The organism is Desulfotomaculum sp., assembly GCF_982386235.1.
This window is the reverse complement of sequence record NZ_CEVWQM010000017.1, coordinates 1-57,671: the sequence shown is the minus strand read 5'-3', so window position 1 is coordinate 57,671 and position 57,671 is coordinate 1. Positions and strand designations below refer to the sequence as shown.

The 57,671-nt window shown below is 44.7% G+C and carries 57 protein-coding genes and 2 rRNA genes (1 of these 59 running past the window's edge); 6 read left to right on the top strand and 53 right to left on the bottom strand.

Annotated elements, in window-relative coordinates:
- The 20 genes from AC1U9Z_RS11325 to lepA form a co-directional block, all read right to left on the bottom strand.
- On the bottom strand, window positions 1-2,040 hold the 5' portion of the coding sequence (locus AC1U9Z_RS11325; protein WP_479957456.1) for an HD family phosphohydrolase. 117 nt of this gene lie to the left of the window's left edge; the window shows 2,040 of its 2,157 coding nt (coding positions 1-2,040); its start codon is at window positions 2,038-2,040; its stop codon lies beyond the left edge, outside the window.
- Window positions 2,041-2,079: 39 nt separating this feature from the next.
- A complete protein-coding gene (locus AC1U9Z_RS11320) occupies window positions 2,080-3,039 on the bottom strand; it encodes a PhoH family protein (protein WP_479957455.1) in 960 nt (319 codons plus the stop codon).
- Window positions 3,018-4,304, bottom strand: a complete 1,287-nt coding sequence (gene yqfD / locus AC1U9Z_RS11315; RefSeq protein ID WP_479957454.1) for a sporulation protein YqfD — start codon at window positions 4,302-4,304, stop codon at window positions 3,018-3,020. Before yqfD ends, AC1U9Z_RS11320 begins: the two co-directional genes overlap by 22 nt.
- Entirely contained in the window at window positions 4,304-4,603 is a 300-nt protein-coding gene (yqfC, locus tag AC1U9Z_RS11310) for a sporulation protein YqfC (protein ID WP_333529456.1), read from the bottom strand. Before yqfC ends, yqfD begins: the two co-directional genes overlap by 1 nt.
- 57 nt (window positions 4,604-4,660) lie before the next feature.
- Window positions 4,661-5,101, bottom strand: coding sequence for a hypothetical protein (locus tag AC1U9Z_RS11305; protein WP_479957453.1), 441 nt, complete (start codon window positions 5,099-5,101; stop codon window positions 4,661-4,663).
- A 16-nt stretch (window positions 5,102-5,117) separates the two neighbouring features.
- Complete coding sequence (floA, locus tag AC1U9Z_RS11300; RefSeq protein WP_333529454.1) at window positions 5,118-6,119, bottom strand: flotillin-like protein FloA; 1,002 nt, start codon at window positions 6,117-6,119, stop codon at window positions 5,118-5,120.
- Between the two features lie 311 nt (window positions 6,120-6,430).
- Window positions 6,431-6,934: an NfeD family protein gene (locus AC1U9Z_RS11295; RefSeq protein WP_333529453.1), complete on the bottom strand. Its 504-nt coding sequence runs from the start codon at window positions 6,932-6,934 to the stop codon at window positions 6,431-6,433.
- Window positions 6,935-7,176: 242 nt separating this feature from the next.
- On the bottom strand, window positions 7,177-7,356 hold the full coding sequence (gene rpsU, locus AC1U9Z_RS11290; protein WP_333529452.1) for a 30S ribosomal protein S21: 180 nt from the start codon (window positions 7,354-7,356) through the stop codon (window positions 7,177-7,179).
- A 127-nt stretch (window positions 7,357-7,483) separates the two neighbouring features.
- Entirely contained in the window at window positions 7,484-7,825 is a 342-nt protein-coding gene (locus AC1U9Z_RS11285) for a histidine triad nucleotide-binding protein (RefSeq protein ID WP_333529451.1), read from the bottom strand.
- 97 nt (window positions 7,826-7,922) lie between these two features.
- Window positions 7,923-9,233 (bottom strand): tRNA (N(6)-L-threonylcarbamoyladenosine(37)-C(2))-methylthiotransferase MtaB, encoded by a 1,311-nt coding sequence (mtaB, locus tag AC1U9Z_RS11280; protein WP_479957452.1) that lies wholly within the window; start codon window positions 9,231-9,233, stop codon window positions 7,923-7,925.
- Between the two features lie 13 nt (window positions 9,234-9,246).
- A complete protein-coding gene (locus AC1U9Z_RS11275) occupies window positions 9,247-9,990 on the bottom strand; it encodes a 16S rRNA (uracil(1498)-N(3))-methyltransferase (RefSeq protein WP_479957451.1) in 744 nt (247 codons plus the stop codon).
- A gap of 2 nt (window positions 9,991-9,992) precedes the next feature.
- On the bottom strand, window positions 9,993-10,919 hold the full coding sequence (gene prmA, locus AC1U9Z_RS11270) for a 50S ribosomal protein L11 methyltransferase (RefSeq protein WP_479957450.1): 927 nt from the start codon (window positions 10,917-10,919) through the stop codon (window positions 9,993-9,995).
- A 260-nt stretch (window positions 10,920-11,179) separates the two neighbouring features.
- Window positions 11,180-12,295: a molecular chaperone DnaJ gene (dnaJ, locus tag AC1U9Z_RS11265; protein WP_333529447.1), complete on the bottom strand. Its 1,116-nt coding sequence runs from the start codon at window positions 12,293-12,295 to the stop codon at window positions 11,180-11,182.
- Window positions 12,296-12,371: 76 nt separating this feature from the next.
- Window positions 12,372-14,222, bottom strand: coding sequence for a molecular chaperone DnaK (dnaK, locus tag AC1U9Z_RS11260; RefSeq protein ID WP_479957449.1), 1,851 nt, complete (start codon window positions 14,220-14,222; stop codon window positions 12,372-12,374).
- A 55-nt stretch (window positions 14,223-14,277) separates the two neighbouring features.
- Window positions 14,278-14,853 carry a nucleotide exchange factor GrpE gene (gene grpE, locus AC1U9Z_RS11255; RefSeq protein WP_479957448.1) on the bottom strand — a complete coding sequence of 192 codons (576 nt, stop codon included), beginning with the start codon at window positions 14,851-14,853 and terminating at the stop codon, window positions 14,278-14,280.
- A gap of 16 nt (window positions 14,854-14,869) precedes the next feature.
- Window positions 14,870-16,438 (bottom strand): TCP-1/cpn60 chaperonin family protein, encoded by a 1,569-nt coding sequence (locus tag AC1U9Z_RS11250; RefSeq protein ID WP_479957447.1) that lies wholly within the window; start codon window positions 16,436-16,438, stop codon window positions 14,870-14,872.
- A 24-nt stretch (window positions 16,439-16,462) separates the two neighbouring features.
- Window positions 16,463-17,506 carry a heat-inducible transcriptional repressor HrcA gene (gene hrcA, locus AC1U9Z_RS11245; protein WP_333529443.1) on the bottom strand — a complete coding sequence of 348 codons (1,044 nt, stop codon included), beginning with the start codon at window positions 17,504-17,506 and terminating at the stop codon, window positions 16,463-16,465.
- A gap of 235 nt (window positions 17,507-17,741) precedes the next feature.
- On the bottom strand, window positions 17,742-18,878 hold the full coding sequence (gene hemW, locus AC1U9Z_RS11240) for a radical SAM family heme chaperone HemW (protein WP_479957446.1): 1,137 nt from the start codon (window positions 18,876-18,878) through the stop codon (window positions 17,742-17,744).
- Complete coding sequence (locus AC1U9Z_RS11235) at window positions 18,869-19,096, bottom strand: hypothetical protein (RefSeq protein WP_333529441.1); 228 nt, start codon at window positions 19,094-19,096, stop codon at window positions 18,869-18,871. The genes hemW and AC1U9Z_RS11235 overlap by 10 nt, the downstream gene beginning before the upstream one ends.
- 16 nt (window positions 19,097-19,112) lie before the next feature.
- Entirely contained in the window at window positions 19,113-20,918 is a 1,806-nt protein-coding gene (gene lepA / locus AC1U9Z_RS11230; RefSeq protein WP_479957445.1) for a translation elongation factor 4, read from the bottom strand.
- A 504-nt stretch (window positions 20,919-21,422) separates the two neighbouring features.
- Here lepA and AC1U9Z_RS11225 point away from each other — a divergent pair.
- Together AC1U9Z_RS11225 and AC1U9Z_RS11220 are read left to right on the top strand one after the other, a co-directional pair.
- A complete protein-coding gene (locus AC1U9Z_RS11225) occupies window positions 21,423-21,995 on the top strand; it encodes a hypothetical protein (RefSeq protein ID WP_479957444.1) in 573 nt (190 codons plus the stop codon).
- A 107-nt stretch (window positions 21,996-22,102) separates the two neighbouring features.
- Window positions 22,103-22,747, top strand: a complete 645-nt coding sequence (locus AC1U9Z_RS11220) for a hypothetical protein (RefSeq protein WP_479957443.1) — start codon at window positions 22,103-22,105, stop codon at window positions 22,745-22,747.
- 88 nt (window positions 22,748-22,835) lie between these two features.
- On the opposite strand, the gene AC1U9Z_RS11215 is transcribed toward AC1U9Z_RS11220, so the two are convergent.
- The 3 genes from AC1U9Z_RS11215 to AC1U9Z_RS11205 form a co-directional block, all read right to left on the bottom strand.
- The gene (locus AC1U9Z_RS11215; RefSeq protein ID WP_333529439.1) at window positions 22,836-23,219 is read right to left on the bottom strand and encodes a hypothetical protein; all 384 of its coding nucleotides are present in this window, start codon (window positions 23,217-23,219) and stop codon (window positions 22,836-22,838) included.
- Window positions 23,220-23,292: 73 nt separating this feature from the next.
- Window positions 23,293-24,300, bottom strand: a complete 1,008-nt coding sequence (gene spoIIP, locus AC1U9Z_RS11210) for a stage II sporulation protein P (protein ID WP_479957442.1) — start codon at window positions 24,298-24,300, stop codon at window positions 23,293-23,295.
- 222 nt (window positions 24,301-24,522) lie between these two features.
- Window positions 24,523-24,846, bottom strand: coding sequence for a phage holin family protein (locus AC1U9Z_RS11205; RefSeq protein WP_333529474.1), 324 nt, complete (start codon window positions 24,844-24,846; stop codon window positions 24,523-24,525).
- Between the two features lie 135 nt (window positions 24,847-24,981).
- Between AC1U9Z_RS11205 and rpsT the strand changes: the two genes are divergently transcribed.
- The gene (rpsT, locus tag AC1U9Z_RS11200; protein WP_333529436.1) at window positions 24,982-25,248 is read left to right on the top strand and encodes a 30S ribosomal protein S20; all 267 of its coding nucleotides are present in this window, start codon (window positions 24,982-24,984) and stop codon (window positions 25,246-25,248) included.
- 178 nt (window positions 25,249-25,426) lie between these two features.
- Here the strand turns inward: rpsT and holA are convergent, their stop codons facing one another.
- Window positions 25,427-26,497: a DNA polymerase III subunit delta gene (gene holA, locus AC1U9Z_RS11195; protein WP_479957441.1), complete on the bottom strand. Its 1,071-nt coding sequence runs from the start codon at window positions 26,495-26,497 to the stop codon at window positions 25,427-25,429.
- 118 nt (window positions 26,498-26,615) lie between these two features.
- Between holA and AC1U9Z_RS11190 the strand changes: the two genes are divergently transcribed.
- Entirely contained in the window at window positions 26,616-27,392 is a 777-nt protein-coding gene (locus tag AC1U9Z_RS11190; protein ID WP_479957440.1) for a DUF1444 family protein, read from the top strand.
- A 13-nt stretch (window positions 27,393-27,405) separates the two neighbouring features.
- On the opposite strand, the gene AC1U9Z_RS11185 is transcribed toward AC1U9Z_RS11190, so the two are convergent.
- The 11 genes from AC1U9Z_RS11185 to AC1U9Z_RS11135 form a co-directional block, all read right to left on the bottom strand.
- Window positions 27,406-29,784, bottom strand: a complete 2,379-nt coding sequence (locus AC1U9Z_RS11185) for a DNA internalization-related competence protein ComEC/Rec2 (protein ID WP_479957439.1) — start codon at window positions 29,782-29,784, stop codon at window positions 27,406-27,408.
- A 4-nt stretch (window positions 29,785-29,788) separates the two neighbouring features.
- The gene (locus AC1U9Z_RS11180; RefSeq protein ID WP_333529432.1) at window positions 29,789-30,451 is read right to left on the bottom strand and encodes a lytic transglycosylase domain-containing protein; all 663 of its coding nucleotides are present in this window, start codon (window positions 30,449-30,451) and stop codon (window positions 29,789-29,791) included.
- A 192-nt stretch (window positions 30,452-30,643) separates the two neighbouring features.
- Complete coding sequence (locus AC1U9Z_RS11175) at window positions 30,644-31,294, bottom strand: ComEA family DNA-binding protein (protein ID WP_333529431.1); 651 nt, start codon at window positions 31,292-31,294, stop codon at window positions 30,644-30,646.
- 192 nt (window positions 31,295-31,486) lie between these two features.
- Window positions 31,487-32,191, bottom strand: coding sequence for a DUF421 domain-containing protein (locus tag AC1U9Z_RS11170; RefSeq protein WP_333529430.1), 705 nt, complete (start codon window positions 32,189-32,191; stop codon window positions 31,487-31,489).
- A gap of 64 nt (window positions 32,192-32,255) precedes the next feature.
- The gene (locus AC1U9Z_RS11165; RefSeq protein WP_333529429.1) at window positions 32,256-32,810 is read right to left on the bottom strand and encodes a DUF2179 domain-containing protein; all 555 of its coding nucleotides are present in this window, start codon (window positions 32,808-32,810) and stop codon (window positions 32,256-32,258) included.
- 189 nt (window positions 32,811-32,999) lie between these two features.
- Complete coding sequence (leuS, locus tag AC1U9Z_RS11160) at window positions 33,000-35,483, bottom strand: leucine--tRNA ligase (RefSeq protein ID WP_479957438.1); 2,484 nt, start codon at window positions 35,481-35,483, stop codon at window positions 33,000-33,002.
- A gap of 271 nt (window positions 35,484-35,754) precedes the next feature.
- The gene (rsfS, locus tag AC1U9Z_RS11155; protein WP_333529427.1) at window positions 35,755-36,111 is read right to left on the bottom strand and encodes a ribosome silencing factor; all 357 of its coding nucleotides are present in this window, start codon (window positions 36,109-36,111) and stop codon (window positions 35,755-35,757) included.
- 46 nt (window positions 36,112-36,157) lie between these two features.
- Window positions 36,158-36,739, bottom strand: coding sequence for a bis(5'-nucleosyl)-tetraphosphatase (symmetrical) YqeK (gene yqeK, locus AC1U9Z_RS11150; RefSeq protein WP_479957437.1), 582 nt, complete (start codon window positions 36,737-36,739; stop codon window positions 36,158-36,160).
- Window positions 36,740-36,988: 249 nt separating this feature from the next.
- The gene (locus AC1U9Z_RS11145; protein ID WP_333529425.1) at window positions 36,989-37,246 is read right to left on the bottom strand and encodes an RNA recognition motif domain-containing protein; all 258 of its coding nucleotides are present in this window, start codon (window positions 37,244-37,246) and stop codon (window positions 36,989-36,991) included.
- Between the two features lie 127 nt (window positions 37,247-37,373).
- Window positions 37,374-37,982: a nicotinate-nucleotide adenylyltransferase gene (nadD, locus tag AC1U9Z_RS11140; protein WP_479957436.1), complete on the bottom strand. Its 609-nt coding sequence runs from the start codon at window positions 37,980-37,982 to the stop codon at window positions 37,374-37,376.
- Between the two features lie 141 nt (window positions 37,983-38,123).
- Window positions 38,124-38,630, bottom strand: coding sequence for an HIT family protein (locus AC1U9Z_RS11135; RefSeq protein ID WP_479957435.1), 507 nt, complete (start codon window positions 38,628-38,630; stop codon window positions 38,124-38,126).
- A 170-nt stretch (window positions 38,631-38,800) separates the two neighbouring features.
- Here AC1U9Z_RS11135 and AC1U9Z_RS11130 point away from each other — a divergent pair, with 170 nt between their 5' ends.
- Both AC1U9Z_RS11130 and AC1U9Z_RS11125 read left to right on the top strand, forming a co-directional pair.
- Window positions 38,801-39,787 carry a sodium:calcium antiporter gene (locus tag AC1U9Z_RS11130; RefSeq protein ID WP_479957434.1) on the top strand — a complete coding sequence of 329 codons (987 nt, stop codon included), beginning with the start codon at window positions 38,801-38,803 and terminating at the stop codon, window positions 39,785-39,787.
- 336 nt (window positions 39,788-40,123) lie between these two features.
- Window positions 40,124-41,092, top strand: coding sequence for a bile acid:sodium symporter family protein (locus tag AC1U9Z_RS11125; RefSeq protein ID WP_333529421.1), 969 nt, complete (start codon window positions 40,124-40,126; stop codon window positions 41,090-41,092).
- A 5-nt stretch (window positions 41,093-41,097) separates the two neighbouring features.
- Here the strand turns inward: AC1U9Z_RS11125 and AC1U9Z_RS11120 are convergent, their stop codons facing one another.
- From AC1U9Z_RS11120 to AC1U9Z_RS11035, 18 genes are all read right to left on the bottom strand, one after another.
- Window positions 41,098-42,528: a TrkH family potassium uptake protein gene (locus tag AC1U9Z_RS11120; RefSeq protein ID WP_479957433.1), complete on the bottom strand. Its 1,431-nt coding sequence runs from the start codon at window positions 42,526-42,528 to the stop codon at window positions 41,098-41,100.
- A gap of 190 nt (window positions 42,529-42,718) precedes the next feature.
- Window positions 42,719-44,380: a dihydroxy-acid dehydratase gene (gene ilvD / locus AC1U9Z_RS11115; protein ID WP_479957432.1), complete on the bottom strand. Its 1,662-nt coding sequence runs from the start codon at window positions 44,378-44,380 to the stop codon at window positions 42,719-42,721.
- A gap of 24 nt (window positions 44,381-44,404) precedes the next feature.
- A complete protein-coding gene (locus AC1U9Z_RS11110; protein WP_333529418.1) occupies window positions 44,405-45,400 on the bottom strand; it encodes a C-terminal binding protein in 996 nt (331 codons plus the stop codon).
- 21 nt (window positions 45,401-45,421) lie between these two features.
- The gene (locus AC1U9Z_RS11105) at window positions 45,422-46,057 is read right to left on the bottom strand and encodes a bifunctional 4-hydroxy-2-oxoglutarate aldolase/2-dehydro-3-deoxy-phosphogluconate aldolase (RefSeq protein WP_333529417.1); all 636 of its coding nucleotides are present in this window, start codon (window positions 46,055-46,057) and stop codon (window positions 45,422-45,424) included.
- Window positions 46,057-47,007 (bottom strand): sugar kinase, encoded by a 951-nt coding sequence (locus AC1U9Z_RS11100; protein WP_333529416.1) that lies wholly within the window; start codon window positions 47,005-47,007, stop codon window positions 46,057-46,059. The genes AC1U9Z_RS11105 and AC1U9Z_RS11100 overlap by 1 nt, the downstream gene beginning before the upstream one ends.
- Window positions 47,008-47,113: 106 nt before the next feature.
- Window positions 47,114-47,746, bottom strand: a complete 633-nt coding sequence (locus AC1U9Z_RS11095; RefSeq protein ID WP_333529415.1) for a bifunctional 4-hydroxy-2-oxoglutarate aldolase/2-dehydro-3-deoxy-phosphogluconate aldolase — start codon at window positions 47,744-47,746, stop codon at window positions 47,114-47,116.
- Window positions 47,747-47,830: 84 nt separating this feature from the next.
- Window positions 47,831-48,613 carry an IclR family transcriptional regulator gene (locus tag AC1U9Z_RS11090; RefSeq protein WP_333529414.1) on the bottom strand — a complete coding sequence of 261 codons (783 nt, stop codon included), beginning with the start codon at window positions 48,611-48,613 and terminating at the stop codon, window positions 47,831-47,833.
- Between the two features lie 136 nt (window positions 48,614-48,749).
- Window positions 48,750-50,042 carry a nickel pincer cofactor-dependent isomerase, group 22 gene (locus AC1U9Z_RS11085; RefSeq protein WP_333529413.1) on the bottom strand — a complete coding sequence of 431 codons (1,293 nt, stop codon included), beginning with the start codon at window positions 50,040-50,042 and terminating at the stop codon, window positions 48,750-48,752.
- A gap of 14 nt (window positions 50,043-50,056) precedes the next feature.
- Window positions 50,057-51,337: a TRAP transporter large permease gene (locus AC1U9Z_RS11080; protein WP_333529412.1), complete on the bottom strand. Its 1,281-nt coding sequence runs from the start codon at window positions 51,335-51,337 to the stop codon at window positions 50,057-50,059.
- A complete protein-coding gene (locus AC1U9Z_RS11075) occupies window positions 51,328-51,819 on the bottom strand; it encodes a TRAP transporter small permease (RefSeq protein WP_333529411.1) in 492 nt (163 codons plus the stop codon). Before AC1U9Z_RS11075 ends, AC1U9Z_RS11080 begins: the two co-directional genes overlap by 10 nt.
- 61 nt (window positions 51,820-51,880) lie before the next feature.
- Entirely contained in the window at window positions 51,881-52,921 is a 1,041-nt protein-coding gene (locus tag AC1U9Z_RS11070; protein ID WP_333529410.1) for a TRAP transporter substrate-binding protein, read from the bottom strand.
- A gap of 275 nt (window positions 52,922-53,196) precedes the next feature.
- Entirely contained in the window at window positions 53,197-54,216 is a 1,020-nt protein-coding gene (locus tag AC1U9Z_RS11065) for a zinc-dependent alcohol dehydrogenase (protein WP_333529409.1), read from the bottom strand.
- A gap of 21 nt (window positions 54,217-54,237) precedes the next feature.
- On the bottom strand, window positions 54,238-55,008 hold the full coding sequence (locus AC1U9Z_RS11060) for an SDR family NAD(P)-dependent oxidoreductase (RefSeq protein WP_333529408.1): 771 nt from the start codon (window positions 55,006-55,008) through the stop codon (window positions 54,238-54,240).
- A gap of 82 nt (window positions 55,009-55,090) precedes the next feature.
- A complete protein-coding gene (locus AC1U9Z_RS11055) occupies window positions 55,091-55,825 on the bottom strand; it encodes a YczE/YyaS/YitT family protein (RefSeq protein WP_333529407.1) in 735 nt (244 codons plus the stop codon).
- A gap of 152 nt (window positions 55,826-55,977) precedes the next feature.
- Complete coding sequence (locus AC1U9Z_RS11050) at window positions 55,978-56,340, bottom strand: hypothetical protein (protein WP_333529406.1); 363 nt, start codon at window positions 56,338-56,340, stop codon at window positions 55,978-55,980.
- Between the two features lie 136 nt (window positions 56,341-56,476).
- On the bottom strand, window positions 56,477-57,241 hold the full coding sequence (locus AC1U9Z_RS11045; protein ID WP_333529405.1) for an acyl-[acyl-carrier-protein] thioesterase: 765 nt from the start codon (window positions 57,239-57,241) through the stop codon (window positions 56,477-56,479).
- Window positions 57,242-57,383: 142 nt separating this feature from the next.
- A 5S ribosomal RNA gene (rrf, locus tag AC1U9Z_RS11040) occupies window positions 57,384-57,500 on the bottom strand.
- Window positions 57,501-57,573: 73 nt separating this feature from the next.
- A 23S ribosomal RNA gene (locus AC1U9Z_RS11035) occupies window positions 57,574-57,671 on the bottom strand; the annotation flags it as partial.

Here is a 57,671-nt window from a genome sequence, read left to right as displayed (position 1 = left end):
ATCTAAATCCTTAAATGTCAAATTGCATTCGTCCAGTTGTCCATCCAGTAGTCGATCCTTAATAATTTTCCGCACAAGACCCTCTACCCTGCCAGCCGTAGGATTTTGCAAGGAGCGAACCGCAGCCTCAATGTTATCTGCCAGCATAACAATGGCAGCTTCTTTGGTTCTTGGCTTTGGTCCTTCGTAGCGGAAATCCTCTTCTTTAATGGATTCTGCACGATCTCCCTCCATGGCCTTGTGGTAAAAGAAACTAACCAAACTTTTGCCATGATGTTGTTCAACAATATCCGTGATAACCGGTGGTAATTTATTTTCCCGAGCCATTTCCACCCCATCTTTGACATGTGAGGTTAGGATTAAAGTGCTTAACGTGGGTGCTATTTTGTCATGTGGATTATCGCAACCCAGCTGGTTTTCAATAAAGAAATAAGGTCTCTTAACTTTACCTATATCATGATAATAGGCACCTACCCTTACAACCAAAGGATCTGCCCCGACACTTTCCGCAGCAGCTTCGGCTAGATTGCCTACCAGAATGCTGTGGTGATAGGTTCCCGGGGCCTCTAACATCAGCTTTTTCAGCAATGGGTTACTGGGATTGGCAAGCTCCAGCAAGCGAACGGATGAGGTAATGCCAAAGCTGGTTTCCAGATAGGGCAAGGCTCCATTCGTCAAAATGGAGGATAATAAACCATTGGCAATACCCAGAGAAAGGGCAGAGGTGATTATCAGGTACCAGGGAAGTCCAGAGATTAGACCAACCACCGCAATAACGAAAATACTAGCTGCCCCAACATAAATCCCCGCCCGCACCAGGTCTCCCCTTTGGCTTAGCTTGGAAACACTATACACACCCGTGACACCACCGACAAAGCTGACCAAGGCAAAATGAGACAGATTGCCGGACATAAAGCCCAACAGCAAAGCCAAGCACATTACCACTAGCATTGCCAAACGAGAATCTAGGAGAATGGTGATTAACATACCCGCCGCCGCAATGGGTGCCAGATAGCCAAATAAAGCACTAAATTCTGGCCATTGATTGATGTTAATAGACATAACGGCTCTTGAAACCACAAGCGTAAGCAAGGCGACAATGCCAATGAGGTTTAAAAAACAACCTTTATTAAAAATATCTTTATTGTGAATATACGTGTACCACAGGACCAGAACCATCAGCAAAGCAACCAGTAACCCAGTGCCCACGATGGTGGTAAAGCTGTGCTGTGGCCTGGATAAGCCTAATGCCTGCAGTTTTACGATATGATCCTCTGTTACGACGTCTCCCTGGGTAAGGATTCTTTCTTTATACTGAATGTTCACTCTCACAGGGGGTACACTCTCGGCGGCTTCCTGTTGGAGCAACCGATATTTTTCTTCATCAAAATAGGCATTGGCCCGTAAAAATTGTTTAACCAAGCCTTGTCCCAGTAAACGATAAGGCTCGGCAAATTGTTTGGCAGCTAGTCTTTCCCCAGCACTTTCCTTTGCCTCCGCCAATTGAGCCGCTGTGATACCCTCTCCCTGATTCAGCATTTCAGAAAGGATGGATGTAATGCCGGCAGTCAGTTGATCGGTACTGGTGGGATTACCCAAAGCCAATTGTTCAAGTACAGATTCAGATAGGGTGAAGGGTATTGCTGATTTAAGTCGTAAGGTCTTTTCATCCTTCTCTATGTTTCCATCCGCCTGAATCTCTTTAACTTGTTTTAGTACATCATTCATATCTTTACGGACGGTTGCCGTAACACCCTCATCAATTTCCGGTACCTTTGGCACCTTTTCCATGGCTTTTCTGCGTTCTTCGGCAGTTTTTTGCTGATCAATGTAGACCACAGCCCTCGGTGCATATATTGTAGAAGGAGATATTTGTCCAACTTGTAAATTAACCTTTTGAGGAACAAACTCAAAGGAAACCAGCATGGTAAAGAAAATAAAAAATAAACCTGCTGCAATGTAGCGTTTAAATGAACTGTTTTTGAAAAGATATTTAAGACCTTTGATGAGGCCTCCCCCAATTCGTTTTAATAAAAACATGTGCAATCACTCCCTGGCCCACGGTAAAGGCCTGTCTTACTACTCAGCCTGCTGTTCGTAAGCCCGGATTATTTCCATCACCAAGGGATGGCGGACAATATCGGTAGCGGTCATCCATTGAAAGGCGATACCCTTGATTCCTTCCAATATGTTTTTGGCATCCACAAGTCCGGAACTCTGTCCCTTGGGAAGGTCCACCTGGGTTATATCTCCAGTAATGATTGCCTTGGAGCCAAAACCCATCCTGGTTAAAAACATTTTCATTTGCTCGGGTGTTGTATTTTGCGCTTCATCCAAAATAATAAAGGCATCTTCCAGCGTCCTACCCCTCATGTAGGCTAAAGGTGCTATTTCAATGATATTTCGCTCAAGGTACTTTTGTGTATGGTCCAAGCCTAAAATATCATATAAGCTGTCGTAGAGCGGTCTTAGGTATGGATCGATCTTCTCCTGTAAATCGCCTGGTAAAAAGCCCAGTTTCTCTCCGGCCTCTACAGCTGGTCGAGTTAAAATCAGACGATTTACTTCCTTTTTCCTTAGGGCATTTACAGCCATGGCCACTGCCAAATAGGTTTTACCACTTCCAGCAGGACCGATGGCAAAGACAATATCATTTTTTCTTATATTTTGGATGTAATCCTTTTGCCCCAGGGTCTTGGGTTTTACTTGTTTACCCCTGGCCGTGACTAAAACGACATCTCTGGCTAAATGGGTTAAAGCATCTTTAACCCCGGCTTTTACTGCCCTTAAGGCATAATTTACTTCGTGCCTGCCAATACGATTGCCAGCCCCATAATACTCTAACAACTGTGCAAAGACTTCTTTACCTTGTTCAACCTGGGTCGCCGGACCAATGAGGGTTACTTCCTCTCCTCTGGCCACTACGCGGATTTCCAAGCTTTGTTCAATTAGATTTAAATTTTCATCTTGTTTCCCTAAAATTTCTACCGCTGCTTCATTGTCATCAATAACAATCTTTAATTCTGTACGTTCGGCCAAACTTTTTCCTCCTCGGGTGCTTTGAAGGGTGTCAAAACTCCAATTTCTTCGATGGCTTCAACAAAGGCTTTAACGCGGATGATATCTTCAGTTCTGCCGGTATTAACCAATTCGAGCCTGCGCTCAGCAATTTTGGGGTCCTTGGGTAGCTTTTTTTGAATGTCCGCTAAAGCTTTTTCTTCTGCAATCTTTTTAGCACCATCTTGACCATGCATGATTCTTTCTTTTATTTTCTCCAAATAGTGCACAGTTCTAATTTCGACGGGAAATTTAATATTCCTCCATTTAGGAAGACTTTTAACAGACTCCTGCATCTCATAGTATTGGTAAGGTGCTCGATGGGGCCCTGCTATGATTATTTCCTTCGTCCCGAAATTAATACAAATTGAGGTTTTTTGATTACCTGACATTTTTTCCACTATTTCATTCAGGGGACATTCCCCATATCCTTCATACCAGACCCTGGCCCGCACAAAGCCCTTGGCCTGGATATAACGGCTGATATACCGGGGTTCCAATGGTTCCTCTCCCTCCGCCAAGGGTTGGTTGGAAGGTTCTGGTTTTATTTCCTCTTTAATTTCCCCGCTTATTAAGATGGTGCCGGGTAATACGGTATCACCATCCTTAACCAAGGCTTGGCCGTTTAAAACCAATACTTCTCTAATTAAGCCTGCCTTCCCGGCCACAATATGAGCCGGACCTGTGCTGGGCGTCTCAGTGACTAGTTTTCTTTCGGCAATCTCTATGACCACCCGGGTTCCCCTGACATACACACCAGCCCACGCCACTGACGGGTTTTTTTCTCGAATGGTCTTTTCAATTTGTTTTGCATCCAAGTCCCATTTGGCCGTACCGGGCGTTAGGCCAACCTCTGCGGCAATTTTTTTTATTTCTGCATCGGATAACTTTTCGTTGCCGGTAACATTGATAAACCAAACAAAGGAGGATAGAAAATAAAGGGTTACAAGAAATCCTAAGCCTCCGATAACCAGTAGTTTCCGTCTTTTGAGGCGGTTTAGCACAAAGGGAAAACCCCGGCGCTCAATAATGGAAAAACCACTCTGGGTAGCCCGGGCGATGTGTCTCAGGGGGCGAATATCAGAGATACGTACTTTTACCCGCACCTTGTTCTCACCAACACGGGTAATATCCCATAAAAAGATACCCCTGCTGGCAGCCATGTTAACAAATTTTTCTAGAAACTCTCCTCGTACGATAAGGGATACATGTCCCATTAAAAAAGAAAATAAGCGCAGCAGAACCATTACCACACCTCCCCTGGTTCCAATAGGGTTAGGCCTTTGATTTGTCCTTCCACACATATTTCGTCTGTTTTAATGTTGCGCAGCATGAGATTTTTGCCGTCAATACCAACCTCGCCATCCCCCACCATAATACGAACCTTTTCCGAGGTGTATTCCACAATACCCCTATGGTTTTCAATAAACACTTGTAAGTGACCTACCAAAACAATTTTCGGTAAATCAAGCATGACATCACTGGGTATTTCGAAAAAATCAGAGAATTGTTTCTTGAATTTACGTTGAAAGTCTTTAAAGGACATAAAAAATCCCCCCTCCTTGGCTTATGTTTATGCAGCCCAGAGGGGGAACATTACTAATTATTGGTAAGATCTTCCCCTGCGTCGGGCCACAGGGGGACCAAGAATTTCGGATAAGATGATGCCGTTTTTCACCATGGCAGGGGTTAAATTGCCCTCCATAAAGTTATCCTCCTCCATTTGAACAGGGGCAGAGGACAATTGCTTGTTAGAAGACGCTTTATCCACCAGAGGTTTTAGTTTTTGGCGCATTTCCGGCGGATTGGTTTTTTGGTCCATGATCACCGGTTCTACCCATTGAGGTTCTCTTATCTCTTCGACGGGTGATTCATAATGCTCTATTTCTTCAGACCTAGGCCCCCATTTGCCCCTAAGGTCCGGGGGCAAACGGTAGGTTGAAGTTTCTTGCTCCACGGGGGGCAGGTGCCTTTGTTTCTTCTTATTGCCGGAAAGAACACTGATGATGACCCAAAAAATGAAAAGGAGTATTAATGAATTCATTGAAACTTCACACCCCTTACTCTAACTTCTTCCCTTTCTCTTTGTCCTGCCCATTACCAGATATAGAATCTCTCATTTTCGTATCAGCCATTATATTTTGCATGTTGTAGTAATCCATAACACCTAAACGTCCTGAACGGAAGGCATCTGCCATGGCCTTGGGCACCTCGGCTTCGGCTTCCACAACCTTCGCTCTCATCTCTTGTACCCTGGCCTTCATTTCTTGCTCTTGGGCCACAGCCATCGCCCGGCGTTCCTCAGCCTTGGCCTGGGCAATGTTTTTATCTGCTTCGGCCTGGTCTGTCTGCAACTGTGCACCAATGTTTCTGCCAATATCCACATCGGCAATATCAATGGACAGAATTTCAAAGGCTGTTCCGGCATCCAGACCCTTGGAAAGAACGGTTTTGGAGATGCTGTCTGGGTTTTCCAGCACAATTTTATGGGTCTCCGAACTACCTACACTGGTGACAACCCCCTCACCAACCCGGGCAATGACGGTTTCCTCACCAGCACCACCCACTAGCCGGTCGATATTGGCCCTAACAGTTACTCTGGCCATCGCCTTTAGCTCAATACCATCCTTGGCCACAGCACTGATCACAGGTGTTTCAATTACCTTGGGGTTAACACTCATTTGTACTGCTTCCAGCACGTTTCTACCAGCCAAATCAATGGCCGCAGCCCTTTCAAAAAGCAGCGGGATATTGGCCCGTTCTGCCGCAATCAAGGCATCAATAACCCGATCCACATTGCCGCCGGCCAAATAATGGGCCTCCAGTTGGTTTACACTGATAGCCAGTCCTGCTTTATCTGCTTTAATCAAAGGATTGACAATCTGAGCCGGTGGCACCCGGCGTAATCTCATACCCACCAGGGTGAAAATCCCCACCTTTACCCCCGCTGCCAATGCTGAAATCCACAGGCCCACCGGGATAAAACTTAATACCACAACAACCATAACAGCAATTAATACAACCATGACTAAAAAAGAAAGACCACCTAGACTAATCGACATGAAATACCTCCTTCGTGCTTATACTGTATTGCCTTGGGTCTAGCCTTGGGCCATGGGCTTTAAACCATCCTCTATGTCATCCTGAGCGGTAGCGAAGGAAGGATCTTTCTTTCACTGACCGGCTTGTGCCAAAATCCGTTGCTATCGCTCAGGATGACAGAAGCATCTCCCGCTGGTGCCGCCAACGACGGCATGGGGAACTACCCTGAAAAATGGCATGGTCCTCTAAGCTAAAGCCCTTACTTATAACATGCACAAAAGGCCTATGGCACATGCACATGGCCAACCCAGAAGGCTATCCCCTAAAAGCCCTAAGCCAATGCCTTTACAACCACCCTGGTTCCTTCCACCTTGACGACAATGACTTGTGTCCCCGGCGGGATGAATTCGCCCTCGGTTACCACATCTACCTTCAGCCCTTCTATGAGTGCTGAACCGGCTGGACGTAAGGGTGTAGCAGCCACCCCCCGCTGACCCAATAGTTTTTCCATCTCAAGGTTGGGGGCCAGATAGCCCTCTTCCCGATTTTGGCGGTTATCCAGGGTAACCTTACGCCAAAAATTAAACTTTGTGGCCAGCCATATGCCCCCCACAAGAACCAACGCTGTGACGATCAAAGCCAGGGTTAGTGCCTGGGTGGCATGAAAGATATCCACTGAAAGCAGCAGTACACCCCATCCCAGCAAAACAACCCCGATCACACCAGCCACACCAAAACCCGGCACAAAAAATATTTCGATGATTAGAGCCAAAATTCCCAGAACCAAAGCAAGGGCAGCTAACCAACCAGACATCGTTGCCAAATAAAAAAGCATTTTATCACCCCTCTCAAACTGGGCTGTGGGCCACGTGCTTAAGACACATCCATAAAAAGCCCAAGACCCACTGCTTATGGTCAAAATACTACGACTAAAATTATTATACCATACTATTGGAAAAACTTATTTTGCACTACGTGGGTCGTAAACCATAAAATGGCTCAAGGCCAATGGCCCAAGGCCTATATTGTAAAAAAATGCTTGGCATAGATGAATGCCAAGCATTTTTTTGAAGCTAATTATTTAAAGCTTTTACGTTTACGAGCTGCTTCGGATTTTTTCTTTCTTTTCACACTGGGTTTTTCGTAATGCTCGTGTTTGCGTGCCTCAGCCAAAACGCCAGCCTTTTGACAGGACCGCTTAAAGCGCCGGAGGGCACTGTCCAGTGTCTCGTTCTTGCCGACTCTAATTTCCGCCACTCAATTTCCCTCCCTCCGCCAAACCATAAACCTTAATCTAGTCTAATCAAATTATGTGTGGAAAAGGCTATGTAAAAAATACAATACCACTTAATTATAACGCGACATCCAGCTCTAGTCAATCATTTTAGCCCGGAGGCCATTGCATTTGTCGTCCACCCAAGAGATGAAAATGAAGATGATGTACCGTCTGGCCCCCCTCTTCGCCACAATTGGCAACCAGTCGATAACCCTTAGCTAATCCTAATTCTTTAGCTAATTTGGCGGTGGTTAATAGGATATGTCCCATTAAGTCTGCATCTTCCATACCTACATCATCCAGAGAGGATATATGTTTTTTAGGAATAACCAGGACATGAACAGGAGTGGCAGGAGCAATATCTCTAAAGGCAAATACCTTATCATCTTGATACACAACCTGGGAGGGTATTTCTCCGGTTATAATTTTACAGAAAATGCACTCTTGCAACGAGCAAGCACCTCCCCCCACAGATAATAAAAATATTCATTGATAGTCTTACCGAAAATATTATTCAACACACCTATTATAATATCCTGCAAATGTCTTAAATAATTCTGCCTTTTAAGACAGATTCCTCAACAGCTTCAATTTGTACCTCGATCAGTTCCCCCCGTAGACTTTCATCACCGGGGAAAATAACCTTGAGATAAGTATCGGTATGACCTTCCCAAAGACTATGATTTTTTTCGTGAGGTTGTTCCACCAACACTGTAATTTTTTTGCCCACCTGGCCCTGGGCAAATTTACTTGCCAAATGATTACCTAATTCAATCAGTCTTTTGCTGCGTTCTTCTTTTTCCTGTGGCTCAACCTGATCCGTCATTTCAGCAGCCACAGTCCCCTTGCGCGGGGAGTATTTAAAGACATGAACACCGGCAAAACCTGACTGTTCAACGGTTTTCAAGGTGTTTGCAAAATTTCCTTCGGTTTCTCCGGGAAAACCAACTATGACATCGCTGGTGATGGAGATACCCTTCATTCTCTGGTGAATTTTATCAATCAAGTCCATAAATTGCTTCGAGTTATAGCGTCTTCTCATCCGGACTAAAACCTCGTCATCACCACTTTGCAGCGGTATATGTAGGTGCCGGCAAACATTGGGGTTCTCTGCCACTGAGTTGATCAGGGCATCATTTATATCGTGTGGTTCCACAGAACCCAGACGCAACCGGAGGAGACCAGGCAATTTTGCCAGATGTTCCACCAACCAGGCCAGATCGATCTGCTTGTCTGCAAAATCTTGACCATAGGCACCAATGTGAATACCGGTTAAAACAATTTCTTTAAAGCCCTGCTCAATGAGTGCTGCTGCAGAACTTATAACATTTTCCGGCAATCGACTACGCACAGGCCCCCTGGCATAGGGAATAATACAGTAGGCGCAAAAGCTATTGCAGCCTTCTTGAATTTTTAAAAAGGCCCTGGTTTTACCCTGCTCTGTGGGAACAGGAAGTTCTTCAAAACAATCGGTGCCCATGATATCCTCGACGGCATTGACAGGACCTTTGCCCCTGGCGTAGGCCTCCACCAAGTGCACAATTTTGCTTTTATCCTTTGTGCCGATCACCAGGTCAACACCGGGAATTTCCAATACCTCTCCGGGGGAGGTTTGGGCATAGCAACCAGTGACGGCAATGACGGCCTCCGGATTTTGTTTGGCGGCCCGGCGGATAATTTGCCTGGATTTACGATCCCCCAGATGGGTCACGGTGCAGGTATTGATCACATAAACATCCGCCTGTTCTTCGAAATCAACAATTTCGTAAGCCCCTTGCCGAAATAAATCTGCAATGGCAGAGGATTCATACTGATTTACCTTACACCCAAGGGTATAGATGGCAGCAGATTTAGCCATATCGGAAACCTCCTTAGCCCAGCTCACCATATTGGTACAGAACCATTGTTAGGGCTGCGGGGCCCGCTGTTTCAGTACGCAAGATGCGGTTGCCCAGGGTAACAAGATGATATCCCTTGTCTTTTAACCGCTGGGCTTCGTCATCCTCGAAGCCCCCTTCGGGACCAATAAAAATATACACCTCCGGGGGGGCTACTGTTTTTTGCCGGAGAATCTCTCCCAGGGATTGACTCTTTTCAGCCTCCCAGGGCATTAACACCAGTGCATCCGGGGGAAGCTTTGCTAAAATGGTGTCCCAGTCACTTACTCTATGTACCTCTGGTATACCCGCCCGGCGGCATTGTTTAGCTGCTTCCATGGCCACTCTCTGCCAACGTTGCTGCCTATCTGCTGCTTTATTGGCATCTAATTTGACAACAGAACGTGCCGCGGCCAGGGGAATGACCCGGCTTACTCCCAATTCGGTACATTTTTGAATAATTGTTTCCATTTTGTCCCCTTTGGGTAAACCCTGTACCAGTGTTACTTGAACCTTTGGTTCAGAGTTGGCAGCCTGCTGCTCAAGGATTTCGCATTGGACTTCTTCTTTGTTAATCTCAACAATCTCAGCCAGGTAAACATTCCCTCGGCCATCTAAAAGGGTCAGGGAGTCTCCCACAGCCATGCGCAGAACCCGGCTGATATGTTTTACATCGGGTCCCTTGATCAGGGCTGTGTCGCTGTTAATTTGTTCCGGTTGGACAAAAAATCGGGGCAATATTATCCCTCCAAAACACAAAGATAGGCAACCCATTCCCCGTCTTCTTTCCGTTCTATTATCCTAAAACCGATTTGTTCTAATTTCTCACGAACTTCCTCGGCACGGAACTGAATAATACCGGAGATAATGAAATAACCACCCGTCTTTAAGATGCGCAGTACATCGGGTGCCAACAAAATAATGACATTGGCCACGATATTGGCAATTACAATATCAACCTTACTATTTATTTTGTCCAGTAAATTGCCATGGAAAACTTCGACTGTATCAGCCACTCTGTTTCTTTCTATGTTTTCTCTGGCCACCTTAACAGCCACTTCATCCAGGTCCACTGCCAAAACCTTGGCAGCTCCCAGCTTAGCCGCTGTGATGGCAAGAATGCCTGTACCGGTTCCCACATCGGCCGCTGTTTCTCCGCCCTGAACAATTCCTTCCAGGTATTCCATGCACATGGTGGTGGTGGGATGGTTGCCGCAGCCAAAGGCCATGCCTGGGTCCATTTCCAGAACAATTCTTGGTTGCTCTGGGGTATAATCTTCCCAACTGGGCTTAACTGCTAATTTATTGCCAATTTCCACTGGTTTATAATATTTCATCCAGGCCGTGGCCCAATCCTCTTCTGCCACTTCATGGCTCTCGAAGACAGGCACTGTGGGTAAAGGCAGAGCAATTAAAAGCTCCTGTAAAAGCGCCAGTTTATTCTCTAAGTCAGGTCCTTCGGGCAGGTAGGCCTTGACAATGGGCATCGGTCGGTTAAGAACCTCTGGGGCAAATTCATAATGGTCCCATATATTGGCCTCAATGTATTGGTTAATTAAGGCGGGATCCTCAATAACAACCCCACCAGCACCCAAATCATCAAATATATTACTTACCATGTCAATCCCCTCATGGGGCACATGGACAGAGATTTCCAACCAGTTCAATGGGAGTTTCACCTACCTTACACGAATTGTAGCTTAGTCTATGTAATGATGCAGCCGCATTCGCCGGATTTAGCCATCAGCCTTCCGCTTTTGGACTAGGGTATTTCTATAGGGTAGCCAGGAATCCTGGCCGGAATACACAAAAAGCCCCAGGCCCATGTACCCTAACTAAAACTAACAGCGAATGCGACAGCGGGAACCGTCCCCACTGTCGCAAACTCCTTGCTGCCAGCAAAGACCAAAAAGCGGCTGGCTGACGGCTATTTAAAAACATCCTTCACTTTTTCAAAAATATTCTTTTCTGTGCCTTTGAGTGCTTTTTCACCGCTTGTTTGGGAAAATTCTCTGAGCAGTTCCTTTTGTTTTTCATTCAGCCTGGTGGGGGTAACGATCCTGACACGGACATGTTGGTCGCCTCTACCGCTGCCGTTTAGGTAGGGGATACCCTTTCCTTTAATGCGGAAAATGGTCCCTGTTTGTGTCCCCTCAGGAATTTTTAAGTCAGCGGTGCCGTCCAAGGTGGGGACTTCGATGGTATCGCCCAGGGCTGCCTGAGCAAAGGTCAATTCCATATCGCAGACAACTTCGTTGCCTTCCCGGCGAAAGAATTTATCAGGCCGCACCATGATATAGACGTAAAGATCCCCCGGTGGGCCACCCCTGAGTCCTGACTCACCCTCGCCGGCAAGCCGCAGACGAGAACCTTCATCAACACCCGCAGGAATTTTCACATGAATATTTTTGGTCCTTCTGATTTGACCGGCACCCCGGCAAGTGGGGCAGGGTTTTTCAACTATTTTTCCAGAACCGTGACACCGATCACAGGTTCGGCTCTGAACAATCCGACCAAAGGGAGTGTTGGAGGCATATTGTACTTGTCCTGAGCCATGGCAGGTCCCACAGGTTTTGGGATTGCTTCCCGGTGCAGCACCGGAACCGTCACAGGTATCGCAGTTTTCGGTACGGGGAATCTGAATATCTCTTTCTATACCAAAGGCAGCTTCTTTAAAGGAAATTTCCATGTTAAAGCGTAAATCACTGCCCTTTTGTGGGCCATTACGCTGCCTGCCCATGCCGCCAAAAAACATATCAAAGATATCATTAATTCCACCGAAGTCGCCAAAACCACCGGCACCAAAGCCTTGACCATCGGTGGCAGCATGACCAAATTGGTCATAGGCCGCTCGTTTTTCATTATCGCTTAGTACGGCATAGGCCTCCGCAATCTCTTTAAACTTTGCTTCAGCCTCTGCTTTATCGCCCTGGTAGGCATCTGGGTGGTACTGCCGGGCCAGCTTACGGTAAGATTTCTTTATTTCTTCCGCAGAGGCACCCTTGTTAACGCCCAGCACCTCGTAATAATCTCGCTTAGCCATGATTCACCACCTTACATTCATAATTACAGGGGAATCGAGATTCCCCTGTAATTAACACTCTATAGTATATGTTATCTTACTGCTTATTGTCATCCTTTACTTCATAGTCGGCATCCACAACATGATCCTTTTCAGCCTGGGTGCCGCAGCCTCCGTCAGCACAACCACCCTGGGCAGGGTCTTGCTGGGCCTGCTGTTGCTGGTACATGGCAGCCGTTAACTCGTGCAGAGGTTTGGTTAGTTCTTCCAGCTTATTCTTGATTAAATCCGTGTCATTACCAGTCATCGCTGTGCGTAGTTCCTCAATGGCTTTTTGCAGTGCCTCTACCTTATCTTTTTCTGCCTTATCTCCCAGATCTTTAATGGTCTTTTCTGCCTGGTAAATCATGCTGTCTGCCTGGTTTTTAACTTCCACTGCTTCTTTACGTTTTTTATCCTCTTCAGCAAATTTTTCGGCGTCATTGACCATTCTGTTAATTTCATCGTCCGATAATCCACCTGTACCGCCGGTGATAGAAATGCTCTGGACTGTGCCGGTCCCCATATCCTTGGCCGATACAGAAACAATGCCATTCACATCGATATCAAATCTAACTTCAATTTGTGGTACACCACGGGGTGCTGGAGGAATGCCGGTTAGTTGGAACCTACCCAAGGTCTTGTTGTCTGCAGCCATCTGACGTTCACCCTGCAATACATGAATTTCTACAGAAGGCTGGTTATCCGCTGCCGTGGAGAAGATCTGGCTCTTGGACGTTGGGATGGTGGTATTGCGGTCAATAAGTTTAGTGAATACACCACCCAGTGTTTCAATACCCAAGGACAGAGGCGTTACATCCAGCAGCAGAACATCCTTCACTTCACCGGACAAAACTCCGGCCTGGATGGCAGCACCTAGGGCCACACACTCATCCGGGTTGATCCCCTTGTGAGGTTCTTTACCCAGGAATTTACGGATGGCTTCCTGTACAGCGGGAATACGGGAGGAACCGCCCACTAACAAAATTTTATTAATTTCATTTGGCTGCAAACCAGAATCAGCTAAAGCCTGACGGGTGGGTCCCATTGTTTTTTCCACCAGGTCTGCGGTTAATTCATCAAACTTTGCTCTGCTGATATTAACATCCAGGTGCAAAGGACCCTCGGCACCAACGGAGATAAAGGGCAGGTTGACATTGGTGTTAACCACACCGGACAGCTCAATCTTAGCCTTTTCAGCAGCTTCTTTTAAACGCTGCAGGGCCATTTTATCTTTGGCTAAATCAACAGCCGTTTCTTTCTTGAACTCAGCCACTAGATAATCAATAACACGTTGGTCAAAGTCATCACCACCCAAACGGTTATTACCGCTGGTGGCCTTTACTTCAAAGACTCCGTCGCCTAATTCCAAAATAGATACGTCAAAGGTACCGCCGCCAAGGTCAAAAACCAGGATGGTTTGGTCTTCTTCTTTATCCAAACCATAGGCTAAGGCTGCTGCGGTGGGTTCGTTAATAATACGCAGAACTTCCAGACCGGCAATTTTACCAGCGTCTTTGGTTGCTTGACGCTGGGCGTCACTGAAATAAGCCGGTACAGTAATAACAGCCTGAGCCACTGACTCACCTAAATAAGCTTCGGCATCGGCCTTGAGTTTGCCAAGGATCATGGCAGAAATTTCCTGGGGTGAATATTCTTTACCATCCACAGTTACCTTGTGATTGGTACCCATGTGGCGTTTAATGGATTGAATGGTGCGATCGGTGTTGCTGACAGCCTGACGTTTGGCAACCTGACCCACCAATCTTTCTCCGGTTTTGGAGAAACCTACCACTGAGGGGGTGGTTCTAGCACCCTCCGCGTTTGGAATAACAACTGCTTCGCCGCCTTCCATCACGGCAACACAGGAGTTTGTTGTTCCTAAGTCAATACCAATTACTTTTCCCATTGTTTTTACCTCCTGAGAAAAAATTTATATCAAAGTAAGTATTGAGAATACCTGGCTATGATTTCGCCACCTTAACCATCGAAGGACGAATAACCTTTCCCTTTAGATAATAGCCTTTGCGGAGTTCTTCCACTACGGTGTTTTCCGGTTCCCCGGTATCCTCCGCCTGCAGCATGGCTTCGTGAATATTCGGGTCAAATTGCTCACCCTGGGCCGGAATTACTGCTAAGCCCTCCCCAGCCAGAACTTCATTGAGTTGACGGAAGATCATTTCCACACCACTGACAAAGCCCTCACCGCCATCACCGGCAGATGCCATCGCCCTTTCAAAGTTATCCAGGACTGGCAGTAATCCGGTAATAAGTTGTTCAGAACCAAATTTTATTAGTTCTTCCCGCTCCTGGCGAGTGCGACGGCGCAGGTTTTCATAATCTGCCTGCAGTCGGAGGGCTCTGTTGTAGCTTTGTTCAGCTTCCTCCGTCTTTTCCAGCAGCATTTTTTTTAACTCCTCTGGATCATTAGGCAGATTAACTGCAGCAGCACCGGTGGTGGACTCTCCCGTTTTATTGCTTTGGTATGCCTCAGCCTCTGTTGCCGTTTCTTGACCGTTCATCATTTGCTCCTCGGTCACTGTATCACCTTCTTTATTATGTTCCCTGCCCGCCAATTTCTGTGGCAGGTTTATAATCCTTCATTTTTATAATTGTATCAATACGCAGGATGGCTTCGGCTATCTCGCCGGCAGCTTTAAGGGCATGGATTTTTACCAGGGCCGGGTCGATGACACCCAAGTCATACATATCTGCAAGCTCCCCGCTGTCGCAATCTACCCCCAGGGAAATCTTACCTTGCTCTGCCTGGGCTGCCAGGACATCCCCCAGTTTCTCCAGGGGGTTGAAACCGGCATTCGCTACAATTTGAGTCATGGGACGGCGCAGGGTTTCGGCCACACAACTGATGCCATAGGCAGTCATGCCCCTGGTACTTTCCCGGGTTTTTTCTACTTCCCGGGAGACAGCCAATTCCAAAGCTCCGCCTCCAGGAACCACCCCACCTTTAATGGCGGCTTGTACGGAGCTGGCAGCATCCTTAGCAATTCGTTCCCTTTCACCCACCACTTCCTCCGTGGCAGCTCCCACTAAAACCGTGGCCATTGGTTTGCCTTTGCCTTCTAAAATCCAGACCTGTTCTAATTTTTCATCTACCAAAACTTCGTCGGCCCGGCCTAGATATTTAGCCAACTCCGTAATATCTTTTTTAAGACTGGTTTTTTTGATAATGCGCGCCCCGGTATGTTCCGCTGCCCGACGCAGTTCCTTGTTGAGAACCCTTTGTACCACCATCACCCCGGCATCGGTAAACACCTCTTCGACGTTATCATCTACGCCACGGTCCACCAACACCAGACCCACGCCAAGGTCAATAATCTTTTGCAGATTGGCACGGAATTCTTCTTGCAACGCCAAATAACGAGCAAAACCCGACTCGGTACTGAGGGCCTCATCCTCAATTCCCTCCGGTTCCAGTGCATCATCAATGACCAGGATTTTTAGTTCCTTTAATTGGCGGGGCATTTGTTTGCTCATGGTTTCTTTATTGATAATGACACCCATGAAAACCTGATTATTGGCCCCTTCCTGGGATATAATCGTATCCGAAAGCTTAAAGTTTCTATCAATTAGTTTTTCTTTACCAATTAAACGGGCAGCCTGCACCACCAGATCTGCAATGTCTTGGTGCTCCCTACCCGCCACCAGGGCTACTTGTTTGAGCCAGGGATGATGAACATCCTCCAAGGGCACTGCCTGTTGCTGCATCGCCTCCAAGGCCCGGCGAACACCTGAGCGGATACCCTCGATAACCCGGGACACCGGAACTCCCTTGATCACCTGATCGACCCCAACACTGACTAAGGCCCCTGCCATCACTGTGGCAGTGGTGGTGCCATCCCCTATCTCTTCCTGCTGGGATTTAGCAATATTAATCACCATCCGGGCAGCAGGATGATTGGCCTCCATCATGGTTAAAATGGTAACGCCATCGTTGGTAATGACCACTTCGCCAAATTTATCCACCAACATCGTGTCTAACCCCTTTGGTCCCAGGGTTCCTTCTACAGCTGCGGCAATGGCTCTCACAGCATTGGCATTGGTCATAAGAGCGGCCAATTTTTCATTGACTTCGGCACCTTGGTTTGCCTGTTGTTTAAGACTCACAGAAACGGTTCCTCCTTAACTTCATCAACCCTGTCCCTTCAGAATACGATCCAGTGTTTTGGATAGATTACGGGACATACAGTCAACCACTGTGACCACCCTGGCATAATCCATCCTGGTGGGTCCCAGTACACCGATGGTTCCTAGTATTTTATCCCCCACTTGATAAGTGGCAGTTACCATGCTGCAATCCTGAATTTCTTGGCGATTATTTTCTTTGCCAATCTTAATGGTGATTCCTTGACTGTCCTTAGGGTAGTCAAGGATGTCCTTGAGCAAATTTTCCTGTTCCAGTAAGGAAAGAAGTACCTTTACCCTCTCAACATTATGGAATTCCGGTTGATTTAGAATATTGAATACCCCTTCAAGGTAGATTTTATCCTCTTTGACAGGGGTAATCCCGTCCTGCATTAGTTCGATGGCCAGGTCTAAAATACTACGATGTTTAGACAGTTCAAAGTAAATTTCCTTAATCAGATTCAGTCGAATACTGTCCATCGTCTTGCCCTGTAGCTTCGCGTTGAGAACACTGGAAATTTGGTCAAGATCTTGCTGGGTAATGTTTTCGGATACTGTCATCATTTGATGATGCACAGCACCGGTATCCATCACCACAATTAAGATTGCCTGAGTCGGTGCCATTAGTACGATTTGCACATGCCTATAGGCACTTCTGCCAAAGTTCGGCATCTGAACCAAGGCTGTATAATGGGTCAGCTGCGCTACCATTCTACCGGTACGATTGAGGATTTCCCCCACTTCCCGCACTTTATTTTGATAGCCACGCCGAATGGTTCCTTCTTCTTCTTCACTAAGCTGTTCCCGTTGCATTAAGCAGTCCACGTAGTAGCGATAACCCAGGTTGGATGGTATGCGACCAGCTGAAGTATGGGGTTGTTCGATATAGCCCATCTCCTCTAGGTCTGACATCTCATTGCGAATGGTGGCAGGGCTAACGCCTAACTTGTATTTACGGGATATCGTTCTTGATCCTACTGGCTCTGCTGTGTTGACATAGTCTTTAATGATGGCCAACAGAATCTGTTGTTTTCGTTCATCCATTTTCACGTCGGCTCACCCTCCCAGCCTACCCATATAGGTGTTAGCACTCGACGACGATGAGTGCTAATTCTAAATAAAAATTTAGCAAATGAAAAAATATTTGTCAAGGACAGTAGCGTGTATCAAAGGTAGGTTAATGAATAACCAATCGATTTTTTCCCCTGAAAAGGGAGATTTTAGATCGTCAGCCATTCGCGGTATGCGACCAGGTCATAGGAAACGAATATGGGTATTCACTTTTTTACACAAATTCTAAAAAAACCTGATTTGCAATGGGTAAACCCTTCTCTGTTAACTTAAGATACCCATCCTCTGTTTTTACTAAACCTAAACGTACCAACCGGGCAATTTCCCGGGCAAAAATTTGGTCTATGGCTACGCCAAAACGATTTTGAAAATCAATCCTATTTAATCCCTTTAACATTCTTAATCCCAGGAAAACGGTTTCTTCCATTTGCTCTTTCATGGTTAGGGTCGTTTTTTCTGCCAGGGGTTGCTGTCCGCTTTGCAGCAGAGAGACATAATTATCAATATTCTCCACATTGCCCCAACGTGCTTGATTATGATGGGAATGTGCCCCTGGTCCAAAGCCCAGGTATTCGCCGTTATGCCAGTAAAGTAAATTGTGCCTGCATTGATAGCCTGCCCGGGCAAAGTTGGATATCTCGTAGTGCTCATAGCCCTCTGCCCGTAAAATAGCACTGGCTGACTGAAACATGGCTAAATCATCTTCTTCGGAACAGGCTGGTAATTTCCCCTGTTCGATGGAGCAGGTTAAGGGTGTTCCCTCTTCCAATTGCAGTCCATAGCAGGAGATATGTTCCGGTTTGAGCATGATGATATCTGCCAGGGTCTGCTGCCACTGGCCCAGGGTTTGCTGCGGCAGGCCAAAGATGAGGTCTAGATTTATATTGGTAAAGCCAGCTTGCCTTGCTTGATCAAGGGCTTCCCTGGCCTGACCAAAGTCGTGTATCCGACCCATCAGGGAAAGAAGTTCCTGATGGGTGGACTGTACCCCCAGGCTGAGGCGATTAAAACCGGCAGCCCTTAATTCTTTAAGCTCGCTAAGATTTACCGTGCCTGGGTTAGCCTCGGTGGTTATCTCTGCATCCTTGGTAATAGAAAAGGAACGGTCCAGCCGTTCCAAAATCCATGCCAATTGCTCGGACATAAGAGAAGTGGGCGTACCACCACCCACAAAAATACTTTCTATTGACGTGTTCTCTAAACCAAGTACTTCTAAATAAAGTTCTATTTCCATTTCCAGTCCCCGGAGATAATTTGCCACCTGTGCCTGGTTTATGGGATAGGATGTAAAATCACAGTAAAGACATTTTCGCATACAAAAGGGTACATGAATGTAGAGACCTAGGGACATGGTTCCACCAGCTTATCTTGAATTTCCTTAATTAAACGTTGTTCCTGGGCCGGGTCCTTGATCCATTCCTCCACCACCGGCCATACCTGGGGGCAGCGACCCTTGGCTCCGGTTACAGCACGAACTGTTTGATCGACAATCTTACGTTGATTCTTCGTTAGCGTGTCGTGACCAGCCTTTTCTAACACTGGTTTTAACTTGTTTAAATAACAGGTCATTTGCCCTACCTCACGATTAGTCTTCGATGCTGAGTACTGCCATAAAGGCTTCCTGGGGTATTTCAACATTACCCACCTGTTTCATGCGCCTTTTACCCTCTTTTTGCTTTTCCAAAAGCTTCCTCTTGCGGCTAATATCACCGCCGTAGCATTTGGCTAAAACATCTTTGCGCATAGCCTTGACCGTTTCTCTGGCAATAATTTTATTGCCAATGGCAGCCTGCACCGGAATCTCAAACATCTGACGGGGAATGAGAGAACGTAGTTTTACCACCAGTGATCTACCCCTGGCGTAAGCTCTTTCATGGTGAACAATACAAGAGAGGGCATCCAGTACTTCACCGTTTAACATAATATCCATTTTGACCAAGTCAGACTGTCGGTAGCCAATCATTTCGTAATCTAAGGAAGCATAGCCCTTGGTCCGAGATTTCAACTGATCGAAAAAGTCATAGATAATTTCTGAGAGAGGAATTTCGTAGGTCACCATCACACGGGTAACACCCATATACTCCATATTACTGAAAATACCACGTTTGCCCTGGCAAAGTTCCATGACGGTGCCGACAAAATCCTTCGGTACCATAATCGTTGCTTTGACAAAGGGTTCTTCAATCATTTCAAGATTGTTAACCGGGGGCAGGTTTGCAGGGTTATCAATTTCAGTAACCTCACCCTTGGTGGTGGTCACCCGGTAGACTACGCTGGGGGCAGTGGTAATGAGGCTTAGGCCATATTCCCTCTCTAAACGCTCCTGCACAATTTCCATGTGCAGCAAACCCAGAAAGCCACAGCGGAAACCAAAGCCCAGGGCATCGGAGGTTTCCGGCTCATAGATCAAGGAAGCATCATTCAGCTTTAGCTTGTCCAGGGCATCCCTTAAATCTTCATAGTCCACTGTATCCACAGGGTAGAGACCGCAGAAGACCATGGGTGTAACCTTACGGTAGCCGGGCAGCGGCTGAGATGCGGGATTTTGTGCTGAGGTAATGGTATCACCCACCCGAACATCCTGAACATTCTTCATGCTGGCCACCACTAAACCAACCTCACCTGGTTTTAATTCATCCACGAAGGTCATGTTTGGGTTAAACACGCCCACTTCCGTGACTTCAAAGTCCTTTTTAGTTGCCATCATGCGAATACGCATGCCAGGCTTCAGGCTCCCCTGAACCACCCTGATATAGGCAACGACACCCCGGTAAGCATCATAATGAGAATCAAAGATCAGAGCCTGCAGGGGATCTTCGACATCACCCTGCGGGGGGGCAATTTTGTTTACAACCTGTTCCAGAATTTCCTTAATTCCCGCTCCGGTTTTGGCCGAGGCCAGAATTGCGTCTGAGGTGTCCAAACCGATAACATCTTCGATTTCCTGTTTAACCCGTGCCGGTTCTGCGCTGGGCAGGTCAATCTTATTTATAACTGGGATGATCTCCAGATTATTCTCCAGGGCCAGATAAACATTGGCCAAGGTCTGGGCTTCAATACCCTGGGACGAATCCACAACTAACAAAGCACCTTCACAGGCAGCCAAACTGCGGGACACTTCATAGGTAAAGTCAACGTGGCCAGGAGTGTCAATAAGATTAAGCTGATACTCCAGCCCATCCGCTGCAGTATAATACAATCGAACGGCCTTCAATTTAATGGTAATGCCCCGTTCCCTTTCCAAATCCATCTTGTCCAGCACCTGTTCAGTCATTTCCCTTTGACTAAGTGCACCGGTTTCTTCTAAAATTCTATCCGCCAGTGTTGATTTACCGTGATCAATATGTGCAATGATGCAAAAATTTCTTATACGGTTTTGGGGGGTTGACATTCTATATTCCTCCACTTCCGGAAAACGACATACGATATATATTATAGCACTGGTTCTGTCCTGCATCAACTTGTCTGTTTCTCAGCCTGGTATTTTTATTTGCAACACATGGGGACGGTTCTTTTGTGTCGTTTTAACGACACAAAAGAACCGTCCCCATGTGTTGTCGATTTTAAAGACCCCGCGGGCAGGCAATTAGATAGTCCGGAATTTCTCCAAAACTTATGGTTTGCTGTATGTTATAAAAAATGGCGTATTGTACCAAAAAAGCGGGAAAATAAGCTATTCATATTTGTTTTAGTTTTTATCTATGATAAAAGTTATTATGGAGCTTTCACTAAAAGGCGTTATGAAAGCTTTAAAATTTTTAAATGGTTTTTTAGAAAGGAGTGAACGTAAATGATTTTTAAGAATTGATTACACCTGTAACCTGTTACTTATATCCCCCTTGATGATAATCCGAAGAAAGACATTTTCAAACTATACTTAAGGAGCATAGTACAAATGAAGATTAAAAAACTAATTATTTTGTTATCTTTATCTATGGTTATTTCATTCATATTTACCATGCCTGCTTTTTCTGAGGAAAGTAAAGAGAACCAACTAATTCCGCCTTCAAATAGTGAAAATTTATTAGATAGCCGCTTAGTTAATGAGGAAAACACAGTCCCAACTAGGGATAACTTGGAAATTACCGTTGAACCCAGCTCTGTAACAACGCGGTTGGTTCCTATAACTAATTCTGATCCAGGAACAATAACTCCGCAAGGTTCAGTGATAGGTGATTATGGTTCTGCAGCGTTAGATTTTTTGGATGCGCGTCCCTATGGGTTTTCTGCTTATTGGACTTTAATTAGTACAGTCGGACCTATAGAAGGTTATAACCTATACCTAACGCTAAGTGATGGACAAGTATACCCTGATACTGGAGTTACGTTTAAAACCTCCGTTTCTGGTATGTTTGAAATAGGTGTAATGGAAAAAGGAACCTATCGTGGAACTCTTTCAGGAACAGTACAAACACTGCTGGGGCCAGCAAAAATATTACCAGCAACGGCATCTATCACCATCAGGTAAATTCTAATTTAGCAAATAAAATTCCAATATTTTATTGGGATTTTATTTGTTCTTTTTGCAAACTGCATGTATAAAGCTTATTATAGAGGTTAGGAGGGCTGCTATTTATGATAAGTAATAATAATACCCCTTTTATTGAAACGGATATACCAGATTCACTTAATTTTGCTTTGTTTATCAGATATAGATTTATCGAGCCATTTGCCATATACCAAAAAAACATTTTTATAAATAAGTATAGTCACCTATTTCAACAAATAAATTTAAAAAACCGGGAAAAAATTAATATCTTATGGGATAAATGGTGGAATGACTTACTCAAAAAAAGAATGCAAATTAATCTAGAATGGGAAAAAAGATATGGTATAGACCCCGCCGACAATTTTTTATCTATGAATAAATTTCCAGAGCTACAAGAGTTATGTATTAATAGCTGGGAAGCTTTTTCAAAATGGTGGTATGATCGGAAGGAAGGAAAATTTGCCCTAAGAAGTTTAGAAAAACAATATGATTTTTATTCTGTGTTTAAAAGCTTAGAAAACAACAAGGAACAGAACCTAAGACCTTTTTCGCAATATATAGATTATGTTTTTGGCTATGTACCGGAAATACTAGATAGTAACAATCATTACACCTTGGTTAATATTACAAATGATATATCCAAAGAATATTTCGAGTCATTAATTTTAAGTAAAATAGACTCAAAGACTCAAGGGGATGGTTCTCTTGAGTCCGTTGCTGAGGCCCCATGACTTAGTAAACAACACAGGGGGACGGTTCTTTTGTGTCGTTTTCAACGACACAAAAGAACCGTCCCCCTGTGTTACTTGTGGCTGATAGCTAAATTCTTTCTTCTATCCACTGCCTGACTGCCCTTACTCCATCCGTTGCCAAAAGCACCTGCCATTGTTCCTGTACAGTTTCTTTGAGCCAAAGAACTTTCTCATTCATTAGAGGGTCATTTTTTAGGCTTAACAACTTGTTTTCGCCTGTTGTCAAAATATTATTGGCATGGTTCTGTATGACTTCGGTATTTACCTTCAGGGTTTCACCTAAAAACTCAATTTCATATTTCCCCGGTCCTTCCCTGGAAAGGGCATATACTAGGACTGGTTGTTCAGGCAAAACAAGACGGTTAAAATAATCGTTGACAATGTAAACACCAAACCCTACCACAACTATAAAGGCACCTACCAGCATAAAATACAAAGCATTCCTTAACACAAAAGGCACCTCCCCACTATAAGGATGTGCCGCTTTGTGTACTGCTATACATTTTCTTCCATGTTAAATTTTTTTATGTGTTTTGGATTTTGGGATCTTCTGTTTGGTCTTTTTCTTGTTTTATGTCAGACTCAGCTTCTTGGGAACCTTCCATTACTGGTTGCTCTTTTCGTGCTGCTTTTTCCTTCTGCTCCAGTTCCATCTTAATGATTTCTGCCAGGGCATTCGATAGCATGACCACACTGGCCTTTGCCTCTTCCAGAGAGTTATTGTCCGAGCCTACCTCGACCAAAATGGCTCCCGGGTGTAAAAACTGGTTGTAACGACCTTCCTTAACCCTTACCCCCAGACAAAGCCCCGGGTATAGCTGGTCTAATTTTTCAGCTAACTTACAGGCGAACTGATAGTTCTGTTTCCAGTTGGGAAAGGGTAATCTGGCATCGGAACCAATGATAAATAATAATGGTGCCACCTGTTCCCCCTTAACTTCTACCAGGCAATCCTTGCGGCTGCGCCCGGCATCCCGGTGAATATCCAGCAGGGTAATGAGAGAAGTGTTTTGTTCTACCATTTGCCTGACGGTTTTCTCCGACTCTAAATAGGAAGTGGCATAGCGTGCGTCGTGAATCTTATCCGATAAATCTACTTTAATTTTATGTTTTTCGGTTAATTGCTTTTGTAACTCCTTGGCAACCAGCACAACCCCGCCCCTACCTGTAAGGCGATCGGTGCCATCGGTCAAGGTATAGGTTTCTCCTGTGTGTGTGGTATAGATACCAACCAATATTTCTTTACTGAGCGTTGTTGCTGATTCCTCAGGCTCCTTAATCGTTGGCTGTACATTCATAACCACCGTCTCTTGCAGTTCGATCTGGGCCAGCATCGGGATTTGGGTCTTCAAAATCGCCAGTGGTGCCAAATCAAAACCTGTCACACCCGCCAGCCAGTACCAGGCGGCTCTACCGGGGCTTTCCATCTCCTCCGGGGTATCCTGCCAGGCTAAAGCAGGCATGGATGTTAGGATCATGCCCCGGGGGTTTTGAAAAATTGCCGAGGTTAGCAAGTCGACTGCATCTGCCAAGACCCGTTGGGGGTCCGCCTTACTAAATGACACGGAATTGATAAAAAAGGCTAACCAAAATACTATAATCATAAAAAGAGAAACAAAGGGTACTGTTTTCTTTGGCCAATGCCTTAGGTTATGATGATAACGCCCGAATATAAAAACCACCCCCCTCAGGGCATACCTATGTTTATAAGTATGCTCAGAGGGGAGTGGGTATGAAGCAGAATTTTCTCGAAACTATCTTACAGCAGTCGGAACAAAGGCATCAATAAGACCGATAATAAAGGCAGAAATTAGTGCGCCAAAGATACTAACGCTTAGCAAGTTGGGAATGATAAATTGAGCAAGGTAAATAACCACTGCTGCGGTAATAAATCCAACCAGGCCCCTTCTTTGTGGGGATATGCGGTCGCCCAACAAGCTTTCTGCTATGTAGCCAAGGACAGCAATAACCACAGCTGCAATTAAGGCACCGATGAACCCACCCTTAACCACAAATCCTGGGGAAAGCCAACTCACTAACATTAATACCAAAGCGGAAACGATAAAGCGAACAATCATTCCTAACAAAATATTCACCCCCTGTTATTCGTTATGCATTTATGATTCACTAAAAAGGGAAATGATATACTAAAGTTACTTGCATTTTAGGATTATGCGTGGTAAAATTACTTTTGGTTGGGGAGGTGAGAAATTTTGCCTAATATTAAGTCTGCTATTAAGCGGGTAGAAATTGCTCAAAAGCGCACTATTCGTAATGCTAGCATTAAATCCGCTGTTAAAACTGCAATCCGCAGATACGAGAAAGCATTAGCCGAGGCTGACAAAGAAGTGGCTTTGACCGCTTTACGTAAAGCTTTAGTGGCTGTTGATAAGGCTGTAACCAAAGGTGTTTTGCATAAAAATACCGCAGCTAGAAGAAAATCTCGCCTAACCAAGCGGTTCAATAAAATTGCTGGCTAATAATTAACCACCCTAAGGGTGGTTTTTTACTTTATTTATTATCAGACGGCGAATCGTGAAATACCCGATTCGCCGTCTGCCCTCCGCCTTCAGCTTTTGTGCACGCTTAGCCTAGGGGACTTTTGCTCCCCTAAAGTCATGAAAATACCGTAACCATGGCTAACAACTACCCCATAAGCTAACGGCTAGTGACGGAAGACTGACGGCTAAATTCTATCAACATCATTTCAATGGCTGGCAGGAAATCCCTCTGGCCTTTTTTTATATCTGCATCAATGGCGGCGATCTGCTCCAATGCCCATTCTATTCTCGGGGAACCTTCCCGGCGAACCTGGGACAGGGATTTCTTTATAACAAAATCAGGCAGGCCCATTTTTCCGGCAATCTCTCTTTCCGGGCAACCTGACTGAAGTAATGCGTTGGCCTGCAGGGCGATTCGTAATTGCCTGGCCAAAAGAGCCAAAATCTTAGGCGGTTGCTCCTTTAATGAAAGGAGTTCGCGAATACCACTGAGGGCCTTCGACGTATGACCCGACACGGCTTCATCTACCACCGTGAAAATATTTTGTTCTATATTAATCGTTCCAACCTCATGGACTGCTGTGGCTGTGATTACTTGTTCGCTACCCAGATAGCTAATGACCTTTTTAATTTCGTTGGCCAAATTCAACAGTCCCAGCTTGCCATTGGCTTCCACCAGGGCCCGGGCAGCCGGAGCATCAATCCTTTTGTCAGAGGCCTTAACAGCCTGGTTAACCCACGCAATCATTTCCGTGGTCTTTAACATTTTAAAGTCGATAACCTGACCTTTAGCAGCAATGGCTTTATAGGCCTTTTTGCGGCGATCCACTGCATCCCGTGCCACAAAGATTAGACAGGTGGTGGGAGCAGGGTTATTCAAATACTCCAATAGAACCGCATCCTTGCCAGTCACTTTGGCTTCCCCTGGCTCTGCCGCTTCCTCTTTGCCTTTCCCTTTACCGCCGGAAAACCACGGGGCATTTTTAACAATGACTAACCTTCGTTCCGCCATAAAGGGTAGATTTTCTGCCAAAGAGATCACGGTGCTAATTTCTGTTTCTTCCCCATCCAAGAGGTCTAAATTAAAATCCGCTGCCTGGGGTAACAAATACTCCTTAAATTTCTCCACAGCCCTTTCTTTAAGGTACTCTTCTTCCCCACAAAACAGATAAACCGGGGCAACCACACCTCTTTGCAGGCTGTTAATCAAACCTTTGTAATACTCCATTTTAGTCTGTACCACCGACCTCTTTAAAAAATCATCGCATATATTTCTTCTAAAGTTATTATATTACAGTAACATACAGATCACAAACAGCAGAAGTTCCTAAAGGGGAGGATTGTAGGTGGATAGACAAACCTTTCGCAAAATTGTGTCGGAATTTATTTTGGACGCCGTTCCTAAGTCCTTAATTTATAACCTAGATAACTTTAGTATTCGAATGAAAAAAGGGGAATATTGGATTGACCTGGCCTTAGAGAACTTTTACAAAGGCTATTGCCGACAGAAGGTTTCCCTGCGTCGGGTTTATATTTCCGAGGTACTGGCACCCTTTATTAAAGATCTGCTGCGGGGAAGCGGTGTCAATCATCTGGATGTTAAGGAGAATCTGGATCAAGTCTTTCCTTTGATTGTGGGACCCCAGGATGCCAAGGGGATTGCCACAACCCCACTGACGGATAACCTTTATATCGCTTATATCTTGGACCAGGGCATGCGCATTTTCTTCTTGGATGACCCCACCATTGAGGCTTTAGACCTTTCCCTGCATCAACTAATGAAGTTGGCTATGAGAAATTTCTTTCGGGATCAGGCCAAGCCCTTACAAGTCTTTGATAAAAAAAGAAACCTTTATGGCTTTAATTATGGTGATTCCTACGATTCCAGCCGGCTGCTTTCCATCCTCTATAAGCCCGAAAACCATGGCATTCCCCCGGATCGCAAGGTATATGTGATGGTGCCAAACCGGGATGTGATGCTATTACTTTATTCAAAAGAAGAATGTGATCTGCGTCAATCCATTATGATTGGCCGCAGCAGTTTTCTTAATAATCCCTACCCCGTCAGTGGACAGCTATTTCAGGTGCGAAGTGGGGTTATCCAAAAAAGTTCTCTCTTTTAATGCAATGAAGGGGCTATTTTCCTGTTTGAACCAGCCATTTTGAGCCATCGGTGGTTAAGATAATCGCTCCGTGCTGGTCTGTCCGAAAAATGATACTATTTAGCTCTTGTAAGGCCTCAATTGTTTTGGGTGCCGGATGATTAAATCGGTTGCCTGCACCTACAGAAATAACAGCAGCCATCGGGTTTATTTGATTAAAGAAACCCTGATCAAAATAGCCGCTGCCATGATGCGGTACTTTAAGTATTTCTAGTTTTGCCAACTCATCATTTTCAGTCAGTATCCTTTCAGCCTCAACCTCAATATCCCCGGTCAAAAGCACCGTGCGTTCCAAATATTGTATTAAAAATACCAGGCTATTGTTATTGGCATCGGAACGGGTGCCTTTTATTTTTTGCACCGGAGCCAGACATTTCATGGTTACCTGGGAGTCAAGCCTTAGCTGCTCCCCTCCCTTGGTGGCGTAAATGGGTATTTGCTTCTTTCTTATTTCTTGCAGCAATTCCTGATAACCTTGATCAACTTGATCCTCCGGCTGCAGCCCATAGGGTGAGATAAGCACCATCGCCACTGGCATGGCCTGGATCACAGCCCTAGCACCAGCCACATGATCCGCATGGGGATGAGTTAGCACCAGCACATCCAATTGATTAATACCTAGTCTGTGCAGGTAGGGGAGAATAATATTTCTCCCCACTCCCCGGCCGGTCAAAAGCTCGTCCTGCCAACCCCCGGCATCAACCAGAACCACCCTCTGACCCGGTGTGATGATTAACGTGCTGTCACCTTGCCCCACATCAATAAAATGAAGTTTTAGGGGCTTGGCCGCGGGGTGGATTAAGCATAGGATGATAACGATAGCTGCTATCCAAGCAAAGAACTTATATTTCCCATTTGGTAATAACGGAATAAACCTTTCCCTGTCCTCCGGAAACTTTATCAAGTGGCATAATGAAACGAGTAAAACATAGTAAAGGATCATCGACCACAGGGGCGGTGTTGCCAGATAAAAGGAGGCCCCGGGTAAAGCATGGCAAAACTTCACTAACCGGATAAACAAATCAATCAATAAGCCAGTACTGATATTCAGAAAACTGCCTAAGGGCAGGTAAAGTACACCACCCAAAAGGGCCAGGCCACCCAATAACATGATGATACCCACCAGATGTACCGTTAGTAAATTGGCCAGAATGGAAACCGGTGAGACAAGATTAAAGTAGAAAAGTACCAGGGGTAGGGTTGCCAGCTGCGCCGCCAGGGGTACGGTTATTAAAAGCAAAAAAGCCTTGGGTATTTGCTGCCACCGATTATTTAATACCGGTGTAATATAAAGCAACCCCCAGGTTGCGGCAAAGGAAAGTTGAAAGCCAATATCATATAAATTCAGCGGGTTAATTAATAATATTACGCCCGCAGCCACCGCCAGGGTAGTCGGCCAATCTTGCTGTCGCCCAAGGTGTTGGGCCAATAGAAGTAAAATGGCCATTAAGGTAGAGCGTAAAACAGCGGGCCCTAACCCCGTCATTACTGCATAAAAGAGTAATAAGGGGATGGTTATGGGTGCGATAAAACGGGTAGGTATCTGAAGCAGCCTAAGTAGTACCAATAGCATTCCCGCTACCAAAGCGACGTGATAGCCTGAAACGCTAAGGATGTGGACCAACCCGGTGGTGTTAAAGGCTAAGACAACGTCCTCAGGAATGTCACCCCTGGTACCAAAAATAAGGCCCTTTAGTATAGCTGCCCTTTCCTTGGCCAGGGTTTGATCATAAATTTTTTCCAGGTAATTTCGTAGGTCCAAGGCGATTCTGACGAGGCCAAGACCTGCTCTCCCAAGAACTTTGACATCTCCCTCTTGCTGCACGGTCAAGGTAGCGGCAATACCCTGTCTGTTCAGCCAGGCACGGTAATCAAAGGCCCCGGGATTTCCTGGCGGCTCTGGTACAGATACATAACCAGTACAACTCAAGAGATCGCCATAGCGGTATTTCTTTTTATTTTCTAGCATCTTGACTCGGAGGACACCTGAGGTTTCCTTTCTCTGACCACTTTCAATGATTTGATGTACTTTAAGCTGATAGAAACTACCCCCTGGTCTGTGATCCGGTTGGTTGCTGACGATACCGCTTACCTGAACAACCTTTCCTTCTAAATCCGTGAGGGGCGAAGCCACCTTAGACAATTCAAGGCTGGTTAGGGCTAAGCCCAAACAAAAAGAGGCAACAAAAAGGACCCAGGTATTAAAACGCCAGGTCCTAATGATGCCAATTCCCGCAATAATGCAGGCGACAACCACTGCACCTAAAGAAGTGGTTGGCTGAATTTGAATGGTTGTACTGCCAATGATGCCTAGCATAAAGGCCAGCAGCAAGATAACCAGGGGGCGTTGCATGATTCTAACCCCTCAAATACTTTTGTTGGTAGTTCATCACCTTGTCAATATAGCCAGTGGTTTCCTTAAAGGGAGGAACCCCTTGGTGACGGTCAACATTGCCCGGCCCGGCATTATAGGCGGCCAGTGCCAATTTAACATTTCCTTGATAACGTTTCAGCAGAGACTTTAAGTAACGCACGCCACCGTCCGCATTTTGTTCGGGATCGTAGGGATTTGCTACCCCTAGGCTGCGGGCAGTGGCGGGCATGAGCTGCATTAACCCCATTGCCCCCGCACTAGAGGTTGCCCCAGGCTTAAAATCGGACTCCGCTTTGGCCACTGCTTTACAAAGGGCTGGGTCAAGACCGTGTCGTAAGGCAGCTTTTTCAACAACAGCCTCATGCTCCTTACCTAAACCAGCCGCAGCCTGGAAGGAAGCGGCCGCAGCGGCCGCAGCGGCGGCGGAGGCCCGGACTTGCCCTATGGGCAGTTGGGGTAGTTCTATCAGCTTGGGCTCAGTTTTGAGGGCTAACTGCTCTCCCTTCACTCCAACCTCAGCAGCAAGCAGCTGGGCCAGCAAAAGAGAAAACTCTCTCGCTTGATCCCCTGTATTTTCTTGTAACCCACTGAGACCCATCTCCATTGTTTGCAGGCGAATTAACTGGGCCACTAGGCTTACATCCATTTGCACACATCCTTCTTCTTAGCTGTTAGAACCCTGAAAACAGCATTAACTACCTTTGTCATCCTGAACGATCGCGAAGGATGACATTAAATTTTCATTCCTTGAAAGTACCGTTAACGGCAGGGAAATCTCTTATCTACGGATTGTAGGGAACCACACGGGGTTGTCCGCTGCCTTTTGCAAGCTAGTTGGCTACTGAACAGTAACCCGTTGCTGTAAATCCCCAAACTTTTTATCACCGATACCGGAGACACTTTTCAAATCTTCGATGGTTTGGAAAGGGCCGTTGGCCTCCCTGTGTTGAATGATGCGATCCGCTAAGGCAGGTCCAATGCCGGGTAGTGTATCTAACTCTGCAAGGCTCGCAGTATTAATATTGATTAAGCCATTGCCTGGGGTAACGGAGGGAACGATAGGATTATTTACGACAGGGGCTGCCCCCTGCACCGGTACTGACACGGTAGGCATTTGAGCTGGGGATTGTCCCTGTATGGTTGGTTCCACTAGGTTAGGAATTTGAAGTTTTTGACCATCTTTTAAGGGTGCCGCTAAATTAAGCAGATTAAGATCCGCGTCCGCCGTAGGTACTGCCAGCTTTAGTGCATCATTCACACGACTGTCCACAGACAGTTGGTAGACACCAGGCTTTTCCACTGCCCCAGCCACATGCACCACCACACCCTGGTTTTCTTGGGTACTTTCCAGGTCCTCACCGGGCTGGGAAGTGACTAGTTCCATTGGTTGTTTATCAGACCGAGCAGCAAATTGATAACCAGCAGAAAAGAGAATAACGGCCATTATTACCAGAATCATGATTTGTTCCTTACGGCCCAAATTTATCATAAAAACGATCCCCCAAGCGGGTTAAGACCAACAATTTTATGGTAACTTCTACTTACTCTGATCATTTCCTTTTATTTTTTTAAAAAACCGAAAACAAACATGCACAAAAATCCCAAGGCTAAGGAACAACATATTACCCTAATGGAATACCCCCTAGCCAAAAAGCTGATGTCTCAAGGCTGATGGCATAATTTATTTACTGGCGTGATCGTCGTTTTGGCAATCAATCAATATCTGTCCCCGAGTGTTTAGGGTGGCTAAGAGAACTTTCTTAGGATGTATACCCTTTTCCGCTAAGGTTTCCCTTAACCAATTTTCATCCAGATTAATGCTGTGTAAATTTTCCTTTATGACATCTCCATCCATCACCAACACAGTGGGTAAGCCTTCATAGCCAGTGCTAATGCCTAAATCCTCTGGGGTAACCGGCCTCTTTTGGGATTTGGGTATAACACTTAATCTGCCCGAGGTTTCCAAGATGGCATACTCCACATCTTCTATGTTGTAAAATCCCTTTTCCCTTAGTTGGCTCAGTAAATCATCAAGGTTATAGCGTGAGGCACGCATTTCGTGCTTTAGCAGATGGCCGTTTTCAATAATAATTTGGGGGGAGCCATAAAACATTTTTCTTAGTGGACGATTGAGCAGGGCTAAATAAGAAAAAAACATTTCTAAAACGCCTAATGTAACCAGGGGTACAATGCCATGCCAGATTGGAATGTTAACTGAGCCCATGGGTATGGCCGCCAACTCAGCTAAAATAATGGCCACAACAAAATCCAGGGTAGAAAGCTGACCAATCTCCCTTTTTCCCATTAGCCGAACAATAACTAAGACGGCAAAATAGATAACAATGGTTCGCCAGATATGAGGAAATACACCATGAATACTTTCCATAGAACTGTCACCTTCCTACAGGCAATAGTCATTCTAGTATGACGCCGCAGTTCTGGTTCTATTCCTATTTTGATTTGAGAAACCTACTTTTGGGACCCGGAAAAACTCCGCCGCGAACAGCCCGTGCATCGGAAATATTAAAGAAAATCCCCGGCTGTACATCGTCCAGGATGCCTGTGGCTATTTTTAAATTGCTTCTTTTCAACAATACAAATAGAATGGTGCGCTCACCACTTCTGCCGCAACCACAAACTGTGGTTACCCCAAAGCCCTGATCACGGAAACGAATGCATAGTTCTTCTACCTTTTCTGAAGAAGGGTATACCTGCATGGATAGATGTCCCACTGCCAACCACTCTTCAATTAACGAACCAAGAAAATTACCTGTGGCAAAGCCTCCGGCATAAGCAATGATTTTGAATGGGTCATCCATACCACCACTTAAGGCTTGGCCCAGGGCAACAATAAAAATACTGACCTCCACAAAACCAATCAAACTAGCAACCACCTTGCGTCCCCGCATAAGCATCAGCAGTCGCAAAACATCCAGAGACATATCAGCCACCCGGGCAAAAAAGATAAAAAGATAAGCACCCAGGTGAGTAGAGAGAATTTCCATGATGTTCATCTCCTATATTCATCATTAGCATACCTTTGTCATCCCGAGCAATAACGAAGGATCTTCTAACATTGAAAGGCTAGCCTTAAGATCCTTCGCTGTCGCTCAGGATGACATTTTAATTCTATTCTTTACTGGTGAATGACAAAAACTAAAGACACCTGTGAGGGTGCCTTTAATTTTTCGGCTCTATTTTACCACAATATTCAATAGTTTTCCCGGTACGGGAATCACTTTAACAATTTGTTTATTCCCAATTAGGGCTTTGACAAGTTCCATTTCCAATAGATATTGCTGCATATCTGCTGGTTTCATATTAGCAGGTATATTCAGGCGTTCCCGAACCTTACCGTTAATTTGAACAGCAATCTCAACTTCATCTTCCACCAATGCGGCTGGATCAAAGGTAGGCCAGGGCTGTTTGTGGACACTTCCCTGATGGCCCGTGGCGGCCCAAAGCTCCTCTGTGATATGGGGGGCAAAGGGAGCCAGTAGGATTATGGTTGTGTCAATGGCTTCTGCCAGCACAGCTGCATCCCTTTCTACTTCAGCCACTTTATCCCGGTAGGTGTACAAACCATTAACCAGTTCCATAATGGTGCTAATGGCAGTATTGAAGTTAAATCGACCACTGATATCCTCTGTTACTTTCTTGATGGCATAGTGGGTTAAGCGGCGCATTTCTTTGTGTACACCCACATAATTGGTCCCTGCCGGAATGGCAGGTGCACCTGCTACATCATCCTTGAGGGAGTAAATCAACCGCCATACCCGGTTGAGGAAACGGTGACTTCCTTCCACACCTCTGTCGCTCCATTCCAGATCCCTTTCAGGGGGAGCAGCAAAAAGGATAAACATTCTTGCCGTATCAGCACCATAACGTGCAATTATCTCCTCGGGACTTACGACGTTGCCTTTAGATTTAGACATTTTGGCACCATCTTTTAAAACCATCCCTTGGGTCAATAGGTTTTCAAAGGGCTCTTGGGCATTTATTAAACCCAGGTCATAAAAAACTTTCGTGAAAAATCTGGAGTACAGCAGGTGTAAAATAGCATGCTCGACACCGCCAATGTACTGATCCACATTCATCCAACGATCCGCTTTGTTTTTATCCCAGGCCTGATCGTTATCTCTAGCACTGGTATAACGCAAATAGTACCAGGAAGAGTCCACAAAGGTATCCATCGTATCCGTTTCCCTTTGCGCTGCACCGCCACACTGGGGACAAGTGGTATGAACAAAGTCCGGTCTGCCCTTTAAGGGGGACTCACCGGTTGGCTTAAAGGCTACATCGGTAGGAAGCAACACCGGTAATTGCTCATCTGGTACCGGCACAGCCCCGCACTTTTCACAGTAAACAATAGGGATGGGAGTTCCCCAATAACGTTGTCTAGAAATTAGCCAATCCCGCAAACGGAAGTTTACAACACCCGTACCAATTCCTGTTTCTTCGGCATATTGGATAACTTTTTTAATACCCTGACGGTTTGGGATTCCATTAAAGGGGCCTGAGTTAGCCATAAACCCATCTTCTGTATAGGCTGCGGTCATCTCTTCAGCCCGCAGTTCCTGGTCCTTCGTAGGATAAATTACAACCTTTATTGGTAAATCATACTTGCGGGCAAATTCAAAGTCCCGCTCATCATGGGCTGGTACACCCATGACCGCACCCGTACCATAGTGGTATAAAACATAGTTAGCAGCCAAGATGGGGACCTTTTCACCATTAAAGGGGTTGATACAATATGCCCCGATGAAAATACCCTCTTTTTCATTGCTGGTTCGAGCCAATTCAGTTAGCTTGCTAACCCGGTTGACAAATTCCGACACCGCCGCCTCTTGGGGGCTACCAGCGGAAAGCTTGGCCACCAGCGGGTGTTCTGCAGCAACAACCATATAGGATACACCATATACGGTATCCGGGCGGGTGGTAAAGACCGGAATGCTTTCGTTGCTGCCGTCCACCTGGAAGATAAGCTCCGAGCCTTGACTGCGGCCAATCCAGTTTTCCTGCATAATTTTAACTTTATCAGGCCAACCCTTTAATTGTTTTAAATCATCCAGTAAACGCTGTGCATATTCTGTGATCCGGAAAAACCACTGGTCTAATTGCTTTTGTTCTACGACGGCACTGCATCTTTCACAGGAACCTTCTACTACTTGCTCATTAGCCAGAACGGTTGCACAATCAGGGCACCAGTTGACCCGTGCATGCTTTTTATAGCACAGGCCCTTTTTATAAAGCTGCAGGAACAACCATTGTCCCCACTTGTAATATCCGGGATGGCAGGTGGCAACTTCACGGTCCCAGTCATAACTTAGACCAAGCTGTTTTAATTGGCTTTTCATATGATCAATGTTATCCCAGGTCCAAGTGGCAGGAGCAATACCATTTTTAATGGCAGCATTTTCTGCTGGTAACCCAAAGGCATCCCAACCCATTGGATGAAGCACATCAAAACCCTGCATGGTTTTAAATCTGGCCACTACGTCACCGATGGAGTAGTTTCTCACATGACCCATATGTAATTTTCCAGATGGGTAGGGAAACATTTCTAAACAGTAGTATTTAGGGCGATCGGAAAAATTTTGAACTTGGTAAGTATTCTGATTATCCCATTCTTCCTGCCATTTGTTCTCTATTTCCTTGAAGTCATAATGCTCTTGCAAAGTACTTCCTCCTAGCCATGCTTGCTATTTTCGTAATATTTATTAAAAGTTGCATTCCTCGCAAATTTTACCACGATTAGTGCAATATTTCAACAATCTGAAAAAAAGCTAAAAGAAACCTCTCTAAATTAGGAGAGGTTTCTTTTAGCCTTCAGCTTTAGCTGTTTCTTTGGGTTCTATCAGCCGTGAGCCTTGGGCCTTGAACTTTTTTTGCATGGAATGTTTTAAAGGTATTTACTCATGACCCATGGCTCATGGCTGACCCTGAAGGCTATCCCTTAAGACTCATTTCCACCACACTCGCATCTCCCCAAAGCCTTTCTAGGTTGTAGAAACCCCTTTCCATTTCTTGGAATATATGAACCACCACATCGCCATAATCCAGTAAGATCCAACTACCCTCACGAAAACCCTCAACCCGTAAGGGTTTAACGCCTGCATCTTTTAGCTTTTCTACAATATGGTCAGATACTGCTTGTACCTGGGTGCTGGAACGACCCGTGCATATTAAAAAGTAGTCGCAAATAATAGAAATATTACGGATGTCTAAGACTGTAATATCCATTGCCTTTTTATCATCGGCTGCTTGATGGGCTAGATCAACGATTTCCTTTGGGCTAAGTGCCAAAAAAACCCCTCCTCTTAGTTAATTATATCTATTATATCCTATTCCACTATTTTCTAAAGGAACCTTGGTCAACTAATAATGAATTTCTTGCCTTGACGCTGGTAGGGTGTAATAAAAAACCCATTTTTAAAACATAGCGAATACTTTCGTCAAAACAACTAAGTAGGGCGGCCTCTAAATTTACATTAGCCTGTCTCCTTATTCCCTCAACACCGGCATGTTTTCGATTTGGCTCTATTTTATCAGCCACAAAAATGATTTTATCCAGTTGACTCATATACTCTGAGCCAACAGTATGTAAGGCAATGGCGTTTAAAATTTCCTGATCATCAATCCCATAGTCCTCCCTGGCCATTACCGCAGCCACCGGACCATGGAGCAACAGGGGCATAGCGAAGCCATACTCACTGACTGTTAAGTTATACTTTTTAGCCCGCTGCAGCATTTCATTGTCATCAAAGTCCCTGGCTATATCATGTAGTAATCCAGCAATCCTAGCCTTAAAGGGATCTGTCCCGTATTTTTTGGCCAATTTTTCTGCAGTATCTGCCACGCCCCGGACATGCCGCAATAGTTTTTCCGACATAGTTAGACTAAGTTTTTGCATCAGGTATTCCTCGGTAATCATGCTAACCCCCCGTATTTTTTATAATAACCCATAATTAGCCATCCGGCGTTAACCTTTTTAGTTATTATTTCGTCTCCGATGGTACATTCCTTCCCAAGGAATATACCATAGTCCCTGGGCTTTTTAAATTCCACTAAGAAAGATGCACAGGTGGTTTAAGATTCATATCCCAAATTAGGGCCAACCACCACCAAGCTGATGGCTTAAAAAAACCCCCTATTCCGGAGGAAAGGAGGTTTTGTAATTCGTTTAAACCTGACCGGCTTCGCGGCTTTTTGCTTCGTTTACAGTGATAACTCGACCACCCAGGTCTGTTCCGTTTAGAGCCTCTACCATTCTTTCAGCATCAGCATCGTTTACCTCAACGAAACCAAAACCCCTGGAACGACCAGTTTCTCGGTCTGTAATAACCCTGCTGCTCAGAACTTCACCATGTGCTTCAAATGCTCTGGTGAGATCCTCTGCCTTAGTAGCCCAGGGTAAGTTTCCAACATATAAAGTTGCCACATAAGTCACCTCTTTCAATGGTTCTGTTGATACTTGTTGCCGTTACAAGTATTATTTGCACTAGCCCTGGACTAAATGCAGTAAAGAAATGCAAAGATATTTCCATTTAAGGTAAAGAAAACTTTTACTATTTCGCTACATAAATATTATTATGATAAATATATTCTTCCACAGACTCAGGTAACAGATATTTAATACTTTTACCTTCCCTGACCCTTTTCCTAATATCACTGGAGGAAATGGCTAAGGCTGGGACCTCTAAGGGCAAAATCCTTTTCATAAAAGGGGTGGGTAAGGATTTAAGGGTTTCCTCTAAATTATTTAAATCATACCCGGGTCGGGTGGCAGCTATCAAGTAAGCCATGCTCAACAGCCTTTCGACATCTTTCCATGTTAATATTTCCAGAATTGCATCGGCACCGGTAATAAAGTAAATGCTTTCAACCTGAAAGGATCGTCTTAGTTGCTCGATGGTATCCACCGTATAAGATAGACCTCGTCTCTCAACCTCTAGCGTGGATATTTCAAAATAGGGGTTACTGGCTATGGCCAAGCGAATCATATTTACCCGGTGCTGTGCATCTAAGATTACCTTATCGGTTTTGTGCGGTGGTTTGCCTGCAGGTATAAAAACAACCTTATCTAAATGGAATCTTTGTCTTACTTCCTCAGCAACCACTAAATGTCCAAAATGAACAGGGTCAAAGGTTCCTCCCATAAGACAGATTTCTTTCATCAAGCTGTTCCTTTCGATTTTAGCCTTTAGCTTTTAATAACTGCCAATGGCTAAAAGCTAATGGCCATCGGGCTGACTAAATTTATTCTCATACTAATGGTAATTCCAGCAAAAAGCAAGAGATGTCGGCAACAAATGTCCTTATTCCGCCCTATCCGCTTCCTCTTTTAATGCTGTAATGGCATTGGTTATTTTTTCATAGGTCCTCTGCAATCCCTCTGAAATTACTCGGGTCTCACCGATGACAGCCATAAAATTGGCATCTCCATCCCAACGAGGAACAATATGCACATGTAGGTGACCAGGAATCCCCGCACCGGCAACTTTGCCCAGATTGATACCAATATTAAAACCATGGGGATTGCCAAAGGCCCGCCTAATGGCTTGGACCATAAATTGGGTCATTTTGTTCAGTTCTAACAGCTCTTCATCCGTAAGCTCTGTGATATCACCGACATGTCGATGTGGAGCAATCAGAAGGTGCCCATTGTTGTAGGGGTATAAATTCATAATAACAAAGGTTTTATTCCCGCGGTAAATAACCAGGTTTTCTTCGTCCTGATCGGAATTTAATTTTTCACAGAAAATACAACCCGTTTGGGGTTTACCGATGTACACCGATCGCCATGGTGCCCATAAATTCTCCATCTTGAATCATCTCCCATGTTATCTTTAGGACATATTTTCTTTGTTTTTTACTAAATCCCTTCTAACTACAATATGATTCCCGTAGCTTAACCTTTAATCTACTGTACTACCCACCTTGCTTTGCGGGAAATATTAATAAAAATATTGAAAGAATAGAAAGGATCCAACAAATGACCTACTTCCTTTTACTGGCAAGCCTCGGTATTATTTTACTTAGTGCTGAGGTTTTTACCAACGGTGTTGAGTGGTTGGGGAAAAAATTTAATCTCTCCGAAGGGGCTGTGGGCAGTGTACTTGCAGCTGTGGGCACAGCCCTACCAGAAACCATGATCCCCGTCATTGCCATCTTATTTGGCTCCGGTGATATGGCTGAAGAAGTTGGTATTGGTGCAATTTTAGGTGCACCCTTTATGCTGTCCACCTTAGCTTTGGCCATCACTGGCATTGCCGCCATGATCTATAAAGTCAAGGGTAAGAGCCGGGAAAATATGTTTATTGACCGGGATGTCATGAGCCGAGATTTAAAATTCTTTTTAATTGTTTACAGTGTGGCAGTATTGGCTGGCAGCTTTGGCAATGGCTTTAAACCTCTGGTGGCAGTTTTTCTAGTTTTAGCCTATGTCTACTATGTGTACAAAACCCTTGGCTGTGAGGGTGGCCGGTGTGAGAACTTAAATCCTTTATATCTGGCCAAGAAAGAACCTGATCCTGCCACACCAATTGTCGTACTGCAAGTAACTTTGGCTTTAGCCGGTATTGTCATTGGTGCTCATTTGTTTGTTCAGGAGATTGAAAACCTAGCTTCCATTTGGGGTATTCCTGCCTTTATTTTATCGTTAATCATCGCCCCAATTGCCACAGAACTACCGGAAAAATTCAACAGTGTTATCTGGGTACGGCAGGGCAAAGATACCTTGGCCCTGGGGAATATTACCGGCGCCATGGTCTTTCAAAGCTCCATTATTCCGGCCCTCGGTATTCTGCTCACCCCTTGGAAATTGTCCCAATTAGGTATTATCTGTGCCATCCTTGCCCTGGCCGCTGCCGGCACAATTTTTATACTGCTTAAGCTGAAGGGTGAAATCAAACCCCTGACCCTGGCCTTTAACAGTGTATTTTATCTAATTTTTATCGGGGCCGTCATTGCAATATATTAGTCGTCGGCCATCCGCTTTCAGCCTGTAGCCACTAGTTGTTAGCTTTCTGTCTCTTGGGAAAGGGCCATGAGCCATGGGCTTTTTGTGCCTGTATTGCTTAAGGGTATTTTGGGTATAGCGATTAAAAGACCGGGAGTGTTGCAAGCTACTGGGACGTAGTTTGGCAACACTCCCTTTTATTTCTTAGGCAAACTTTTTTATTCAAAGACACAACAAAGTGCTATTATTATGTATGAAACGATTTGCCGCAATCACCAAATACCCGTAAGAATAGCTGGCACAAAAAAAACAAGGCCCATGGCTCATGGCCTATGGCCAGATGAAGGATGAATCTAAATGTTAACTTTCTTTAGCAACTGGAACAGTTGGCTGGCAAAACATATGTTTTATGTGGTTTTATCTGCATTGTTTTTTGGTTTTATAACGCCTGTGGAGACCACAAAATTTTGGAGTCTCGTGGCAACCCTTTCTTTCACCTATATGACCTTTGTTTCATCCCTGGAAACTAGTTTGAAGGATTTCTTTCGCACCCTCTCAAGACCCTGGATTAATATTTGGATGCTGCTATTGATTCACGGTGTAATGCCGTTAATTGCTTATTTAATTGGCCTAATCTTTTATCCTGACAATGAGTACATCCGCCTAGGGTTTGTGATTGGGGCTTCCATTCCTATCGGTGTGACCTCCCTAATCTGGTCATCCATGTTGGGGGGAGATGTTCCATTATCGATGGTTGCCGTAACCCTGGACACACTGATTAGTCCACTTTTATTACCGGCCTTTATCGCCTTAGTAGCCGGAAAGTCCATCCAGATCGATACGATGCAACTGCTGGTGGGTCTTTTCTGGATGATTACCATACCCAGTCTACTTGGTATGGTGGTCCATGATTTTACCAAGGGAGCCGTTGATAAGTATGCCACCTCCATTGGTGGCTTCTTCTCAAAGATTGCTATCTTTCTGGTGGTCTTCATTAACGCCAGTGCCATTGCACCGGAAATAAAATGGGATCATGCCATCATCAAACTTTTGCTGGTTATCTTGATTGTTTCCGTTAGTGGGTACACCCTTGGTTTTCTTGGTTCCTTTATCCTTAAGGGGCACCAAAGGGACAGAATGATCACCATGATCTATGGCGTTGGCATGAGAAATAACAGCCTTGGGTTAATTTTAGCCCTAACCTATTTCCCCCCCGCCGTGGCAATGCCCGTAACCCTTTCCATGCTCTATCAACAGCCCTTGGCAGCTTTAATCGCTAGTTTGTTAAAACAAAAACAGCCAGCTCCCAAGGAGCAAGGCTGTTAAGCTTTTTATTTCCTCCAAAACTTAATATTTAATACGACCAGAACAGTAAATAACTCTAACCGGCCAATAAACATACAAAAGGTCAAGACCAACTTGGCTGCTGCGGGTAGGTTTACAAGGGTTGTCGATGAGTCCACCACCCCGAGGCAGCTTATGGAGGATGCGACTACTGCGATAGCCGTGTTTCCCTCAACACCCATGGCAACTAAGAGTCCAATTGCAAAAACCATGCTCGCAATGAACAAAACAAAGAAATTTTGGACGGTTGTTACCACTTCTTGGGGAATTACCGTATTGCCCAGTCTGACAGGTATTACAGCCTGGGGGTGGGTCAGTCTGGCCATTTGGTTTGACAGGGATTTAAAAATTATAATGATCCGAATAACCTTTATCCCACAGGCCGTCGAGCCTGAACAGGCCCCCGTGAGCATCAGTAATACCAGCAAATACCGACTAAAATCCGGCCACTGGTGAATATCCTCTGCCAAAAAACCTGTACTGCTGATCACAGCTGACACATGAAACAAGGCCTGTCGCAAGGCCTTTGCCAGATCATAACCAGCATCATTCATTAGATTTATGGTTATAAAACCGACTGAAGCTGCAATGATGCTTAAATATACTTTGGTTTCAGGATCTTTATAAAATGTTCGAAATTTTCCCCTTAACAAACTAAAGTGGATCGTAAAGCTAATCCCACAAAGAATCATGAAGAAAACGATGATTAGCTCAACTGCCACGCTATCATAAGCAGCAATACTGGCGTTCCTTGAGGAAAAACCGCCTGTACCCACTGTGCCAAATGTATGAATGAAAGAGTCAAACCAGGACATGCCAGCAAGCTTAAGCAATACTATTTGGGCCAAAGTGAAAATTAGATAAACCTTGTAGAGTTCTCTGGCAGTTTGGGCAACCTTGGGTAATACCTTGCTTTTTGTTGGGCCAGGTACTTCCGCCTTAAACATGCGAAAGCCAGCAACATTCAAAGAGGGCATCAGAGCAAGGGTCAATACAATGATCCCCATGCCCCCCAACCAGTGAGTAAAGCTGCGCCAAAAGAGTATGCCCTGGGGCAGGGTTTCCACATCTACAATCACCGAAGCACCTGTGGTTGTAAAGCCAGAAATTGATTCAAATAAGGCATCCACCAGATGGGGTGTTGCGCCGCTTAGATAAAAGGGTAGGGCACCAAAGACGGACAATATTAACCAAGCTAAAGTTGCAACGATAAATCCTTCTTTATAACCAACCTGCATGGTTCGTGGTTTGGTTAAAAGCAGTGCTGATCCCGCCATGGATGTTATGGCTATACTGGCCATGAAAGCCGTTTTATCACTACCCTGCTCAGCCCAGGATAGCCCAAGGGAGGGTAGCATAGCCACTGCCTCACAACATAACACGACACCTAAAGCCCGTGATATGAGCTTAATATTCATGACTATATCCCCCGGTGCTAGTCTATGTAAATGTTCCTCTCCATACTATACACGCTTTAGCGATTTCTACAAGATGATTCTACTAAAAATATTGTATATAACCTAACCTGAGGCCTTTGAATAAAAAGGAGTGTCGCTTGCCTACTAAATAAAAGTAGTCTTGCGACACTCCTTATTATGACCTAACCTGTCAAACCTTAATAATAGCTCCTTTATCAGCGGATTCCGTAATGCGTGCATATAGGGCAAGGTAGCCTCTGGTTACCCTGGGAGCAGGTGCTTGCCATTTTTCCTGCCTTGCTGCAAGCTCTGCCGGGGAAACTTTAATATTTAGCAGGCGATTGGGGATATCAATATCAATTGAATCCCCTTCCTGAACCAGTGCCAATGGGCCACCTTCCATAGCCTCGGGTGAAATATGACCAACAAAACAACCATTGTTCGAACCGGAGAAACGTCCATCGGTGATTAAGGCTACTTTCTTAGCTAACCCCATACCAACCAGCAGTTTCATAGGCTTAAACATTTCCGGCATTCCCGGACCACCCTTGGGACCTTCATAGCGAATGACAACAACATCACCTGGTTGAATCTTTCCTGCTTCAATTGCCTCGATGGCCAGTTGTTCACTGTCAAAGACCCTGGCTGGACCGCAAAATTTCAAAAGTTCCGAAGCTATGGCTGCAGGTTTGGTTACTGCCCCATTGGGGGCCAAATTGCCCTTAATTACCGCCAGACCACCGTTTTCGTGGAAGGGCTCTGTCATGGTCTTGATAACCCGACTGTCTTTAATAACGGCAGTTTGCACATTTTCCAAAACGGTTTTCCCTGTGACGGTTAAACAATTTGTATTTAACACGGACGCCAGTTCCTTCATCACTGCGGGGACACCACCGGCAACATGGAAATCTGCAAGATCATATTCGGTGGCTGGCATAATTCCCGCTATATGAGGCGTTCCCTGACTTAATTCATGAAACCATTCCAGGTCATAATCCACCTTCGCCTCATAGGCAATGGCCGGTATATGTAGTGCCACATTGGTTGACCCACCGATGGCAGAACTTACCCGTACCGCATTGGCCAAAGATTCTTTGGTAATGATCTGACCAGTTGTAATACCCCGTTTAATTAAATCCACAATGACACGACCACTTTGCTGGGCAGCTCTGAACCTACTGGCATCCACGGCAGGGATGGTAGAACTACCCGGTAAGGCCATACCCATTGCCTCGGCCAGACAGCACATTGTATTGGCGGTACCTAACATAGCACAGGAACCAGGTCCCGGACAGGCACAGTTTTCTAACTCCTTGTACTCTGCCATGGTCATTTCCCCTGCCTTTAAAGTGCCCAAACTCTCCTGCACGATGGAACTGTCGGTGTCTTTGCCCTGAAAGTGACCGGGCAGCATGGGCCCACCATTAACAAAGATAGCTGGTATATCTAACCTTGCGGCAGCCATCAGCATACCCGGGACAATCTTATCACAAGAACCTAATAAAACCATGCCATCAAACCGATGGGCCTGAATCATCATTTCAATATCATTAGCAATTAGGTCCCTGGTCGGTAAGATATATCTCATCCCTTCATGTCCCTGGGCAATTCCATCACAGGCAGCGATGGTACCAAACTCCACAGGGGTGCCGCCTGCCGCCCGAATACCCGCTTTAACTGCTTCACTTACTTCCCGTAAGTTATAATGGCCGGGAACCACGTTATTCCAGGAGTTAACCACTGCCACCAGTGGTTTATCCAAATCCTCATCGGTATAACCCATTGACTTGTAGAGGGAACGGTTTAGGGCCCAGTCAGGGAAATGAAGAATTTCTTTACTACGATGAAACAATGCTGCGACCCCCTTTATTTCAACTTATAGACGCTCTTTTAAGTTTACTTTTCCTTTAACTTCTTTGTTTACGAGATTCCTGGGATAGTAACCTTGTAAAACTTCGGCCACCCCCTGGGCTGCTTTAGTTTGCAAATCAGTGCCTGCTTCTTCCGAATACCAGGCCACGTGAGGATTTAGAATGACATTATCCATCTCCAACAGGGGGCTGTCTGAACGTACTGGTTCAATCTCTAGGACATCTAAACCAGCACCCGCAAGCCATCCCTCCTGCAAGGCTTTAACCAGTGCCTCCTCATCAATAACAGGTCCCCGCCCGGTGTTAATAATAAAGGCTGATCTTTTCATCCTTTTTAACTCTTTTTCACTAATCAGATGTTCCGTCTCTGCATTCAAAGGGGCGTGTACGGAAATAAAGTCCGAGGTTTGTAACAATTCCTCCAAACTTACTTTTTTTACACCAAATTTATCCGCCACAGCATCTGGAATATAGGGATCAAAAACCAATAGATTTAAACCAAAGGCTTGGGCCTTTTGGGCCAGAGTTTGGGCAATTCTGCCAAAACTAATTAAGCCCAGGTTTTTGCCCCTGAGACGGTAAACAGGTACAGATACCTTATAGTCCCAATTGCCCTTTTTCACTTCATTGTTCATTCGTACTATTTTACGAGCACAGGCTAAAAGCAGGGCCATGGCATGATCAGAAACTTCATCCATGCAGTAGTCAGGTACGTTTACCACACAGATACCCTTCTCTGTGGCAGCAGCCAGATCCACTGTATTTATTCCCACACCATAACGTCCAATAACTTTGCACTTTTCCAAAGCTTGAATAACCCTTGGTGTCAGTTGTGCATATTGATTCAGCAGACCATCTGCATCTTTGCAAGCTTCTATCAGTTCTTCCTCTGTTTTGCATTGGGCGGGTACCAGGCTAACTCCTATTTGTGCCAACACTTCTTCCTCATACTTAAGGGTTGAATATTCGTAATCAGTTACCACAACTTTTAGATTTGACATTTTAGTCACCTCGATCGGTTTTTATAATCTGGCACTGCAAACTGCTTCCACTAATTGACTGGCTTGCTCCGTAATATAGCTCCAATTACCTTCCGCAATGACCTGTTGGGAAACCAAGGATCCACCAACACCTAAGGCCAGGCAGCCAGCCTTAATGAACTCGGCTGCGTTATTTACATTAATACCGCCGGTGGCCATGATCGGAATGTGACCCAATGGTCCACGGATATCTTTAATATATTTTGCCCCTAGGGTGCTGGCAGGAAAGACCTTCACTAGGTCAGCCCCTAGTTCGTAAGCCCGAACAATTTCTGTGGGAGTCATTGCCCCTGGGGCAACTGGTTTGCCGTAACGCTTGGCCACAGTAATAACGTCTGGATGCAGGCTGGGCGAAACAATAAACTGTGCTCCGGACAAAATAGCTAAGCGAGCAGTTTCACCATCCAGCACAGTACCTGCCCCGACAATAAAATTTTCAGCCATTTCTGAGGTAACCTTCTTGATTACTTCCAATGCCCCCGGTGTTTCGATGGTAATCTCCATGCTGTTAATTCCGCCAGCTTGCAAAGCCTTAGCCAAATGAATGATTGTCTCCGGTTGGCTCCCTCGAACCACGGGTATAACACCAACTTTTGTTAATCCAGCAAAACCATTCATTATCGATCAATCCCTTCTTTATGGCCCCTAAATACAGCTACCTCATCCATCGTAGGCAGTCCTTCTACATCACCAATTACTGTGGTAGCCATGGCACCCACTGCATTGGCCAGCTTTACGGCTTCCTCCATGGAGTAATCTTTTAACAGACCTGCAACAAAGCCCGCTGCGAAACCATCACCTGCACCAATGGGATCGACTACCTTGTCAATGGGATAGCCCGGAACCAATTTATGCTCTGTGGCAGTTGCATAATAGGCACCCTTCTTACCAAGCTTGACAACAACCGTTTGCACCCCTAATGCCAAAAACTGAGCAGCAATTTTTTCTGGATCAGATTCACCTAAAAGCATCTCACCTTCGTTGACTCCAGGCAAAATAATATCTGACTGGGCAGCTAATTCCATTATCACTTGACGTGCCCTATCTTTCTCCCATAGCTTCAGGCGAATATTTGGATCTAAACATACGGTTACACCCCGTCTTTTAGCCATTGCCACAGCCTCTTTGATAGTCTGGTGGCAAGACTCACTCAGTGCTGGAGTAATGCCGCTGATGTGCAGTATTTTAGCCGAGCCAATATAATCGGCATTAAGATCTTCCGGTGACATCCAACTGGCTGCTGAACCTTTGCGGTAATAATAAACCTTACTTTCTCCGTATTCCCGCCGCTCTTTAAAGTACAAGCCAGTGGGGGCTGAGGCATCAAATTTTACCTGGGATGTATCCACCCCCTCACCCTGAATAAAGGAAAGTACATATTTACCAAACTCATCCGTACCGAGTCTGCTTATCCAGCCAGCACTATGACCCAATCGAACCACCCCAATGGCAAAATTGGATTCCGCGCCCCCAATTTGTTTAGTAAACTGACTAATATATTTTAACGGTCCTGAGCTTTCGGGATTCATCAAAACCATTGTTTCTCCTAATGTAACAACCTCTGGCATAAAATCTCACCTACCTGTTTCGTAAATGTGCCCATTACTATAGCTAGCTTTTAGCCTTTAGAAGTTTTTTTAGATAGTTGGCTAACGACTAATGGCTAATAGCTAACTAGGCACTCTCCTGTCTAACCCTTTGAACGATTTCAAGATATGCCTTAGACCTAGCTATCACTTCCTTCGTTCCTCCTTCGGCCATGGCTTTGAACAAATCCGTGGTTCCTAGGGAAGTCGCCCCAGCCCTTAAAAAGTCAGCAGCATTGTTTATATTTACCCCGCCTACCACCATCATCTGAGCATGGGGGTAAGGTCCTAAAATATTTTTAAAATATTGGGTTCCCAGCACTCCGGCCGGAAATATTTTTACCATCTTAGCTCCCCAGCGGATGGCCTGAATAACTTCCGTGGGGGTCATTGCTCCCGGTACCACTGGCTTGCCATAAAGATTTCCCACCTCTATAACTTCCTGCGAAAGATGCGGACTAAGAATAAACTGAGCACCCGCGGCAATTACCAGGGAGGCTGTTTCTTTATCCAAAACGGTACCTGCCCCCACAAACATTTCCTTGTCAAAGTGGGTCCTGAGCTGGTTAATCATGTCAATGGCCCCGGGGGTATTACAGGTTACTTCCACCGCTTTTATGCCCCCTTCCTGTAGGGCACTTACCAAAGGAATCAATTCTTCTTTTTTAACACCACGAACAATGGAAACAACTCCGGTTTCCTTTACACATTCAAAATTCACCTAAGCTCACCTCATATCTTCCGTTACCGTCCCAGGGTATCTCATCATGTAAAACATCGTTCCAAATAGTGAAAAAAGTAAGCCCTAAGGGCAATACCCCAGACGGTGAGAAATCATTAAGCCCGTCTCTTTGATCTTGGACGCTAATTCAGGAACTCTTTCCCTTGTTACCCGGGATTCTGGTCCTGCAACACTGATGGAGGCAACAACCTGTCCTGCATGGTCCCAAATCGGTGCAGCAACGCAACGAATACCTAATTCGTTTTCTACTTCATCAACTGAGTAACCCTGAAGCCTGATTTCTGCCAAATGGTTGAGCATCTCATCTATATCTGTAATTGTATTCGGTGTTTTGCGTGGCATGCCCTTGTCCTGGAGAATTCTTACCACTTCTTCCTGGGGCAGAAAAGCCAAAATGGCCTTACCAACACCTGAACTGTGTACCGGACCCCGACGGCCTATTTGCGAGTACATACGTATGGTACTGGGACACTCAACCTTGTCGATGTAGACTATCTCTCCCTGTCTTAACACACATAGATGTACGACCTCATTGGCAAATTGCATGAGTTCCTCCAGGTAAGGCCTGGCCTCCTGGCGCACTTCCATATTCGTTAACATCTTATTGCTTAGCTCAATTATTTTTAGTCCAAGCTTATATCTTTCTGTCTCAGAATCTTGCTCCACAAATCCCCTCTGGGCTAAGGTACCGAGGAGGCGGTGAACAGTGCTTTTATGCAGGTCCACTTCATGGGCCAGTTCAGTAACCCCCAAACCCTTTTGATGATTTCCTAAAACCTCTAAAATTTTCAAGGCCCGCTCTAGGGACTGAACAGTCTGTCCAACACGTGTGGTCAAAGGAACCACCCACTTTCACCAAATTGATTCGTCATCTGAATTTCAAAGGAGACATCTTTAAAAACCGTAACAAGGGGGTTACTCCTTTTAATTTTACAGTAGACAGGAAAATTCCTCCTCCACCACTATAAATAGCCCCTCTTAATTAATAGTTTGTTAGTAAATTGCCGAATTCGTCATATTGAAAGGGTTCCGGTTCACCTAATATCTCGATTTGCGGATTGGCCATTGCCTCGGCAAGCAATCCCTCTGAAATATAGATTTCCTCCAGATGCAGGGTATTTTTGATGCGTACGATCCTAAGCTTCTCTGGTTGTAAACAATAGGAGGTTTTGATAGCACACCGGATGGCATAGTCATCACTGCGCATCACCATAGGAATGCGTACGGTGGGAGGAAAAGCTGCTGTAAGGGCGTTAATATAGGTTTTGGCCATATTAAAGCTATTATAGAGCCGCATGGTTGTAATATCTGCGGGTGCCACGCCGTTACCATTTCCCTCGGTTTTTTCAGTTAAACCCAGTACCACAATGCGCTCTGTTATAAGTTCACCTTTGGCAAAGGTAGTGGAAAATCGACCAGTTACATTGGGGTCCATACCATCACCGCTGATATCTTTGCCTATCTCATCTACAACCAAAACATCCAGCGGGTTAAATAGAATCCTGGGCATTCGTTCCTTGGCCTTTTCCAGGAGCTTGGGTTCCACTTCCAAAATTTCATCCACTGGAACAGCATGAATTTCTGAGGTTTGATCATAGGCATTTTCTAAAATAGCAATTCCAAAGAGTAAATTTGCCTTTTCAAAGGTTATTTTACTGGCAGGAATCAGTTTTTGATCAAAGTGATTCATTCCTAACTGGTGGCAGGAATCGGCACCCTTTTGTTTGCCCAATCCTATTACACTCATCTTTACAATGCCGCTTTCAATGACACCACGGAAAGCAGTGTGGGGCTTAATGCGGTTGATAATGATAACCCCATCGGCTGCCAGCACATGCTTGTCCACAAAGACCGGCAGGCCATTGGCCTCACCCACCTGCTCTACCCCCATGGAGGAAAGGATGGGCACTCCCATAGACTCTTCGGTAATACCCAAGGTCTCCAATACTTCTTTCTGTCCTTCGGCAGTGGCTCCGCCATGGCTGCCCATAGCCGGGATAATAAAGGGCTCTACACCCTGGGTTGTTAGAAATTCCAGTGTGGTTTTGGTAATTTGAGCAATATTAGTAATGCCGCGGCTGCCCACTGCCACTGCCACCTTCATACCCGGATGAAGCAACCTCTTAATCTTCTCTTTATTTAACCCCTCAAATACAGCGGCATCTACCTTCTCTATTTTAGGGGCATGAAAAAGTTGGCGTACTTTAACAAACCTGGGAACTAAGACTTCATCTAAAATTCTCTCAATTTCTGAAAAATCGCCAGGAATTGGCATCTACATTCAACCTCCTACTTAGTAAACCAGCCAAGTGGTGTCATAACGATCTCAGGGTAAGCAATAAGGAGTGCTAATACTGCTAACTCTGCCAACAGGAAGGGCCAGATTTTCTTCACCAATTCTACCAGCGTAACATGACCTACACCACAGCCCACATAAAGAACTGTGCCGATGGGCGGTGTAATTAACCCAATAACTAAGTTCAGAATCATAATTACTCCGAAATAAACAGGATCTATACCTGCCTTCAAAATGAGGGGCATTAATACAGGAGCAAAAATCAATATGGCAGGGGTTAAGTCCATTACCATGCCTAGTATGAACAGGAATATGTTAATGGCGATCAATAACATAATGGGACTGGCGGCAAGGGAGCCAAAAAGTTCTGCCACCTGAGTAGGAATTTGGGCAACGGTCAAAAGCCAGGCCACAGCCATCGCAGCAGAAGCTACAAACATTACCACAGCAGTCCCTTTGGCAGCGGCCACAAAGATTGGTGGCAAATGTTGGAATTTTACATCTTTGTAAACCAACATAGACACCAGCAAAGCATAAACTACCGCTACAGCTCCCGCCTCGGTGGGTGTAAAGATACCAAACCGGATACCGCCCACGATGATGATAGGCATTAATAAAGCCCAGATGGACTCCTTAAAAACTTGGATAGCCTCAGCCGTCGTGTATGCCTTACCCTTTGCATAGTTATTTTTCCTAGCAATAATTGTCCAGGTAATCATAAGCGACGTGGCCAGGATCAAACCTGGAACGATACCTGCCATAAACAATTTTGTAATTGAAACCCCAGCCGTAACGCCAAAAACAATCATTGGAATACTCGGCGGAATAATGGGCGCAATCAAGCCTGAACTTGCCACCAGGGCCGTTGATGTATCCCTTCTATAACCTTCACGTACCATGAGGGGAATTAAGATACTGCCTAAGGCAGCTGTATCAGCCACCGCACTGCCGGAAAGGCCTGCAAACAAAATGCTGGCCAAAACCACCACATAACCTAAGCCGCCTTTAATGCGTCCAACTAAAACCATCGCAAATTCCACAATCTTCTTTGAAAGGGAGCCATGTCCCATGATTTCTCCCGCCAGCATAAAGAAAGGAATGGCCATCAGGGGAAAGCTGTTGGCACCATAAACCATGTTTTGGGCAATAATTTGAGCATCAAAATTACCCAGAAAGAGCATTAGAATAATTCCACACAGCACCAATACCAATGCAATGGGAATTCCCAGGGTCAACAAGAGAAAGAGGCTGCCAAAAAATACACCTAATGCCATACTTTCTTCTCCCCTTTACAAAGGCTGATAATTTTACCAATCGTGATAAAGCCAATCATTACCGCAGCTAATACGTAGGAAACGGAGATAAAAGAGAAAGGGATTCCGGTAGCTGGTCCTAGGGTAGACATAGCAATTTTAGTAAAACCCAGACCTCCGGAAAGCATAACTCCTACTGCAATAAGAATCAAAAAATAACCTACAAAGTCAACAGCTTTCCTTGGTACACCCTTTAATTTGGAGGTAATAAGATCCACACCAATATGTTGATTATCCTTATAGGCAGTAATGGTTCCTAAAAAGATAGTCCAAACAAATAAATAACGGGATAACTCCTCACTAGAAACAATTGCTTCTTGGAAAAGATAGCGGAGGACAGCATTTACAAACACTAACAATACCATGCCGGCTAACGATAAAAACATCAAATAATCTAGTAACTTGTATACACCACGAGTTATTTTAGAAATGGATTCAGACATTTTGTCACCTCCGTCTTTGAATAATACTGCCTCCCATAGGGGAGGCAGTATTTAGCCAGTTTTACTGCACAGCCATGATCTTATCAGCCATTTCTTTGGTACCAGGATAGGTTTTGTAGAACCATTCTTGTACAGGTTTTTGAGATTCAATCAGTTTTTGCTTGAAGGTTTCATCCGGGAAGACAACAGTCAGACCCTTTTCCTTCAAGAACTCAATGTCCTTTTGTTCGCTTTCTTCTAATAGCTTCCACTCGTAAGCTGCTGATTCGTTAGCTGCCTTTTGAAGAACTTCTTGCAGTTTAGGATCTAAACCTTGCCAGAACTTCTCGTTAATCATGTAGAGGTTAGGGGAGAATAGGTGACGAGTATCTACCACATATTTTTGCACCTCATACATACCGGAAGCCTTTAAGGTTGCATAGGGGTTTTCCTGACCATCAATTACTTTTTGCTCCAGGGCCGTAAATGTCTCAGAGATCGGCATGGGCATAGCGTTAGCACCAAGGCCTTTAACCATTTCCACATAGATGGGGTTGTTGGGAATTCTTAATCGAAAACCTTTAAAATCCTCAAACTTCTCAAAGGGTTTACCGGAAGACACAACCCGGAAACCATTGGCAGTCCAGGCTAAGGTGCGGGTACCCATTTTTTCTTCCATGCCTTTAACGATTTCTTTACCAATTTCACCATTAAGTACCTTTTCTGCATGGGCATAATCACGGAATAATAAGGGCATTTCTGTCAAACCAACCATTGGCAGGTCTTTAGCAATCAGTCCACCGGTGACACACATTTCTACACTACCGTTTTTTGTTCCATCAATAAACTGTTCCTCAGAGCCAAGGGTAGCATTGGGGTAAATTTCTACTTTAATTTGTCCGTTGGACTCTGCTTCAACCATGGGCTTAAATTTTTCTTTTAAGGCAATATTCTGTGGGTGTTCATCGGCAAAGTAGTGAGCTACCTTAAGGGTGATGGTTTTACCTTGTTCAGGGGAAGCAGCATCTTTTTTCTCTTCACCGCCACCACCGCAACCGGTTAAGAAAATACTGAATAACATAATACTCAGAACACTTAAGGCAATTTTAGACAGTTTTTTCATGTTTGACCTCCTATAAACATTCGTATTTTTATAACCACCCATATCAATTACTTAATTAACGGATCACCCCCCAGGAAATAGGATAACTCCGGACTCACAATGGGTATTTGCGATTATTACTTTGATATGACCTTTGTTTCATATTATGAAACCTTGTTTTGCATTGTTTAGTAAAAAATAATCGCACGCTGTGTATCATAATTATTCGACAGACTTTTCAAAATTCCTTCAGACTTGTTTCATTCTTCAAAACATTGTTTTATTTTTGTCTTAATTTAGGGAGTAAATAATATCTTCATCGAGTTTCCCGTACTTAGCATCAATTCGAAGCCATCTTGGGCTTTTTCCAAGGGGAAACGATGAGATATCACTTGCTCTATTTCCTTTCGTTGCTGCAACATGTGTAATGCCACTTCATAATCCCTTGGCTCATATACTCTGACACCAATGATGGAAAGTTCATTAAAATTCACTGCCCGTAAATCAATTTTGCTAGGCTCTTTAAAGACACTAACCACTACAATTTGGCCGGTAATTTTCACTAATCGGGTAGCAAGTAAGGCTGTTGCAGGAGCACCTGCTGCCTCATAGACGATATCGACACCATTTCCACCAGTAAGCTTAATTATTTCCCCTTCTGGGTTATTGGCTGAATCCAACACTTTAAAACCCAGGTTTTTAGCCAGTTCTCGTCTGCTTTCGCTAATCTCGCAAACTATAACCTCTGAAGCACCGGCAAATCTGGCAGTAATTGCAGTTAGTAACCCAATGGGTCCACCACCCAGCACTGCCACAGTATCTCCTGCCTTCAGGGCAGACTTTCTGATAGCATGGGCTGTAACTGCCACAGGTTCGACCAAACAGGCCAGATCCAGCGGTAGATTAACTGGTATTTTTACGATCTTAGCAGCATCCACCTTAACATACTCTGCAAAACCACCATCAATATCTATCCCTACCAGGGCCAAGCTTCTACAAACATGGGCGTTGCCAGTTCGACAGGGTTGACAGTGGCCACAGGATATTAGTGGATTTACGGTCACTTTATCCCCCACTTGAATCGTACTGTCTGGCGGTAAACATGTTTCCGCCACCTCGCCGGTAAATTCATGACCCATGATTAAAGGGGCTTTGGCCCGTGGGTGTTTACCCAAGTAGATTCCCAGGTCAGAGCCACAAATCCCAGCATAATGAACCTTGATCAGAACCTCACCACAATTTAATACTGGTCTCGGCACCTCTTGAAAGTTCAGTTGTTCTTTACCTTGCCAAACAATAGCTTGCATGGTTTTCATTTTTCTATCCCTCCGGTCACGTTATAAAGCCATCGATAGAAAACCGCCATCTACCTCTATGGTCGTCCCGGTAATAAATTTTGCCGCATCGGAGCAAAGGAACACAGTTGCACCTACCAAATCCTCCGGCACTCCTAACCTTTGCATTGGCGTACGATTCATAATCTTTTCGTAGGTTTCTTTTTCTGATAGCATTTTCTCGTTAAGTGCTGTCTTGAAGTAACCCGGTGAGATGCAGTTTACATTGATGCCATGGGTGGCCCATTCAGCCGCCAGCACCTTGGTTAGCTGTAATACTGCACCCTTGCTGGCACAATAGGCAGCGGAGCGGGTAATTCCTAAATGGGAGCCAAGGGAGGCGATATTAACAATTTTCCCATAATTCTGGGCCAACATCTTTTCTCCCACCAGCTTACAACAAAGAAAAGTTCCCCTTAGGTTTACAGCAATCACATGATCCCATTCTGCCGCAGTTAATTCTGTAACAGGCTTTTTATAGTTTATTCCTGCTGCGTTAATCAAAATATCAATGCGGCCAAACTTAGTCATTACTTCTTCTACTAAGTGTTGAACCTCTTCCTCCTTGGTCACATCCACTGTAGTTAATAAAGATTGCGCTCCTAGCGTTTCGATCTCTTTTACAACTTCTTCGTTACGTTGTTTGCTCCGGCTAACCGGTATGACATTGGCCCCCGCTTTGGCCAAACCTAAACTTATCGTTTTACCGAGACCACCACCACCCCCTACGAAAATAGCAACTTTACCTGTCAAATCAAAAGCTTCTAAACCCACAAAATCACTCCTATCTGCCAAAGCTTTGATGTTTCATAATGTAAAACTAAGTTTCATAATATTATTAAAAAAATAATTCGATCTATCTTTTCATTCTCCTGCATTTTTTGAAAAACACCCTCGTAAGATTTTGTTTTTTGACTTTAACATTGACCTCTTCACTAGTTAATAAATGCAACCATTTAGTAAACCAGCTTTGTCTGCCAATCCAATAATACAACGCTAAAAACATTTGAGTGAACCAGCCAATGGTAAAGGAAAATATTAATGTTCCCAGGCCAATTTTCCCACCTAACAAAAAGCCTAACGTAACTACAAGCACTTCCAGGATCGTTCGTACTAAACCAATGCTCCGGCCGGTTGATCGGTGAAGACCCATCATTAAACTATCCCTTGGCCCGGTTCCCATGTTTGCTGAGATATAGGTCCCTGTTCCTAGACCAAAACAAAAGATGCCAACGAAAAGGTAGGAATACTGTTGTAAGTATGTAATAGTAGGTGGGATAAGGTTAGCCTTCATGATGAAATCGATAAATATACCACCCATGAGCATATTCAGAATTGTACCAAAATTTGGCTTTATGCCCATTGGGTAAGCTATGATAACACAAAGCAGTCCGGTCGCAATATTCACTTGACCAAAGGTTAAGGGTATGTAATTCGTCATACTAATATGAAAAACATCCCAGGGACCTAAACCTAGATTTGATTCTAAAATTAGTACAACTGAAAAGGCGCAAATAAATAATCCTAAGGAAAACCAGAACAACTGTAGTAGAAAAAGGACTGCTTTCTTTATTACAATGTTATTGATCATGATAGAAGCTCCCCCACTAGGATTGTTACCCTATGATGATACAACATATTTTAACAGTAATAGCACTAAGAATAAACCTTTAATTAAAAGAAAAAGCCAAGTTCCACTTAGACAGTGAAAATTGGCTAGTTGTTTATTCGGTTTGTAACAACTTATTTATATTGGGCTACTCCATTTTTATAACCTTGTAAGTGAACGACTCCAAAACTATGGTTTTTTTCTTTAAATTGTTCTAACCACTTTAGATAATCCTTGTAATCAAAATTTTTAACACCTTGATCTTTCATATACTTTAAGAACATTTTATAGTCTTTAGAATCTACATGTTTGTAATGCTTATAATGCTTGTAATGTTTGTAGTCTTTATAATGCACATAGTCCTTAAAATATTCATGATCACCATAATTAAAGTAATAGGTTTTATGAGCTACTGGTGCCTCATGGGCAAGGGCAGCGGAATTAAAGGAAAACATAAAAACCCCAGCCATTAACACCCCAACAAGTCTTTTTTTCATGCATGATCCCCTTTCTGTAATCAAGATTATAGTAATAATGCGGGACATGCCTTTATTATAGCAGAATATATTCGTTTTGTAATTGAACTATTTTATGTAATACATATTAAGTTTTCCAATGTTGACAATTATTTCTTTATCTTTCTTTTATTCTTTTTACCCAACGTGTCTCAGCCAGCGCTAAATGATAATCCTGGTTCTTCTCTTTAATGGTATGGGCAAAGGTAGGCTTTCCCAACTCCTCTATGGGCTGGCTAGCAGCTGAAATTATTGAACCCAAGCCAACTTCTTTTTTGTAGATGACCTCAAAGGATTGGAGTATATGGTTCTTATATATTTCGGCGGGAACCGTTTCCAGTACCCATTCCATATATTTGGTATTGTTAACATGCTCATTGGTATCAATATCGCTGCGCCTAACATAGAACTCTTTGAACACCTCAGGATTCTCTAAATTATATAGCTCACTAAAGGGGTCCTCGAACACACCTTGTGACTCCAGCCCATAGGTAAGCATATACTCGGCTGGTATTCTTAAAGGCCTTTTCTTTTCAATGTTTAGAAAGATCCATAGGCTTGTGGCCCGTCCTAGAATTTTCCCTTTTATGTCCTTAATATAAAACTGCCTTGTGGCGTAAAAACGTTCAAAATGAGATGGCCATGTTTCCACAATTATTTTCTCATTCCACTGGGGGTATCTTTCCATCTGTACACGCCAACGATTCAACACCCAGGCAATCCCCTCGGACTTCAGTCTATTTAAGCCCAACCCCACTGCCTCTGAATGTGCAATGGCCGTTTCCTCTAAGTAATTAAGAACAGATACCGGAGTAGCCTCCTGGTACTGGTTAACCTCATAATAATGAACTTCAAACTCTTTTTGATGGTGTTTTTCCTGCATCTTACGCCCCCCTAGATAAACTGGTACCCTAATTATACCTAATTTGCCATGGGTTACAATTCAACAAATCATTAACTCAACACCCGGCACCTTCAATATAAGAAAACCCTACAGTCATCATAACTGTAGGGTTTTAAAAATACTCTGGCGGCGACCTACTCTCCCAGGAGCGTGAGCTCCAAGTACCATCGGCCCTGAAGGGCTTAACTGCTGTGTTCGGGATGGGAACAGGTGTACCCCCTCCGGTATCGCCACCAGAAACTTATATACTTTTGACTAGTTTTATCTGTTCTCTCAAAACTAAACAGCTACTTCGTATTGCGTCTTCTTCTTTGGTCAAGAACTCGATCGATTAGTACCGGTCAGCTGAAAACATTGCTGCTCTTACACTCCCGGCCTATCTACCATGTTGTCTCCATGGGATCTTATC

Bases quoted from the DNA above. Each gene is read 5' to 3' on its own strand.
- yqfD (WP_479957454.1), bottom strand. From the start codon at position 4,304: ATGGTTCTGCTGCGCTTATTTTCTTTTTTAATGGGACATGTATCCCTT.
- yqfC (WP_333529456.1), bottom strand. From the start codon at position 4,603: ATGTCCTTTAAAGACTTTCAACGTAAATTCAAGAAACAATTCTCTGAT.
- AC1U9Z_RS11305 (WP_479957453.1), bottom strand. From the start codon at position 5,101: ATGAATTCATTAATACTCCTTTTCATTTTTTGGGTCATCATCAGTGTT.
- floA (WP_333529454.1), bottom strand. From the start codon at position 6,119: ATGTCGATTAGTCTAGGTGGTCTTTCTTTTTTAGTCATGGTTGTATTA.
- AC1U9Z_RS11295 (WP_333529453.1), bottom strand. From the start codon at position 6,934: ATGCTTTTTTATTTGGCAACGATGTCTGGTTGGTTAGCTGCCCTTGCT.
- mtaB (WP_479957452.1), bottom strand. From the start codon at position 9,233: ATGGCTAAATCTGCTGCCATCTATACCCTTGGGTGTAAGGTAAATCAG.
- dnaJ (WP_333529447.1), bottom strand. From the start codon at position 12,295: ATGGCTAAGCGAGATTATTACGAGGTGCTGGGCGTTAACAAGGGTGCC.
- dnaK (WP_479957449.1), bottom strand. From the start codon at position 14,222: ATGGGAAAAGTAATTGGTATTGACTTAGGAACAACAAACTCCTGTGTT.
- hemW (WP_479957446.1), bottom strand. From the start codon at position 18,878: ATGTCCCTAGGTCTCTACATTCATGTACCCTTTTGTATGCGAAAATGT.
- AC1U9Z_RS11235 (WP_333529441.1), bottom strand. From the start codon at position 19,096: ATGACCTGTTATTTAAACAAGTTAAAACCAGTGTTAGAAAAGGCTGGT.
- lepA (WP_479957445.1), bottom strand. From the start codon at position 20,918: ATGTCAACCCCCCAAAACCGTATAAGAAATTTTTGCATCATTGCACAT.
- AC1U9Z_RS11225 (WP_479957444.1), top strand. From the start codon at position 21,423: ATGAAGATTAAAAAACTAATTATTTTGTTATCTTTATCTATGGTTATT.
- AC1U9Z_RS11220 (WP_479957443.1), top strand. From the start codon at position 22,103: ATGATAAGTAATAATAATACCCCTTTTATTGAAACGGATATACCAGAT.
- AC1U9Z_RS11205 (WP_333529474.1), bottom strand. From the start codon at position 24,846: ATGATTGTTCGCTTTATCGTTTCCGCTTTGGTATTAATGTTAGTGAGT.
- holA (WP_479957441.1), bottom strand. From the start codon at position 26,497: ATGGAGTATTACAAAGGTTTGATTAACAGCCTGCAAAGAGGTGTGGTT.
- AC1U9Z_RS11185 (WP_479957439.1), bottom strand. From the start codon at position 29,784: ATGCAACGCCCCCTGGTTATCTTGCTGCTGGCCTTTATGCTAGGCATC.
- AC1U9Z_RS11180 (WP_333529432.1), bottom strand. From the start codon at position 30,451: ATGGATGTAAGCCTAGTGGCCCAGTTAATTCGCCTGCAAACAATGGAG.
- AC1U9Z_RS11175 (WP_333529431.1), bottom strand. From the start codon at position 31,294: ATGATAAATTTGGGCCGTAAGGAACAAATCATGATTCTGGTAATAATG.
- AC1U9Z_RS11170 (WP_333529430.1), bottom strand. From the start codon at position 32,191: ATGGAAAGTATTCATGGTGTATTTCCTCATATCTGGCGAACCATTGTT.
- AC1U9Z_RS11165 (WP_333529429.1), bottom strand. From the start codon at position 32,810: ATGGAAATTCTCTCTACTCACCTGGGTGCTTATCTTTTTATCTTTTTT.
- yqeK (WP_479957437.1), bottom strand. From the start codon at position 36,739: ATGATTACCGAGGAATACCTGATGCAAAAACTTAGTCTAACTATGTCG.
- nadD (WP_479957436.1), bottom strand. From the start codon at position 37,982: ATGAAAGAAATCTGTCTTATGGGAGGAACCTTTGACCCTGTTCATTTT.
- AC1U9Z_RS11135 (WP_479957435.1), bottom strand. From the start codon at position 38,630: ATGGAGAATTTATGGGCACCATGGCGATCGGTGTACATCGGTAAACCC.
- AC1U9Z_RS11130 (WP_479957434.1), top strand. From the start codon at position 38,801: ATGACCTACTTCCTTTTACTGGCAAGCCTCGGTATTATTTTACTTAGT.
- AC1U9Z_RS11125 (WP_333529421.1), top strand. From the start codon at position 40,124: ATGTTAACTTTCTTTAGCAACTGGAACAGTTGGCTGGCAAAACATATG.
- AC1U9Z_RS11120 (WP_479957433.1), bottom strand. From the start codon at position 42,528: ATGAATATTAAGCTCATATCACGGGCTTTAGGTGTCGTGTTATGTTGT.
- AC1U9Z_RS11110 (WP_333529418.1), bottom strand. From the start codon at position 45,400: ATGTCAAATCTAAAAGTTGTGGTAACTGATTACGAATATTCAACCCTT.
- AC1U9Z_RS11105 (WP_333529417.1), bottom strand. From the start codon at position 46,057: ATGAATGGTTTTGCTGGATTAACAAAAGTTGGTGTTATACCCGTGGTT.
- AC1U9Z_RS11100 (WP_333529416.1), bottom strand. From the start codon at position 47,007: ATGCCAGAGGTTGTTACATTAGGAGAAACAATGGTTTTGATGAATCCC.
- AC1U9Z_RS11085 (WP_333529413.1), bottom strand. From the start codon at position 50,042: ATGCCAATTCCTGGCGATTTTTCAGAAATTGAGAGAATTTTAGATGAA.
- AC1U9Z_RS11080 (WP_333529412.1), bottom strand. From the start codon at position 51,337: ATGGCATTAGGTGTATTTTTTGGCAGCCTCTTTCTCTTGTTGACCCTG.
- AC1U9Z_RS11075 (WP_333529411.1), bottom strand. From the start codon at position 51,819: ATGTCTGAATCCATTTCTAAAATAACTCGTGGTGTATACAAGTTACTA.
- AC1U9Z_RS11070 (WP_333529410.1), bottom strand. From the start codon at position 52,921: ATGAAAAAACTGTCTAAAATTGCCTTAAGTGTTCTGAGTATTATGTTA.
- AC1U9Z_RS11065 (WP_333529409.1), bottom strand. From the start codon at position 54,216: ATGAAAACCATGCAAGCTATTGTTTGGCAAGGTAAAGAACAACTGAAC.
- AC1U9Z_RS11055 (WP_333529407.1), bottom strand. From the start codon at position 55,825: ATGATCAATAACATTGTAATAAAGAAAGCAGTCCTTTTTCTACTACAG.
- AC1U9Z_RS11050 (WP_333529406.1), bottom strand. From the start codon at position 56,340: ATGAAAAAAAGACTTGTTGGGGTGTTAATGGCTGGGGTTTTTATGTTT.
- AC1U9Z_RS11045 (WP_333529405.1), bottom strand. From the start codon at position 57,241: ATGCAGGAAAAACACCATCAAAAAGAGTTTGAAGTTCATTATTATGAG.